Genomic DNA, 55420 nt, shown 5'->3' on the forward strand with positions numbered 1-55420 from the left:
GCTCGTCGCGGTCACGTCCGGCGCGAACATGAATTTCGACCGGATGCGCTTCGTCGCCGAGCGCGCGGAGGTCGGCGAGGCGCGCGAAGCCGTGTTCGCGGTCACGATCCCCGAGGAGCGCGGCAGCTTCAAGCGCTTCTGCTCGCTCGTCGGCGACCGCAACGTCACCGAGTTCAACTACCGGATCGCCGACGCACAGTCCGCGCACATCTTCGTCGGCGTGCAGATCCGCCGGCGCGGCGAATCGGCGGAGATCGCCGCGAACTTCGAGTCGCACGGCTTCAAGACCGTCGACCTGACGCACGACGAGCTGTCGAAGGAACATATCCGCTACATGGTCGGCGGCCGCTCGCCGCTCGCGCTCGACGAGCGCCTGTTCCGCTTCGAATTCCCGGAGCGGCCGGGCGCGCTGATGAAGTTCCTGTCGTCGATGGCGCCGGACTGGAACATCAGCCTGTTCCACTACCGCAACCAGGGCGCGGACTACAGCTCGATCCTCGTCGGGCTGCAGGTGCCGCAGGCCGATCGCGCCGAGTTCGAGGGCTTCCTCGCGGCACTCGGCTATCCGTATGTCGAAGAGAGCGCCAACCCGGCTTACCGCCTCTTCCTGTCGTAAAGGCGTCACGCAATGAATCCCGAACATTCCCCGCTCGGCAAGGCCACCGTCTACGCAGCCCGGTACGATGCGTCGCTGCTGTTCCCGATCCCGCGCGCGGGCGCGCGCGAGCAGCTCGGCATCGCGTCGGCGCTGCCGTTCTTCGGCACCGACATCTGGAATGCGTACGAGCTGTCGTGGCTCAACGCGCGCGGCAAGCCGCAGGTCGCGGTCGCGACGTTCTTCGTGCCGGCCGAATCGCCGAACATCGTCGAATCGAAATCGTTCAAGCTGTATCTCGGTTCGTTCGCACAATCTAAGTTCGACTCGGTCGACGCGGTGCGCGACGTGCTCAAGCGCGACGTGTCGGCCGCGTGCGGCGCGAGCGTGTCGGTGCAGCTCGTGTCGGCGCACGATTTCGGCAAGCTGGAGATGGAAGAGCTCGACGGGCTGTCGCTCGACCGGCTCGACCTCGACACCGACGTGTACGAACCCGATCCGTCGCTGCTGTCGGCCGCCGAGAACGAAGCGCCGGTCGAGGAGACGCTCGTGTCGGACCTGCTTCGCTCGAACTGCCCGGTCACCGGTCAGCCCGACTGGGGCAGCGTGCAGATCCACTACGTCGGGCCGCAGATCGATCATGCCGGCCTGCTGCGCTACATCATCTCGTTCCGCAATCACACGGGCTTTCACGAGCAGTGCGTCGAGCGAATCTTCCTCGACATCCTGCATGCGTGCAAACCGGTGAAGCTCGCGGTGTACGCGCGTTACACGCGCCGCGGCGGGCTCGACATCAACCCGTTCCGCACGAACTACAACCAGCCGATGCCGGACAACGCGCGGACGGCGCGGCAGTGAGCGAGCGCCCCCTCTCGACGAGGGGCCACGGCATCCCGGACGGCGAACTGCCCGGAGTCATCCTTGCAGCGGCCGCTCCGGGAGGATTTCCACCAGGCGCAGCAGGTAACCGTCGGGGTCCTGCACCAGCATCTCGATCTGGCCGTGCTCGATATCGTCCTGCCGATACCAGGAAGTGCACGGTTCGACGAACATCGCCACGCCTGCGGCGCGGATCCGGGCGTAGATGGGTTCGAGCGAATCGACCTCGATCTGCAGATTGATCCCACGGCCGAACGGCGGTTCCAGCGGGCCCGTCAGCCAGCTCTCCGGACGGTGCTGTTCAAGCATGAGCTGGGCCGAGCCGATCTCGATGTATGCGAATCCGTCTTCCGGACGCTCGAAGCGGATCCGGAATCCCAGCACATCACGATAGAAGCGAATGCTTCCGGCAAGGTCCGTGCAGACCAGCTCCGGCACCAGCGCAGCCCATTCCATGCATTTCCTCTCCTCACAATCGTGCGGCACACGATAAAACGGGCCCGGCGCACATGAATGCGCCGAGCCCGTTGCGTATCGGCTCGCCGTCGCCGCGTTACTTCGCCTGCGCCTTGTACGCGATGCAGTCGACCTCGACCTTGCAGTCGATGACCATGCTCGACTGCACGCACGCGCGTGCCGGCGGATGCTCGCCGAAGTACGACACGAACACCTTGTTGAACGACGCGAAATCGCGTGCGTCGTCGAGCCACACGCCGCAGCGCACGACGTGCTCGAGCCCATAACCGGCTTCCTTCAGGATCGCGATCACGTTCTCGATCGTCTGCTTCGACTGCGTGACGATCCCGCCTTCGACGACCTCGCCGTTCACCATCGGCGTCTGGCCCGACACATACAGCCAGCCGTCAGCCTCGACCGCACGTGCGAACGGCATCACCTGGCCGCCGGTACCCTTCGCTTCGCCTACGCCATATCGCTTCATCGTTTCACTCCTTGTTTTGTCGACCCGGGCAGGCGCTTCAGCACCGCCCCGGATCCCATGCAACGCTCGGTTGCGGATGCGCGCGCCGGCAGCGGCGCGCGCGAAGATCGGAACAACCGCCGCGCTCAGAACGCGGCGTCGGCGCCCACCGGCACGCGCTCGCCGCGCGCGACGAAGCCGCCGGCGCGCTCGCCGGTCGGCTGGCCGTTCTCGTAGGTCAGCACGCCGTTCACCCACACGGCATCGATCCCGTGCGCGGGCTGCTGCGGCTTCTCGAACGTCGCGGCGTCGATCACGCGCGCCGGATCGAACAGCACGAGATCCGCGTGATAGCCCACATGCACCTCTCCGCGCCGCGCGATCCCGTAGCGGCGCGCGGACAGCGACGTCATCTTGCGGATCGCCTCCTCGAGCGGCAGCAGGTTCGTGTCGCGCACGTAATGGCCGAGCACGCGCGGAAACGCGCCCCACAGCCGCGGGTGCGGCAGCGGATCGTTCGGCAGGCCGTCCGAGCCGACCATCGTCGCGGGGTGCGACAGGATCCGCCGCACGTCGTCCTCGGACATGTTGTGGTACACGGCGCCTGCCGGGCGGATGCGCTGCGCGGCTTCCTGCTCGGTTACGCCCCAGTCGGCCGCGATCGCCTTCAGCAGCTTGCCCGCGACTTCCGGGTGCGGCTCCGACCACGTGATCGTGATGTCGATGTCGCCGGTCACCTGCTTCAGGTCGAGCGTCGACGAGCTGCGGCTGTACGGATAGCAGTCGCAGCCGACCGGCTGGTAGCGGCGCGCGCCCTCGAGCGACGCGAGCACTTCGGTGCTGCGCCCCCAGTTCGACGGGCCCGCGCATTTCAGGTGCGAGATCACGACCGGCACCTGCGCATGGCGGCCGACGCGATACGCCTCGTCCATCGCGTCGAGGATCGCGTCGAACTCGGTGCGCATGTGCGTCGTGTACAGCGCGCCCGCATTCGCGAGCGGCTCGGCGAGCGCCATCACTTCCTCGGCCGGCGCCGCGAACGCGGAACCATACGCGAGGCCCGACGACAAGCCGAGCGCGCCGTTCGCGAGTGCCTCCTCGAGCTGCGTGCGCATCGCGGCGATCTCGCCGCCGGTCGCCGCACGGTCGAGGCGGTCCATCTGGTTGTTGCGCAGCGCCGTGTGGCCGACGAGCGCCGCGACGTTCACGGCCGGGCGCGCGTCGTTCACGGCCGCGACGTAGTCGGCGAAGGTCGGGTACCGGAACGCGCCGCGCTCGCCGAGCAGGTTCATCGGATCGGGCGGATCGCCCGCGAGCGTCACCGGCGACGCGCTGATCCCGCAGTTGCCGACGATCACCGTCGTCACGCCCTGCGAGATCTTCGGCAGCATCTGCGGCGCGCGGATCACGTGCGTGTCGTCGTGCGTGTGCACGTCGACGAAGCCCGGCGCGAGCGCGCGGCCGTTCGCCTCGACGACGGTCTCGGCGAGCCAGTTCGACAGGTTGCCGATCGCCGCGATCACGCCGTTGCGGATCGCGACGTCGCGCGTGACGGGCGGTGCGCCGGTGCCGTCGTACAACTGCGCGCCGACGATCAGTGTATCGGCGGCTTCGGGATGCGAATGCATGGTCAGTCTCCTACCGGTTGACGGTCTCCGCCGCCGCGATGCGCATCGAGCGCATGCTTGATGCGGCGCAGCGATTCTCGGCCCGCATCGCCGAGCCGCAGCGCGACTCCGGTGACGAGCACGTCGATCGCCATCATCATCGCGTAGCGCGATGTCGACGGCTTGTAAATGAAATCGGTTTCGAACGCGACGACCGGGATCAGGTGGTCGGCGAGCTTCGCGAGCGGCGAAGCCGGCGCGGTGATCGCGATCAGCTTCGCGCCGTAGCGTTTCGCGAGCCGGCAGCTCTCGAGCAGCTCGGGCACGCGCCCGCTCACCGACAACGCGACGACAACTGCGTCGCGCGACAGCGTCGCGGACACCATCCGCTGCAGCAGGCTGTCCTGGTAACTCGCGACCGGCCGGCCGAAGCGCACGAGCCGGAAGCGCAGCTCGTCGGCGAGCATGGTCGAGCCGCCGCCCTGCCCGTACACATAGATCATCTTCGCGCCGGCAAGCAGGTCGGCCGCCGCGTCGAACGACGTGTTGCGCAGCAACTGGTGGTTGTGCGCGAGCGCCACGCGAATCTCGTCGTAGACGACCGACGCGGGGCTCGCGTCGGCGGCCGGGGCATCGTCGGACGGCACCAGAAAACGCTGGCCGACGGCCGCCGCCTGCGCGACGAGCACCTTCAGTTCGCGCACGTCGCGGCAGCCGACGGCCTTCGCGAAACGCGTGACCGTCGCGGCGCTGACCTCCGCGTCGCGCGCGAGCGCGCCGATGCTCGCATGCGCGGCGCGCGCGAGATCGGCGAGGATGAACGCGGCGACCTTGCGCTCGGCTTCGCGCAGCTCGGGCGCGCATTCGGCGATCCTCGCGACGATGTCGAGGACCGGCGGGGCGGCCGAAGCCGGATGGGGCTCGGCCGCGAGCGGAGCGGACGGGGTGGCGGGCGTATTCATCTGCGGGAAAGGTTGCGAAGCTTGATGTTACTAAATAACATCACCGCGCCGATGCTACTTTCTGTACCATCGGCATGTCAACTTCAGTGCAATGCATAGTGATGATGGAGCGGGATGACATGAAAGTTACAAACTATCAGGAAGCGACGATCGATCCTTTCGGCAAGGGCCTCGGCAACCTGCCGAGCGCCAGCGTGCCGCTCGGCGACGCGGGCCGCCTCGAGTGGAACCTGCTCGCGGAAGACGTCAGCCTGCCGGCTGCCGTGCTTTACGAGGATCGCATCGAACACAACCTGAACTGGATGCAGGCCTTCGTCCAGCGGTATGGCGTCAAGTTCGCGCCGCACGGCAAGACGACGATGGCACCGCAACTGTTCCGCCGCCAGCTCGATGCGGGCGCGTGGGGCATCACGCTCGCGACCGCGCACCAGACGCAGGCCGCGTATCACGGCGGCGTGCGGCGCGTGCTGCTCGCGAACCAGCTCGTCGGCCGCCAGAACATGACGATCATCGCCGGGCTGCTGTCCGATCCCGACTTCGAATTCTTCTGTCTCGTCGATTCCGCCGAGGGCGTCGACCAGCTCGGCCGCTTCTTCGGCGACGCGAAAAAAACGCTGAACGTGCTGCTCGAGCTCGGCGTGCCGGGCGGCCGCGCGGGCGTACGCGACGCCGCGCAGCGCGAGGCCGTGCTCGCCGCGCTCGCGCGCTATCCGGACACGCTGAAGCTGGCCGGCATCGAACTCTACGAAGGCGTGCTGAAGGAGGAAGGCGAGATCCGCGCGTTCCTGCAGGACGCGGTCGCGCTTACGCGCCAGCTGGCCGACGCCGGCCGCTTCGCGCGCACGCCGGCGATCCTGTCCGGCGCCGGTTCGGCGTGGTACGACGTGGTCGCGGAAGAATTCGCGAAGGCGTCCGACGCAGGCTTCGCGGAAGTCGTGCTGCGTCCGGGCTGCTACCTGACGCACGATGTCGGCATCTACAAGAAGGCGCAGACCGACGTGTTCGCGCGCAACCCGATCGCACGCACGATGGGCGAAGGGCTGCTGCCCGCGCTGCAGCTGTGGGCGTACGTGCAGTCGGTGCCGGAGCAGAATCGCGCGATTGTCGCGCTCGGCAAGCGCGACGCGGCGTTCGACGCGGGCCTGCCCGAGCCGGCGCGCCACTTCCGCCCGGGCCGCGACACCGCGCCGCGCGACGTCGCCGCCACCGAAGGCTGGGCCGTCACCGGGATGATGGACCAGCACGCGTACCTGCAGATCCCGCCGGGCGCCGACGTGAAGGTCGGCGACATGGTCGCGTTCGACATCTCGCACCCGTGCCTGACGTTCGACAAGTGGCGCCAGGTGCTCGTGCTCGATCCGCAGTTCCGCGTGACGGAAGTGGTCGAAACGTTCTTCTGACGCACGTTGCGCGCGCCGCCCCGCCGCTCGCGCGGGGCGGCCGTCACGCGCGCTTCAAGCTGCCGGAGTACACTGCGCTTTCGTCCTCGGGGCTCCTCGCGGCCGTTGCGTCGGTCTGCCGCACACGGCGCGAACGGGGCCCTCAACGCTGCTTCACTGGAGAAAGCCATGGCCGCGAAGAAGATCCTGTTCCTGACCGGCGATTTCGCCGAAGACTACGAAACGATGGTGCCGTTCCAGGCGCTGCAGGCCGTCGGCCATCACGTCGACGCAGTCTGCCCGGGCAAGCGCGCGGGAGACAAGATCAAGACCGCGATCCACGATTTCGAGGGCGACCAGACCTATACCGAAAAGCCCGGCCACCAGTTCACGCTGAACGCGGCGTTCGACGACGTCGACGCATCGCGCTACGACGCGCTCGCAATCGCGGGCGGCCGTGCACCCGAATATCTGCGACTCGACCCGAAGGTGATTTCGCTCGTGCGCGAGTTCGCTGCGGCCGGCAAGCCGATCGCCGCGATCTGCCACGCCGCGCAACTGCTCGCGGCCGCCGACGTGATCCGCGGCAAGCGCATCTCGGCCTACCCGGCCTGCGCGCCCGAGGTGAAGCTCGCGGGCGGCGAATACGCGGACATCCCGGTCGACGCGGCCGTGACCGACGCGCCGTTCGTCACCGCACCTGCGTGGCCCGCGCATCCGGCATGGCTCGCGCAGTTCCTCGCGCTGCTGGGCACGCGCATCGAGCTGTGAACCTGAAGTGAATTGAGATGAGATGAGATGAAGCGCCGGCCGGCGGCGGGATTTCATGCCCGCTTGCCGGTGGCGATCGGTCGCGGGCGCGGCGTGCGCGCGTGCCCGCGCCGCGCTTCAGCGCGCGACCGGCGTCGAACCGACGTCCGCGATCCGCGATTCCAGCATCGCCAGCGCGCCCGACAACGCATTCAGCACGTCGTCCGGCAACTGCGCCACCGTCTGTTCGAGAAACGCCTTGCGGCGCGGCAGGCATGCATCGAACGCGGCGCGGCCGTCGTCCGTCAGCGTCACGTTGGTCACGCGGTTGTCGCGTGCGTCGGACTCGCGCTCGATCCAGCCGAGCGCGTCGAGCGACTTCAACTGGCGCGTGAGCGCGCCCGGATCGATGCGCAGCACTTCGACGAGCTTCTTCTGCGACGAATGTCCACCCATCGTGTGCAACGCGACCATGACGCGCCAGCGCGGCATCGGCTGCCCGACGTGCGCTTCGAACGCGGTCATGAACGCGCGATACGTGCGTCCGAATTGCTGCAAGATCGCGACGCGGTCCTGTTCTTCCATGCGCTGATTTCGTTTCCGGTGAATCGTTGAATCGTTAATCGGCCGCGACGTGCGGCTCGATCTTGCGCCGCAGCGCGATCGGCGGCACGCGGCGGCACTGCCATACCGACACCACGGCGACGACGGCCGCCATCGCGACGCCCAGGTGAATCGCGCCGACGAGCGCTTCGCGGGCCGCTTCCAGCAGCAGCGCGCCATTATGCCCGGCGCGCGTCAGCTCCGCGACGAGACCGCCCTGCGCCGCCCGGTCGATCAGGATCTGCGGATCGGCGAGCTGCGCATGCCACTGCATCGCATGGTCGGCCGCGAGTGCATTGCGCACGCCGCCAGAATACATCTGGTTGACGAGCGTGCCCGTCAGCGCGGTGCCGATCATCCCGCCGACCATCCGCAGCGACTGCAGCAGCGCCGTCGCGATGCCGAGATGCTCGCGGCCGGCCGCCTGCTGCGCGAATACCGTGAGGTTCGGCAGCACGAAGCCGAGCCCGATGCCGCCCGCGACCATCAGCGCCATCAGCATCCAGGTCGGCGTCGTGTGCGTCGACACGACGATGCCCGCGCATGCGATCGCGAACAGCACGAAGCCGACGTGCAGCATCGCGTTCGGATTGCGGATGCGCGTGACGACGCGGCCGTTCATGATGCTGCCGATCGTGATGAACACGACGAGCGGCGTGATCACGAGCCCGGCCTCCTTCGGCGACATCCCGAAGCCGCCCTGGAACAGCAGCGGCGCGTAGAACAGCAGCGAGAACATCGAGAAGCCGGCGAGGATCGCGAGCACGAACAGCGCCGACAGCGCGCGGTTGCCGAACATGTCGAACGGCAGAATCGGCTGCGCGCAGCGCTTCTCCCAGTGCCACAGGCCGACGCCCGCCGCGACCGCGACGACGAGCAGCAGCGACGCCCAGCTCGCGACGCCGTACTTCGGCAGCCATTCGACGAACAGCTGCAGCGCGCCGAGCGACAGCGCGATCAGCAGCGCGCCCGGCCAGTCGAGCCGCATCTTGCGATCGTGCTCGACGTGGCGCAGGTGCGGCAGGTAGCGCCACACGAACAGCAGCGACAGCAGGCCGACCGGCAGGTTCACGTAGAACACCGAGCGCCAGCCGAACGACTGGGTCAGCACGCCGCCGAGCGACGGGCCGACCGCGTTCGCGATCCCGAAGGCCGAGCTCATCAGCACCTGCCAGCGCAGCCGCACGACCGAATCCGGGAACAGGTCGGGAATGCACGCGAACGCGGTGCCGACCAGCATCCCGCCGCCGATCCCCTGCAGCCCGCGCGCGAGCACGAGGGTCAGCATGTCGTTGGCCATCCCGCACAGTACCGACGCACCGGTGAACACGACGATCGACACGATCACGAACGGCTTGCGGCCGTAGTAGTCGCCGAGGCGGCCGAAGATCGGCACCGTGATCACGGAACTGAGCAGGTACGAGGTCGCGACCCACGCGTACAGGTCGAAGCCCCTCAACTCGGCGACGATGGTCGGCAGCGCGGTGCCGACGACGGTCTGGTCGAGCGCGACGAGCATGGTGACGAACGAGATCCCGATCATCGCCAGCAGCGATTCGCGGAACGGCAGGACTTGCCCGCTCGAATGGTGGGCGGCAGTATGGACGGCCATTTTTTGTTGATGCAACTTTTGACGAGTCAAACAATCTCAAAATTCTAGCATGTCGGAGTAATCTAGGCCGGCGGCGGTCAAACCGCCCCCCGGCCACCAAGGAGAAAGATGGAACCGATTTCAATCACCCCAGCGACGACGCTGTCGCCGGAGGACCGGGACGCGCTGCGGCGCGCGAAGCAGGTGCTGGAAAGCCCGTCGCTGACGATGAAGCTGACGGGCGTGCTCGGCGCGCCGGTCGAGAAGATGATCGCGCGGCTGCCTGATTTCGCGACTGGCAAGATCAACGATGCGACGCAGCTCGCGCTGCGCAAGTGCCTGAACATCGCGCTGCGCACGCTCGGCAAGCCGCAGGCGCCGGACGCCGAGCCCGAGAAACCCAGCAACCTGCTGCACAAGCTCGCGGTCGCGACAACCGGCGCGGCGGGCGGCGCGTTCGGCTTTCTCGCGCTGCCGGTCGAGCTGCCGGTGACGACCACGCTGATCTTCCGCTCGGTGTGCGACATCGCGCGCAGCGAGGGCGAGGATCTCGTGTCGGTGGAGTCGCAGTTGCAATGCCTGGCCGTGCTCGGCATGGGCGGCAACCCGGACAAGCAGGAAGAGGACGCCGATCTCGGCTATTTCGTGCTGCGCGGCGCGCTCGCGCAGGCGATCTCGAAGGCGTCGTCGGACATCACGACGAAAGGCATCGCCGCGCACAGCTCGGCGGCGGTGTTCAAGCTGGTACAGACGGTGGCATCGCGGTTCTCGGTGCAGGTGACCGAGCAGATGGCCGCGAAGTCGATCCCGGCGATCGGCGCCGTGCTCGGCGCGACCGTCAACACGCTGTTCATCGACCACTTCCAGCAGATGGCGCACGGCCACTTCACCGTGCGCCGCCTCGAGCGCAAGTACGGCCCGGCGGCCATCCAGGCCGCGTATCAGGCGATCGACGCCTCGCCGACGCGCTGAACCGCGCGTTCGACCGCGACGCGGCGCAGGAACGCGGCCGCGCGGTCGAGCGCATCGCGCGCTTCCGGCACCATCGGTGCGTAAAGCTGCCACACGTGCGGCATGTCCGGCCACACCTCGATCTCGACCGGCACGCCGGCCGCCTTCGCCTTCTCCGCGACACGGCGCGAATCGTCCAGCAGCACCTCAGTGCTGCCGACCTGGATATACAGCGGCGGCAGGCCCGCGAAATCCGCATAGAGCGGCGATGCGTACGGATGCGTCGCCGGCGCGTCGCCGAGGTACAGCTTCGCGGCCTTCGGCAGCGCGGCGCCGGCGAACATCGGATCGGCGCCATCGTTGGTGCGCATCGTATCGCCCGTGCCGGCCAGGTCGGTCCACGGCGAGAACAGGATCGCGCCGGCCGGCAACGGCTCGCCGCGATCGCGCAGCGCGACGAGCGTCGCGAGCGCGAGGCCGCCGCCGGCCGAATCGCCGCCGAGCACGATCGACTCGGGCGGCGTGCCGAGCGCCAGCAGTTGACGGTACGCGGCCAGCGCATCGTCGAGCGCGGCCGGGAAGCGGTTTTCGGGGGCAAGCCGGTAGTCGAGCGAGAACGAGCGCACGCCCGCGCGCTTCGTCAGGCCGAACACGAGCGGCCGATGGGTCTTCGTCGAACAGAAGTAATAGCCGCCGCCGTGAAAGTACAGCAGCGTGCGGCCGGGCGCGCGACCCGCGCCCGTGTCGGTGCGTTCGAGCCATTCGCCGCGCAGCGGCGCGTCGCCCGCGCCATGACATTCGCGCAGCCGGTAGCCCGACGGCGCACGGCGCGGCACGACCATCCGCAGGTCAGTAAAGCGCCGTGCGCGGGCGGGATCGAGCACCTCGCGCGTGGTCTCGGGACGGAACTGCCAGCGCAGCAGCCAGCAGGCGAACTTGCTTTGCCAACTCATCGGACGCACTCCGTAATCACAGTGTGACGATGGTACGTGCGATCGTTCCGGCGCCGTTCGAACGGAGCCTCTACATCAAACGCCGGCGCTCAGTTCGCCGGCATCAGCTGGCCGCGGATCTCCCCGGACGGGTGCTCCTTTGTGTGGACGTTGAAATACCACTTGCCGCCCATCAGGTCGGTGACCTGCGCGTCGGTCAGCACCTTCGAGCCCTTGATCGGGCTCGCGAGCTCGTCCTTCGGAATCGGCACCTGCACGCCGGCGTTCTGGCCGACCGGCGCGGGCCCATGGAAGTGCGCGGCCGTCGCCGGGCCGGTGAGGTGTTCGTAAGTCACCATCCATTGCAGCGTGCGGCTGGCCGTGTCGTAGGTGGCGTCGACGGCGCCCGAGCCCTTCGTCGCCGTCGGCGGCACTTCGCTCGACGGCTGAAGACTGGCGGACAGGCGCACCGTTTCGGCAGCGGCGTTGCCGGCGGCCAGCACGCCCGCGAGTAACACGACCTGGAACAAACGCAGCTTGAGCATGGACTCTCCTTGCACGACGTTGTACGCCGCCCGAACGGGAGCGTTACACATGATGGTAGTCGATCGCCGCCGATCCGGGAGTCCTCCGAACGGCCATGCCGCGAATCGCCGCACGCCCATCGGCGCGCCGCGCACGGCAGGTCGTCTCGCGCGACGCATCGCGTCAGTCTGCGTCAACCTGGAAGAGACCTTTGCAGCCTGACGCCTGAATCCGCGCGCGGCCTTTCGCTACACTTCGTCTCATAGTTGCTTGTTTCCTTCGTCCGAAGGAGTCTGCGAGTATTCACGCGGCCACCCGGCCGCGTTTTTTTTTTTGCGTGCGCCGCGCGGCCTGGCGATGTGACATGCCGGCATCGCAACGTGAATCCGCATTCGTCATATGACAAGCATGACGAAGAAATTTCCGCTGCTTCTCCTTCGCATCGAATATCGCGCTGCCCATCCTGTCGTGCGGCGCGAAGACGCGCACCAGGCCGGCCTCGGCTACCGCTTCTAGCGGCCCCGCGGCCGCCCCGCGTCACGCGCGATAGCCGGGATCGATGCGATCGACGATGCGCTGCAGCGCGTCGAACGCGTCCTGCCCCGCACCATGCTTCGGGTCGAAATTCAGCGAATCGCGCACGCACGCTTCGAGCACGGGCGGCACGATCGGCAGCGCGTCGCCGATCGCGTGCGTGGCAACCTGCACCTCGCATGCGCGGTTGAGCAGCCACATCAGCGAGAACGTCTGCGCGAGCGTCGCGCCGATCGTCACCGGCCCGTGGTTGCGCAGCAGCAGCACGGGCCGCCCGCCGGCGCTCTCGACGATGCGCCGCCCCTCCTCCAGATGCACGGTGATGCCCTCGAAGTCGTGATACGCGATCTTCCCGTACAACTGCGCCGAATAGAAATTCGAGAACGACAGCCCGTCGCGCGAACAGCACACGGCCATCGTGGGCGTCGTGTGCACGTGCATCACGCAGTGCGCGTCGGGCAGCGCCGCATGGATCGCGCTGTGGAACGTGAAGCCGGCCGGATTGATCGGCCAGTCGGAATGGTCGATCACGTTGCCGTCGATGTCGATCTTCACAAGGTTCGACGCACACACTTCGCGGTAATGGAGCCCGAACGGGTTGATCAGGAAATGCCCGTCCTCGCCTGGTACGCGCAGCGAGATATGGTTGTAGATCAGCTCGGTCCAGCCGAGATGATCGAAGATGCGGTAGGCCGCCGCGAGCTGCACGCGCGCCTGCCATTCGGCTTCGGAGAAGCGGGCGGGACGCGTAAACGGCTGGTTCGGTACACGTTGCATGGGGGGGCACTCCGGTTGCGGGCGTGCGCGTCCGCGCGGGCGGCTGCGCGCATCGTCCATCGTCTCCTGGCGCCGCACGCGGCTCATGCGGCTCATGCGGCTCATGCGGCGCGTCGTTCGGTCACCGCCCCGGCCCGCATTGCGAGAGCCGTCCGGCGACGTCTTCACGATACGCACATCGTTGCGCACACAACCATATCACCTTTCCCCGCGCACCGGTATCGCAGGTTTGGCCTGAGCCGTTCCGGCCCTTACAACTGGTCGTCGACCGGCAGCAGCGTGAAGATGCCGGTCATCAGGTTGCGCAGCAGCCCCGCGTGCGGATCGACGTGATAAGTGGTCGGCCGGCCGTCGTCCGTGCCCGTCCACTCGAGTTCGGGCGCGCCGCCGCCCGCCGGCGTCGCGAGGCTCACGCGATAGCTTTCGTCCGGCTGCGTCACGCGCGCGAAGATCGTCGCGACCTGCTGCGCGAGCGCCGGACTGTGGATCACGAGCGCCAGTTCGGTATTCAGGTGCGCGGAACGCGGATCGAGATTCATCGAGCCGATCACGAGGATCTTCCGGTCGATCACGTACGCCTTCGCGTGCAGGCTCGCGCGCGAGCGCGACCCGAACAGGCGCGGGCGCTGCCGGCCGGGCTGCGCCTTGAACTCGTACAACTCGACGCCGTGCCGCAGCAGCGGCACGCGGTACGGCCCGTAGCCGGCCTGCACCGCAACCGCGTCGGTCGCGGCGAGCGAATTCGTCAGGATCGCGACGCGCACGCCGCGCGCGGTCGTGTCGCCGAGAATCTTCACGCCCGCGTCGTGCGGCACGAAATACGGCGAGAACGCGAGGAATTCCTGCTGCGCGCCGCGCGTCAGTTCGACGAGGCGCCGCATCGGCGGGCTCACGTATGCGTCGGTCGGCTGCGCGACCTTGTCGGGCGCGTCGGCCTTGAACTCGGCCTGCGCCCACACGAGCGCGAGCTCGTCGCGCGCGATCTGCTGCGCAAGCGGCGTCGCGTTCAGCGGCTTCGCGTTGTACGGATCGGCGTTCTGGCGCCAGTGGGCGCGCAACTCGTCGCGCATCGCGTCGAGATCCTTCGGATCGAACGACTGGTGATTCAGCACGCGCAGCGGATAGCTGCTCGCGCTCGCCCAGTAGGTGTCGAAGCTCGCCGAGATGTCGGTCGTCACGGGGCCGGCGGCGAGCACGTCGAGATCGCGGAACTGCAGCGTCGGGCTCGCGCTGAAGTATTCGTCGCCGAGATTGCGGCCGCCGACGATCGCAATCCGGTTGTCCGCGATCATCGCCTTGTTGTGCATCCGGCGCGTGAAGCTGTCGATACTCGTGAAGAAATTGGTCGTGCGCTCGACCATGCCCTGCTGCGACGCGCCGAACGGGTTGAACACGCGGATCTCGATGTTCGGGTGCGTGTTCAGCGCGGCCATGATGCGGTCGATGTCACGGAAGTTCAGGTCGTCGACCAGCATCCGCACACGCACGCCGCGATCGGCGGCGTACAGCGCCGCGGCGAGCAGCAGCTTGCCCGTCGTGTCCTCGGTTGCGATGTAGTACTGCATGTCGAGCGTCTTCGTCGCGGCGCGCGCGAGCGCGATGCGCATCTGCAGCGCCTCGGCGCCGTCCGCCAGCAGCCGAAAACCCGACTGGCCCGGATGCGCGGCCTCCGGCGCGGCCAGCGCGTCGCGCAGCGGCGTCGCGGTATCGGACGGCAATGCATGGGAAACCGGGCGATCGAGCGTGGTGGCGGGCGGATGCGTCGCGCACGCGGCGACGAGCGACAGCAGCACGCAGACGGCCAGCGCACGGGCCGGGCCGCATGCGGCGCGCCACGACAGCGCGGCCTGCGCGCGCCGGATGAAAGACGTGAGCACGGAAGCTTCCTCGACTGGCGGAACAAGGGTCCGCATTCGCCGCGGCGCGAGGCTGGCGGGCGGTTCCAGCCGATTTTAGTGGGCGCCCGATGAACCGGTCAATCGCGCGGGTGGCGCAAGCGGCACCCCGCTGCGGCAGCGGGCGACGTGGGCGGCCGGCGAACGTCCGCGTGCCTGGCGTCGAGGTCCGACCGCCCCGGATCCGCCCGTCGGGCGGCCCGTGCACCGAAACGGTCCGACCAATCTCATGCCCCGTCGCCGCTGCGCTCGAAATGGCTGCGCACGTAGTCGATATGCGTCTGCATCGCGGTGCGCGCCTCTTCGGGCCGATGCGCGCAAATCGCGTCGCACACGACACGGTGCTGCAGCAACAGCAGCTCGGACGCCTGCTCGTCGTCCGTCGTCATGCCCGCCACGTTGATCGAGATGTGCTCGCGCAGCATCCCGATCACGCTCGTATGCAGGTGCAGGAACATCGTGTTGTGCGACGCAAGCGCGATCGCCTCGTGCAGCTTCGCGTCGGTCGCGGCTTCGACGGCCGCGTCGTTGTTCGCATGCGCGGTTTCGAGTTCGCGCAGCAGCGTGCGGATCCGGCGCCGGTCGTTCGCATCGGCCCGCAGCGCGGCGAAATACGCGGTCGCGCCTTCGAGCACACGGCGGAATTCGAGGATGTCGTCGCGCAGCGCCGGATGATCGGCGACCAGCTGGCCCCACGGCGACGCGATGCCCGCGCGCAACTGGTCCGTCACATAGACGCCCGCGCCGCGCCGGCTCTGCAGCAGCCCGCGCGCGACGAGCCGCTGGGTCGCCTCGCGCACCGTGTTGCGCGCGACGCCGTACTGCTGCGCGAGCACGCGCTCGGCCGGCAGGCGCGCGCCGGCCGGCCAGGTGCCGTCGAGCAGCGCCGTCTCGATCTTGCGCATCACCACTTCGGTCCGGCCCCGTGCCGTCATCGCTGCCATCGTCTCGTCTCCCCCGGAATGCCCGTCGCGCCGATTGGCCCAACCAATTTGAGCTGCGGCGCCGTCGCGGGAATTATGCAGCGAAATCGTCGTCCCGCATCCGCATGCCGGGCCGTCGCCACTGGAGCGAGACATGAACGAAAGGCAGTACCCCGCCGCCGCCCCCGCGCACGTCTATCTGTTCGCGACCTGCCTGGTCGACCTGTTCGCCCCCGAAGCGGGGCTCGACGCGGTCCGCCTGCTGGAGCGCGAAGGCCTGACCGTCCACTATCCGCGCGGCCAGAGCTGCTGCGGGCAACCGGCCTACAGCAGCGGCAATCCCGACGAAGCGCGCCGCGTCGCGGCCGCGCAGCTCGACCTGTTCGCCGAACCGTGGCCCGTGATCGTGCCGTCGGGCTCGTGCGCGGGCATGATCCGTCACCATTGGCCGGCGCTGTTCGCCGACGATCCCGTCCATGGCCCGAAGGCGCGCGCGATCGCGGAGCGGACCTACGAACTCGCCGAATTCCTCGTCCATGTGCTCGACGTGCAACTCGACGCGGCCGCGGCAAGCGCCGGGCCCGACGAGCGCGTCGTGCTGCATACGTCGTGCGCGGCGCGCCGCGAAATGGGCACGCGCGTGCACGGCGTCGCGCTCGTCGACGCGCTGCCGGGCGTGACGCGGATCGAACACGAACGCGAATCCGAATGCTGCGGCTTCGGCGGCACGTTCTCGCTGAAGCATCCCGACATCTCCGGCGCGATGGTGCGCGACAAGGTCGCGTCGGCCTGCGCGACCGGCTGCGACCGGCTCGTGTCCGCGGACTGCGGCTGCCTGCTGAACATCGGCCATGCTGCGACCAAGGCCGGCGCGTCGCTGCCGGTCGAACATCTTGCGAGCTTCCTGTGGCGACGCACGGCCGGTGCCGCGCCGCTGCGCGGAGACAAGCAATGAGCGCGCGCGACGCGATTCTCGCGCGCCTGCGCAGCGCCGCCCCGGGCGTCGCCGCGACGGCAGCCGCCGCGCTCGATGCGCGCATCGACACGCATTACGACACGCGCCGCGCGCCAGCCGAGCGCGATCCGCACACGCTCGCTCAGGCGCTGCAGGCCGCGCTCGCCGCCTCGCACGCGCAAGCCTGGTGCGCGACCGACGACGAATGGCCCGCTCAGCTTGCCGCGCGCCTCGCGGACGCCGGCGTGCGCCGCCTGCTGCTCGACCCGGCGCGCGCCGAATCCGCGGCGCTCGCCCGCGCGCTGCCCGACGCGGTCACGCCCGTGCCGTTCGACCGGCCGATCGACGCGTGGAAGGTCGAACTGTTCGACACGATCGATGCGGGCTTCACCGTCGCACGCTCGGGCATTGCGGCCACCGGCACCGTCGTGCTCGCGCCCGATGCCGGCACGCCGCGCACGGTGTCGCTGGTGCCGCCGCTGCATGTCGCGCTCGTCCACGCGAACACGCTGCATGCGGACCTGCACGCAGCCGCGCACGCGGAGCGCTGGCATGCCGGCATGCCGACCAACCTCGTGCTGGTGTCGGGGCCGTCGAAGACGTCCGACATCCAGCAGACGCTCGCTTATGGCGCGCATGGCCCGCGCCGCCTGTGGGTCGTGATCGTCACCGATCCGGCTGCCGATGCCGCGGCCGCCCGGCCGGCCGCAACCGCTTGCGAGGACCAACCGCGATGAGCGACCACACGCTGCAATTCGTCGCCCCCGACGACTTCAAGGCCCGCGCGCGCGCCGCGCTCGACGATCCCGCACTGCGCCGGAGTTTTCGCGGCGCGATGGACTTCCTGCAGGGCAAGCGCGCGACGCAATTCCCCGACGACACCGAGTTGCAGCAGTTGCGCGATCTCGGCGAAGCCGTGCGCCGGCACGCGCTCGCGCAGTTGCCCGCGCTGCTCGAGCGGCTGGAGGCGAAGCTCGTCGAAGCCGGCGTGCACGTTCACTGGGCCGAGACGGCCTCCGACGCGAACGCGATCGTGCTCGGCATCGCGCAGGCGAAGAAGGCGCGCCGCGTGATCAAGGGCAAGTCGATGGCGAGCGAGGAAATCGAGCTGAACCATTACCTCGCGGATCACGGCGTCGACTGCATCGAGTCCGACATGGGCGAGTTCATCGTGCAGCTCGCGGGCGAGAAGCCGTCGCATATCGTGATGCCGGCGATCCACAAGACGCGCGGCGACATCGCCGAACTGTTCGAGAAACACATCCCCGGCACGCGCTACACGGAAGACGTCGACGAGCTGATCCAGACCGGCCGGCGCGCGCTGCGCCGCGCGTTCGCCGACGCGGACATCGGCCTGTCGGGCGTGAACTTCGCGGCAGCCGACACGGGCACGCTGTGGCTCGTCGAGAACGAGGGCAACGGCCGCCTGTCGACGACGGTGCCCGACACGCACATCGCGATCATGGGGATCGAGAAGGTCGTCGAAAAACTCGAGCACATCGTGCCGCTGTCGAGCCTGCTCACGCGCTCGGCTACCGGCCAGGCGATCACGACCTACTTCAACCTGATCTCGGGCCCGCGCCGCGACGGCGAACGCGACGGCCCGCGCGAACTGCATCTCGTGCTGCTCGACAACGGCCGCACGCAGGCCTACGCGGACGAACAACTGCGCGCGACGCTGCAGTGCATCCGCTGCGGCGCATGCATGAACCACTGCCCCGTCTATACGCGCATCGGCGGCCACGCGTACGGGACGACCTACCCGGGGCCGATCGGCAAGATCATCTCGCCGCACCTGCTCGGCCTCGACGCGACGGCCGACCTGCCGACCGCGTCGACGCTGTGCGGCGCATGCGGCGAGGTATGTCCGGTCCGGATCCCGATCCCCGAACTGCTCGTGCGGCTGCGCACCGAGGCGAACCGCAAGCCCGACGAACCCGTCGCGCATCCGCTGCGCGGCCAGGGCGCGAACTACAACCGCGCGGAAGACCTCGTGTGGCGCTTCTGGTCGGGCGCATTCGCGCATCCGCGCGCGTACCGCGCGTTCCGCTGGACGGCGACGCGCCTGCGCGCGCTGACACCCGCGAAACAGATGGGCTGGACGCAGCACCGCACGCCGCTCGAACCGGCGCCGCGCAGCCTGTCCGACCTGCTGCGCGCACGCGGCCAGCCCGAATAGACATCGCTTTCCCGACCGTACCCATAGAGATACAGACACAGATGGAGGAGACAACCATGCAGGTTTGGCATCAGATCTACACCCCGCTCGGCAGCCTCGGGCTGTCGGCGTTCGTCGCCGCGATCCCGATCATCTTCTTTTTCGTCGCGCTGGCCGCGCTGCGGATGAAGGGCCACGTCGCGGCCGCGATCACGCTGCTGCTGTCGCTCGGCGTCGCGATCCTCGCGTACGGGATGCCCGTGCCGCAGGCGCTCGCGGCGGCCGGCTTCGGCTTCGCGTACGGCCTGTGGCCGATCGCGTGGATCATCGTCGCGGCCGTGTTCCTGTACAAGATCGTCGTGAAGACCGGCCAGTTCGACGTCATCCGCGCATCCGTGCTGTCGATCACCGACGACCAGCGCCTGCAGATGCTGCTGATCGGCTTCTCGTTCGGCGCCTTCCTGGAAGGCGCGGCCGGCTTCGGCGCGCCCGTCGCGATCACCGCCGCGCTGCTCGTCGGCCTCGGCTTCAAGCCGCTGCACGCGGCCGGGCTGTGCCTGATCGCGAACACCGCGCCGGTCGCGTTCGGCGCGATGGGCATCCCGATCATCGTCGCTGGGCAGGTGACGGGCATCGACCCGTTCCACATCGGCGCGATGGCCGGCCGCCAGCTGCCGCTGCTGTCGCTCGCGGTGCCGTTCTGGCTCGTGTTCATGATGGACGGGCTGCGCGGCGTGCGGCAGACCTGGCCGGCCGCGCTCGTCGCGGGCGGCAGCTTCGCCGTCACGCAGTACTTCACGTCGAACCACATCGGGCCCGAGCTGCCGGACATCACGTCGTCGCTCGTCAGCCTCGTCGCGCTCGCGGCGTTCCTGAAGGTGTGGCAGCCGCGCACCGCGCAGCAGCCGGCCGGCGGCATCGTCGCGACCGGCGGCGGCGCTGCGCTGGCCGGTTTCGGCGCGGGCAGGTTCGACGCGGGCGGCACGGGCGCGAGCCGGCAGGCGTCGCCGTACACGCTCGCGCAGACGGTGCGCGCGTGGTCGCCGTTCCTGATCCTGACGGCCGTCGTCACCGTATGGAGCATCGCGCCGTTCAAGGCGCTGTTCGCCGCGCACGGCGCGCTCGCGTCGACCGTGCTGAAGTTCCATGTGGCGGGGCTCGACCAGCTCATCGTGAAGACCGCACCGATCGCCGCGACGCCGAAGGCGCTTGAAGCCGTGCTGAAGATCGATCTGGTGTCCGCGGTGGGCAGCGCGATTCTCGTGACCGCGCTGATCTCGATGGCGCTGTTGCGGATGAAGCCGCGCGACGCGCTCGTCACGTTCGGCGAAACGCTGAAGGAGCTGACGCGCCCGATCCTGTCGATCGGCCTCGTGCTCGCGTTCGCGTTCGTCGCGAACTATTCGGGGATGTCGTCGACGCTCGCGCTGATGCTGGCCGCAACCGGCGCCGCGTTCCCGTTCTTCTCGCCGTTCCTCGGCTGGCTCGGCGTGTTCCTGACCGGCTCGGACACGTCGTCGAACGCCCTGTTCTGCTCGCTGCAGCAGGCCACGGCCCATCAGCTCGGCGTGCCCGAGACGCTCGCGGTGGCCGCGAACACGACGGGCGGCGTGACCGCGAAGATGATCTCGCCGCAGTCGATCGCGGTCGCGTGCGCGGCGACGGGCCTCGTCGGCAACGAGTCGGCGCTGTTCCGCTTCACGGTGCGGCACAGCCTGCTGTTCGCGGTGATCGTCGGCTTGATCACGCTGGTGCAGGCGTACGTGCTGCCGGGGATGGTGCCGTAAGCGGCGCGCACACCCGCAAAAACAAAACCCCACGCCCGGAAGAGCGTGGGGTTTTTCTTTCTGCCTGTCGATCGTCGGCGTCGGCCGGCGAGCGGCTGCGCGATCAGCTGCCCTTCGCGATGCGATCCTCGATGTGCTGCGCACGGCTCGTCGAAGACGGGTGCGAGCTCATCATCGAGCTCTGGCCGCCATCGAGCTTCGCCAGCTTCTGGAATGCGGTGACGAGGCCCTTCTGGCTCATGCCCTTCTGCTTCATCAGGTCGAACGAGTAGTCGTCCGCCGCGCTTTCCTGCGTCTGCGAGAACTGCGCGTTGATGAACTTCTCGGTGATGTCGCCGAGCTGCGAGCTCGTCAGCGCCGCCACGCCCGGCGATGCCGCGCCGGCCGCGCTGCGCGCCGCGCTCACCGCGTACGCCGTCTGCATCGCCTTCTTCGAGTGACCCAGTGCGACGTGGCCCATTTCATGGCCGATCACGCCGCGCAGTTCGTCGTCGTTCATCATGTCCATCAGGCCGCTGTACACGCGCACGCAGCCGTTGCCCATCGCCCACGCGTTGACGTCCTTGGTCACGTAGACCTTGTAGTTGACCTTCTGGCCATTCAGCGTCATGTCGCCGAAGCCCTTCATCACCTTCGTCAGGCGCTTCGAATACGCGCTGTTCGCCGGCGCGATCTTCGATTCGGCGTCGCTGGACTTGCACGAGTCGTTCGACAGCGCGGCGATGTCCGAATCGGACAGCGTCGCTGCCTTGAACAGGTTCGTCCCCGCCGACGTCAGGCTGTTCGCGTCGAGACTCTGTACCCCGCCGCATGCGCTCAACAGGAACGCCACGCCACACGCTGCCACCGCTTTCTTGAGTTGCATCCCGGATCCCTCGATAGTTGTATTTGGGAGCGGCGATTTTGCATAATCCGGCAGAAAATTACCAGATGTTTACATCCGATGACACCTTAATTACTCATAGGATTGATGCGAAACGGCGATTTTCAGCGAAATTGAAGATCGAAACCAAAGCAATCGCCGCGAGCGGGCGACGATCGGGAGGGAAAACGGGCGCGCTGCTCAGGCCGCCTGGTCGCGGCGCCGCGTCAGCCGCCGCGCGACCAGCATCGGCAGCCGCACCGCGAAGCCGGTGAAAAGCCGCAGGTGCATCCATGCAAGCAGCGCGTTGTCGCGACCGTAGTGGAAATGCGACACGCCGCCCTCGTGCCGGCCGAAGTAGCGCACCGGCGCGTCGATGCGGATCGGGCGCACGCCGGCCCAGCACAGTCGCACGGCCGCCTCGGGATCGAAGTCGAAGCCGCGCATCCACGGCTGGCGCCGCATGATCGCGGCGAGCGGCGCGACCGGATACACGCGAAAGCCGTACAGCGAATCGCCGATCCCGGCCCACAGCGTCTCAAGGTCGGCCCAAGCGTTCGACAGCCGGCGCCCCTGGACGCGCAACTGCGGCGCACTCGCGTCGAACTTCGGCACGCCGAGCACCATCGCATCGGGCGCGGCCTGCGACGCGGCCATGAAAGCGGGAATCAGGTCGGCCGGATGCTGGCCGTCGGAATCCATCGTCAGCACGTGCGTGAAGCCGCTCGCGGCAGCCGCGTCGAGCCCCGCGAGCACCGCGGCGCCCTTGCCGCGGTTCTCCGGCAGCACGATCACGCGCAACCCGGGATCGTGCTCGGCCATCGCCTGCAGCCGCTCGGCGCTGCCGTCGGTGCTGCCGTCGACGACGACCCACACCGGATTCCACTGCGCGCGGGCATTGCGCACGGTCGTGTCGACCTTGGCGCCAGGGTTGTAGCTAGGAATCAGGACGAGGTGGGTGGACGAGGCGTGCAGCTTGGACATGGGAACGGCCGATTGCGAAGACAGGGATCCTGACAAAAGTTTATGACTTGCCGGCGACTGGCGGCAGGCTTCGTCGACGCCGCCCGTATGCGGTGCCGGTTGCCGGATCGTGAAGTTCTCCCGCTTCATGACAGCCGCTCCATCGCGTGCCCCGCGCTCGCCTCGATCTCGACCAGCAGGTCGTCGCGGCATACGTCCGCATGGACGAAGAGCGGCCGCACGCCGGGGCCGGCCGCATCGCGCAGCACCCGATCGATCTCGGCAAGCGCCGCGGCATCGCCGGCGTCGCGCACGTAGACGCGATAGCTCAGGTCGGCAAGCGAGAACGGTCCATGCCCCTGCCGCGCGGCCTGCTCGAGCACGGCCGCGAGGTTCGCAACCGTCTCGCGCGTTTGCGCGACGACGTCGCCGCGATGCACGGTGCGGTGCCCGACGATGCTCGCGGTGCCCGATACGAACAGCACCGGCGCGGCGCCGCCGTCCGCCCAGGCGGCTGCACGCGCGAACGTCGGCGCACGCGGGCCGTATTGCGCCGGATAGTGATACGCGCTGACCTGGCGCGGGTTCTCGACCGGATCTGCGGGCGTGCGGCTCGCGATGAAATGGATCGCGAGCGGCGCCGCGGGCAACGCGTCGCCCGCGACCGGCACGACCGAACCGAGCGCGCACGCGGCCGGCACGCCGCCCGTCAATGCGCGGCGGCACGCGTCGAAGGCGTGCTGACGGCCGATATTGAACTGACGATAGCGTTCGATCCCGAACTGCACGGCATTGATCGCCGGCACGGTATTCCAGATGCGCAGCGGATGCGGCATGCCGAGCGTATCGAGCACGTCGAACAGCGTGCGGTAAGCATCGTGCGTCGCGCGTTCGAGCGGCGTGCCGCCGTCGCGCTGCGTGTCGTGCGTGTCGTGCGTTTCGCGCGTTTCGTGCGTTTCGTGCGTTTCGTGCACGACGATGCTGCCGAACACGAGCCCCGCCGCTTCGCTGTAGCGATAGTGCAGCGCACCGCGCCGTTCGCTGCGCAGGTCGCGCGCATTGCATTGCCAGATTTCGCAGACGGCATCGCCCGGTGCGACGCCGGCGCCGAGCAGCGCCATCTGCACCGGTGCGACCGGCAGGTCGGGGGCTGCATCGGCTAGCATTCGTGCCGCCGCATCGGCGTGCGATTCGGCCTGCGATTCTGCGTTCAATTCGTCCTGCAATCCGGCCGCGCCGATGCACACCGCGCCCAACGCACCCGGAAACGCGCGGTCGATCCCATCGCCACGCATGCGCGCATCGTGCAGCAACGCAGCGAGCCGCACATGACTCATCCGAACGAGCTGCAGTGCGCGGTCGCGGCCCTGCGCGAGCGGCGCGCCCGATCGCGATGCGTCCGGCCCGCCGGCCGCCTGCCCGCGCGCGACCGGCGCGGAGGCTGACGACAGGGAACACGGGCGCCGTTCGGCGTCGACTGGATGCACGGACACTTCGATTTCCTCACTATGCGATGCGGGCCGTGCGACATCGTGGTCGGCATCGCGTTGCGCGACGTCAGGCCGACGCCGCGCGTTTCGTCATGCGAGCCCGCCGTTGACGGACATCACCTGCCCCGTCACATAGGCCGCGGCGTCGGACACCAGATACGCGACCATCGCCGCGACTTCGTCGGGCCGGCCCGCGCGCTGCGCGGGCACGAGCTGCTTGATCCGTTCGGCGGGAAACGCCTGTTCGGCCATCCGCGATTCGATGATGCCGGGCGCGACCGCGTTCACGGTAATGCCGCGCGACGCGAGCTCCAGCGACAGCGATTTCGTCGCACCGATCAGCCCCGCCTTCGCGGCCGCGTAATTGACCTGTCCGCGATTGCCGGTCACGCCGGCCACCGATGCGATGTTGACGATCCGCCCGCGTCGCGTGCGGATCATCGGCAGCAGCAGCGGCTGCGTGACGTTGAAAAAGCCGTCGAGCGTCACGTCGATCACGCTGTGCCACTGCCGGCGCGACATGCCGGCCATCGGCGCGTCGTCGTGAATGCCGGCGTTGTTGACGAGGATCTGCACCGGCGCTTCGTCGGCGAGCGGCGCCAGCGCGGCGAGCGTCGCGTCGGCATCGGTCACGTCGAACGCGATCGCGCGCGCGGTGCCGCCGGCCGCGACGATCTGCTGCGCGACCGCCTCCGCCTGCGCGAGATGGCGGTTCGCATGGACCCACACTTCATGGCCGGCCTGCGCGAGCGCCATGCAGATTGCCTGCCCGAGTGCGCCGCTGCCGCCCGTCACGAGCGAGCGCATCGAATTGCTCCGTTCATCGCGTTTCACCTCGATCGACGCGGCGGCGCATCGTCTGCCGATCGCCGCCGCATGCCGTCGTCACCTGCGCGCCGCGCCCGTGCGCGGCGCCGTCACTTCGTACGATGCGCGGCCACGTACGCGGCCAGCGCGCCGAGCGTCGCAAAGATCGTCTGGTTATCCGGATTGTCCGAGCGCAGTTCGAAGCCGTATTTCTTCGAGATCAGCAGCGCGATTTCCAGGATGTCGATGGAGTCGAGCCCGAAACCTTCGCCGTACAGCGGGGTCTCGGCCGTCACTGTTTCGAGCGGGACGTCTTCGAGATTCAGTTCGCCGATGATCAGCGTGGCGAGCTCTTGTTCCAGTGCGTTCATCATGCGTGCGAGCAGGCGGCCAATGGCAGCGGGAGGCGCCCGGAAACGGCAACCGTCGTGCACGCCCGGCGCGTGCAAATCTCCGTCCCTCCGGCGTCTGCCGGCGTCCCCGCCTGCGTTATTTGGGGATCGTTTGTAAAAGTTACGCGGATTCTAGACGATGGGTATCGGCCCGTATACCGAGATTGGTTACAGACTGGCGGGCCGGCGCCGCGGCCCGTTTCGTGACACGAATGCACGAGACGCTTGAGCCGCTTTGGATGGAAATGGACCGACCCCGCGAAACCGTTCGTCCGGTGCCATACAATCGGTTACAAAACCCGCACACGCCCGCCCCGGACACGCCGTGCCGCGGCCCTAAAATGGGCGCACTCGATTACCGGCCCGGACCCGCGTCCCGGCCGCCCATTCATATGATGTTTGACGGCCCGACCACCACGTCCGGCCACGATCCCCCCGATGTCTCCAGTCATGCCGCGTCCGTCCTTCCGCTCCGTTCCGGTTCGCCCGTCCGTCTGCTGCCGCCTGGCGGCCGCCGGCGACGCGAGCCCGCGCCCGCACGGAGGCCGCCGATGAGCAGGCTGCTGTCCATCGCGCGCGGCGTCGCCGTGGTCGGCACCGTCGCCGCCTACCAGGCCGGCGCGCACTACGCGGCCGCGACGCCCGGCGCACACGGCTTCGGCCTCGCGATGGCGCTCGTGCCGCCGCTGCTGCTCGCGCTCGGTGCGGCGCTGCGCTCGCCGCGACGTGCATGGTTCGTGCCGGCTTGGCTGCTGGCCGCCGCTGCACTGTGGGCCGCGCGCGCGCCGCTCGCGCAGCACTTCGAATGGGGCCTGTATCTGGAACACGCGAGCTTCAACGTCGCGATGGCGCTGCTGTTCGGCCGCACGCTCGCGGCAGGCGAGGTGCCGCTGTGCACGCGCTTCGCGACGATGATCCACGGCGCGGTCACGCCGGCCGTCGCGCGCTATACGCGGCAGATCACGCTCGCGTGGACGCTGTTCTTCGTCGCGATCGCCGCCGTGTCGACGCTGCTGTTCGCGACCGCGCCGATCGTCACGTGGTCGACGTTCGCGAACTACCTGTCGCTGCCGCTCGTCGCCGTGATGTTCGCCGCCGAGCATGCCTGCCGGCGCTTCGCGCTGCCGCACGAGCCGCGGCCACGAATGGTCGACGCGGTGCGCGCGTATCGCGCGACAACCCATGCGTCGCAGGCGTCACGATGAATTCACGGCCGGCGCGGCGCCGCAACGCGGCCGCGCCGGCCTTCGCTCCCGTTTTTACCGATTTATGCCGACTCACCCGCTGGTATTCCATTCGTCGCCGGACCAAACGATCGCATGGCGCGACGGCGCGCCCGTCACCGTGCGCGCGTTCGTCGCCGATGTCGCGCGCGTGGCCGCCGCGCTGCCCGCCGGCGGCCACGTGTTCAACGTGTGCCGCGACCGCTACCGCTTCGCGGTCAGCCTGTGCGCGGCGCTCGTCGCCGACAGGGTCAGCCTGCTGCCGTCGACGCACACGCCGGAAATGGTCCGCCAGCTCGCGTCGTTCGCGCCGGATGCGTTCTGTCTGCACGACGCGCCCGACTGCGCGATCGACCTGCCGCGCTTCGCGTATCCCGACGCCGCCCCCGGCGACCTCGCCGACGATGCGCCGTTCGTCGTGCCGCAGATCGATGCGGCGCGGATCATGGCGTACGTGTTCACGTCCGGTTCGACCGGCGCGCCGGTGCCGCACCGCAAGACCTGGGGCTTCCTGGTCGGCTGCGTGCGCGCGGCGGCCGACCGCCTCGGGCTGCTCGACGGCCGAGCGGCCACGCTGATCGGCACGGTGCCCGCACAGCACATGTACGGCTTCGAATCGACGGTGCTGCTCGCGCTGATCGGCGGCCTCGCGTTCAGCAACCGCCAGCCGTTCTACCCGGTCGACATTCGCGACGAACTCGACGCGATCCCGCAGCCGCGCGTGCTCGTCACGTCGCCGATCCACCTGCGCGCGCTGCTGTCGGCCGGCCATGCGCTGCCGCGCGCGGCGCTCGTGCTGTCGGCCACCGCGCCGCTGTCGGAGAAGCTCGCGTGCGAAGCCGAGGCTGCGCTCGACGCACCGCTCGTCGAGATCTACGGCAGCACCGAGACCGGCCAGATCGCGACCCGCCGCACGTCGCAGGGCGCAGCGTGGCAGTTGTTCCCGGGCATCCGCCTCGACGCGCGCGACGAACCCGCAAGCGACGGCGGGCCGACCGTATGGGTGTCGGGCGGACACGTCGAGGCACCCGTGCCGATGGGCGACGCGCTCGAACTACTCGGCGACGGCCGCTTCCTGCTGCACGGCCGCAAGGCCGATCTCGTCAACATCGCCGGCAAGCGCACGTCGCTCGCGTACCTGAACCATCAGCTCAACGCGATTCCGGAGGTGGTCGACGGCGTGTTCTTCATGCCCGACGAAACCGCGGCCGCGCACGATGATACGAACTTCGAACCGGTCACGCGCCTCGTCGCGCTCGTCGTCGCGCCGACGCTCACGGCCACCGATCTGCAGCGCGCGCTGCGCGAGCGGATCGATCCCGCGTTCATGCCGCGCCCGCTCGTGTTCGTCGACGCGCTGCCGCGCAACGAAACGGGCAAACTGCCGCGCGACGCGCTGGCCGCGCTCGTCGCACGACACGCACGCGCCGCGGCCGCACCGCTTCCCTCGCGCGACGCGGCCGGCACGCCCGCGCTCGCGTTCACGATTCCCGCCGACCATCCGGCGCTGCCCGGCCACTTCCCCGGCCATCCGGTCGTGCCGGGCGTCGTGCTGCTCGATCATGCGATCCACGCGATCGGCGCGGCGCTGAACCGTCCGCTGCACGCATGGCGGCTCGGTTCCGCGAAATTCCTGAGCCCGGTCGCGCCCGGCGAACCGCTCGATCTCGCGTTCGACGCCTCGGCCAGCGGCGCGATCCGCTTCACGCTGCGCGCCGGGTCGCGTGATGTCGCGACCGGCGTGCTGTCCGCGCCGCCGGCCGTGCAGGACGGTGCCCAGCCATGAAGCGCACCGCGTGGGCCGAACGCCAGGAGCGCAGCAACGCGGGATTGCTGCGCGCGATGACGTGGATCTCGCTGCGCTTCGGCCGGCAGCGTGCGCGCATCGTGCTGCATCTGATCGCGACGTATTTCGTGCTGTTCTCGCCGGTCGCGTGCGCCGCGTCGCGCGACTACCTGCGTCGCGTGCTCGGCCGCCCCGCACGCTGGCGCGACGTGTACCGGCACGTGTTCACGTTCGCGGCGACGATCCACGACCGCATCTATCTGATGAACGGGCGCTTCGACCTGTTCGACATCCGGCTGCACGGCGAAACGCTCGTCGACGATGCGCTCGCGAGCGGACGCGGTGCGTTCCTGATGGGTGCGCACCTCGGCAGCTTCGAGGTCGTGCGCGCGATCGGGCGCACGCACCCGGACCTGCGCGTCGTCGTCACGATGTACGAGAACAATGCGCGCAAGATCAACGCGACGCTCGCCGCGGTGAATCCGGCCGCGACGCCGGAAGTGATTCCGCTCGGGCAGGTCGACTCGATGCTGAAAGTACGCGAGCGCCTCGACGCGAACTGCATGATCGGCATGCTCGCCGACCGCACGCTGCGCGACGACGCGGCCGCGTCGCTGCGGCGGCTGCCGCTGCTCGGCACGCCGGCCGCATTCCCGCTCGGCCCGCTCTACATGGCCGCGATGCTGCGACGCCCGGTGATCTTCATGACGGGCCTCTATCGCGACGGCAATCGCTACGACGTGCACTTCGAGACGCTCGCCGATTTCTCCGACGTGCGGCGCGACGCACGCGCGGCGGCCGTCGACGCGGCACTCGTGCGCTACGTCGCGCTGCTCGACAAGTACTGCCGGGCAGCGCCGTACAACTGGTTCAACTATTTCGATTTCTGGCAAGTCGGCGACGCTGCGGCCGCGCGCCGCGCCGCTGCGCGCGCCGCTGCCGACCTGCCCGCCACGAGGGATTCCGACGCATGACCGCCGTTCGCCGCTTCCTGCTCCCGTTCCCGCTCGCGCTGCACCGCGGCGTCCGCTTGCTCGCCGCAACCGCCGCCGCGATCGCGCTGGCCGCGCCCGCGCACGCGGCCGACACGGGTTCGGCCTGGAACCTCGACCGGCTGATGTCGACGCTCGCGCAGCACAAGTCGGGGCGTGCGACGTTCACCGAAACGAAGTACCTGTCGATCGCCGCGCAGCCGGTCGAATCGTCCGGCGAACTCGTGTTCGTCGCGCCCGATCATCTGGAAAAGCACACGCTGAGCCCGAAGCCAGAACACCTCGTCGTCGACGGCGACATGCTCACCGTCGAGCGCAACAACCGCAAGTACACGCTCGCGCTCGCGCGCTATCCGGAACTCGGCGCGTTCATCGACAGCATCCGCGCGACGCTCGCCGGCAACCGCTTCGCGCTCGAACAGGTGTACAAGGTCGCGCTCGCCGGGCGCGGCGACGACTGGACGCTGACGCTCACGCCGCTCGACTCGCGGATGCTGAAGGTGGTCAGCACGATCACGCTCGACGGCACGCGCGACGTGTTGCGCGGCGTCGCGATCCGGCAGGCCGACGGCGATCATTCCGTGATGCGCCTGCAACCCGTTCCGGCGAATCCGAACTGATGGACGAGCAGCGCATCCGTCCCTCGCCCGTCACGCGCCGCCTGCACGCGTTGCGGCAGCGCGCGGTGCTCGTGTGGCTGCTCGCGCTCGTCGCGTGCGGCGTCGCGATCGGCCGCGCGCACTTCACGGCCGATCTGTCAGCGTTCCTGCCAAACTCGCCGAGCGCGGGGCAGCGCGTGCTCGTCGACCAGTTGCGCGACGGCATCGTGTCGCGGCTGATCCTCGTCGCGATCGACGGCGGCGATGCAAGTACGCGCGCCTCGCTGTCGCGGCGCATCGCCGGCACGCTGCGCACCGATCCGCAGTTCGCGGCGGTTCACAACGGCGAAGCCGCGAACGACGCGCGCGACCGGCAGTTCATCTTCGATCACCGCTACCTGCTGAGCCCGGCGGTCACGCCGCAGCGCTTCAGCGCCGACGGCCTGCATCAGGCGCTCGGCGACAGCCTCGACCTGCTGAGCTCGTCGGCCGGCCTCGTCGCCAAGGCGATGCTGCCGCGCGACCCGACCGGCGAAGTCGCCGCGCTCGTCGACCAGCTCGACAGCGCGGCGCAGCCGGCGAATCGCGACGGCGTGTGGGCGTCGCGCGACGGTACGCGCGCGGTGCTCGTCGTGCAGACCGCCGCGGCCGGCTCCGATACCGACGCGCAGGCGCGCGCGATCGACACGGTGCGCCGCGCATTCGCCGCCGCGACGCAGGCCGTGCCGAACGCGGCCGCGACCACGCTCGCGATGACGGGCCCCGGCGTGTTCTCGGTCGACATGCGCGACACGATCCGGCACGACGTCGAGCGGCTGTCGACGGCGAGCGTCGTGTTGATCGTCGCGCTGCTGCTGACGCTGTACCGCTCGCCGCGCACGCTCGCGCTCGGGTTGCTGCCGGTGCTGACGGGCGTCGCGGCCGGGATCGCGGCGGTCAGCGTCGCGTTCGGCACGGTCCACGGGCTGACGCTCGGCTTCGGCACGACGCTGATCGGCGAAGCCGTCGACTATTCGATCTACCTGTTCGTGCAATCGGCGCAGGCCAGCACGCGCGGCGGCGCGCGCCCGGCCGATGCGACGCGCGCATGGCTCGCTGCGTACTGGCCGACGATCCGGCTCGGCGTGCTGACGTCCGTGTGCGGTTTCGCGTCGATGCTGTTCTCCGGATTCCCGGGCCTCGTGCAGCTCGGGCTGTATTCGATCGCCGGGCTCACGGCCGCCGCGCTCGTCACGCGCTTCGTTCTGCCGCACCTGCACGGCGGGCATGTCGCGATCCGCGACGTGTCGCGCGTCGGCGCCGTGCTCGCGCGCGCGGCCGACGCCGCGCCGCGGCTGCGCTGGCCGCTCGCCGCACTGGTGGTCGCCGCGTGCGCGACGCTCGTGCTGCATCGCGACGGCCTGTGGAGCCGCGAGCTCGCCTCGCTCAGCCCCGTGCCGGCGCGCGCGCAGGCGCTCGACGCGCGGCTGCGCGCCGATGTCGGCGCGCCCGACGTACGCTACCTCGTCGTGATTTCCGCGCCGACCGAGCAGGCCGCGCTCGAAGGCGCCGAAAAGGTCGCCGCGCAACTGCAGCCGCTCGTCGACCAGCGCGCGCTCGTGGGTTTCGAAAGCCCCGCGCGCTACCTGCCGAGCGACGCCGCGCAGCGTGCGCGCCAGACGAGCCTGCCCGATGCGGACGTGCTCGCCGCGCGAATGCGCGGCGCCGTCGCGAACCAGCCGATCGCGGTGAAGCCCGACCTGTTCGCGCCGTTCATCGCCGATATCGAAGCCGCCCGCCACGCACCGCTGCTGACGCGTGCGGACTTGCGCGGCACGTCGATGGCGCTCGCGGTCGATGCGCTGCTGACCGAACGCGACGGCCGCTGGAGCGCGATGCTGCCGCTGCGCGCGCCGGACGCCGCACGCGCGGCGCAATCGACGCAAGGGTTCGACGCAACGCCGATACGCACGGCCGTCGCGCAAGCAGGCGTGCCCGATGCACTGTTCGTCGACATGAAAGCCGAAGCCGATCGCCTGTACGTGAGCTACGTGCGCGAGGACATCCGGCTGTCGCTCGCGGGTTTCGCGGCGATCGCCGTGCTGCTGCTGATCGCGCTGCGCTCGCCGCGCCGTGCCGTGCGCGCGCTCGCGCCGCTCGTCGCGGCCGTGCTGGTCGTGACGGCCGGCTTCGCGCTCGCCGGCGTGCAACTGACGATCCTGCACCTCGTCGGCATGCTGCTGATCGTCGCGGTCGGCTCGAACTACGCGCTGTTCTTCTGCAAGCGCGACGACACGCAGCCCGTCACGCCGTACACGCTCGTGTCGCTGCTGGTCGCGAACCTCGCGACGGTCGCCGGCTTCGGGCTGCTGGCGCTGTCGCGCGTACCGCTGCTCGAAACCTTCGGGCTGACCGTCGGCCCCGGCGCGATGCTCGCGCTCGCGTTCGCGGCGATACTCGCGCCGCGCACCACGGCGGCCGGCGATCGTCGTCAACGGAGCCAGGCATGAACACACCGTCGTCCGTTCCGCCCCGACAGGACGGCCAATCCGGCGCGCGCCGCTGGAAGCCGACGCCGCTGATCGCGGGCACGGCCGCGCTGCACGCGGGCGCGGCCGCCGCCGTCGCCGTGCAGCCGGCCGCGTGGCCGTGGGCCGTCGGCGGCGTGGTCGCGTCGCATCTCGCGCTGACGGCAGCCGGCCTGTGGCCGCGCAGCACGCTGCTCGGCCCGAACTGGACGCGCCTGCCGGCCGGCGCCGGCCGCCGGATCGCGCTGACGATCGACGACGGCCCGGACCCGGACGTCACGCCGCGCGTGCTCGACCTGCTCGACCGTTACGATGCGCGCGCAACCTTCTTCTGCATCGGCGATCTGGCGCGCCGTCATCCGCAGTGGATCGAAGCGATCGTCGCGCGCGGTCACGCGGTCGAGAACCACAGCCAGCGGCACCGGCACACGTTCTCGCTGTCGGGGCCCGCCGCGCTGCGGCGCGAGATCGCGGCCGCGCAGCAGACGCTGACCGAGATCGCCGGCACGCGCCCGCGGTTCTTCCGCGCGCCGGCCGGCCTGCGCAATCCGTTTCTCGAACCGGTGCTGTGCGAACTCGGCCTGCAGCTTGCGAGCTGGACGCGGCGCGGCTTCGACACGCGCGCGCACGACGCCGCGACCGTCACGCGCCGCCTGCTGAACGGCCTCGCACCGCGCGACATCCTGCTCGTGCACGACGGTCACGCGGCACGCGACGCGCGCGGCGAACCGGTCGTGCTCGACGTACTGCAAGCGGTGCTGCGCGCAGCCGCCGATGCGCAACTGCACTGGACCACGCTGCGCGCGGCGCTCGCGCCCGAACCGCCCGGCCAGCCGGGCGTTCCGGCACCCCCGTTTGATAAAATCTGAACTCGAACGCGCGCCTGCCAGCCTTGCTGCGGCGCCCGTTCCGGCCACCGGATGCGACCCTCGTGAAACCTCTCCTGCTCTCGCACTTCACCGCCACCAGCTGCATCGGCCGCGGCCTCGATGCGACCCTCGACGCACTGCGCGACGCCCGCGGCGGCCTCGCACCATGCGACTTCGAGCGTGCGGATCTCGACACGTGGATCGGCGCGGTGGACGGTGTCGACGAGCAACCCGTGCGCGCCGGCCTCGCCGACTTCGAGTGCCGCAACAACCGCCTCGCGCAACTCGCCCTGACACAGGACGGCTTCGACGCACGCGTCGCGGCAGCCGTCGCTCGCCACGGCGCGGCGCGCGTCGGCGTGTTCATCGGCACGAGCACGGCCGGCATCCTCGAGACCGAACGCGCGTACCAGCATCGAGATCCGGCGAACGGCGCGCTGCCAGCCGATTTTCGTTATGCGCACACGCACAACCCGTATTCGCCGGCCGCGTTCGTGCGAGCGTATTTCGCGCTGCGCGGGCCGGCGATGGCGATCTCGTCCGCGTGCTCGTCCGGCGCGAAGGTGTTCGGCTCCGCGCGCCGCATGATCGAGGCCGGGTTGATCGACGCGGCCGTCGTCGGCGGCGTCGATTCGCTGTGCCTGACGACGCTGTACGGCTTCAACTCGCTCGAACTGCTGTCGCGCCGGCCGTGCCGGCCGTTCGACGTTGCGCGCGACGGCATCTCGATCGGCGAGGCCGCGGCATTCGCGCTCGTCGAACGCATGCCCGAACCGCCCGCCGCGCTCGACGGCAATGCGATCCTGCTGCTCGGCATCGGCGAATCGAGCGACGCGCACCACATGTCGTCGCCGCATCCGGACGGGCTCGGCGCGCGCGTCGCGATAGAGCAGGCACTCGCGTCCGCCGGCCTCGACGCGAACGACATCGATTACGTGAACCTGCACGGCACCGCGACGCCGAGCAACGATGCGGCCGAAAGCCGCGCGGTCGGCGCGCTGCTCGCGCGCACGCCGTGCAGCTCGACGAAGGGCGCGACCGGCCACACGCTCGGCGCGGCCGGCGCGCTCGAAGCGGTCGTCGCCGCGCTCGCGCTGCGCGAGCAGTTCGTGCCGGCCGGCGTCAACACGACGCAACCCGACCCGGCGCTCGCCGCCGACTACGTGCTCGCGAGCCGCGAGATGCGCGTGCGCACCGTGCTCTCCAATTCGTTCGGCTTCGGCGGCACGAATTGCAGCCTGATCCTCGGCCGCGCCGGCCACGTACGCCGTTGAGGCTCGACATGACGCTCACCGCCTTCATCGAAAGCATCGGCCTCGTCGGACCGGGCTTGAACGACTGGCCGCACGCGGCCGACGTGCTCGCGGGCCGCGCGGCCTATGCGGGCGCGCGCACCGTGCTGCCGCCGCCGGCCGGCCTGCCGTCGGCCGAGCGGCGCCGCACGGGCCCCGTCGTGCGCGTCGCGCTCGCAGTCGGCAACGAAGCGGTCGCCGCGAGCGGACGCGATGCGGCCACGCTCGCTACCGTGTTCAGCGCGTCCGGCGGCGACGGCCAGAACTGCCACGCGATCTGCGAAACCCTCGCCGGCGACGATCGCCAGCTGTCACCGACGCGTTTCCACAACTCCGTGCACAACGCGCCGGCCGGCTACTGGAGCATCGCGACCCGCGCGATGGCGACGTCGAACGTGCTGTGCGCGCACGACGGCAGCTTTGCCGCGGGCCTGCTCGAGAGCCTGTGCCAGGTCGCGGTCGATCGCATGCCGACCCTGCTGATCGCGTACGACACCGACTATCCGGAACCGCTGCGCACGGTGCGGCCGATCGACGACGCATTCGGCGTCGCGCTCGTGTTCGCGCCGGAAGCGAGCGCGCGCACGCTCGCCCGCATCGACCTGCAGCTCACCGACGCGCCTGCCACGACGCTCGCGAATGCCGAGCTCGACGCACTGCGCACCGGCAATCCGGCCGCGCGCGTGCTACCGCTGCTCGATGCGCTGGCTGCACGGCGTTCGACACGCGTCGTGCTCGACTACCTGGCCGATACGCGCGTGCAGGTCGACGTCACGATGCCGGCTGCCTTCGCGGAGCGAGCGTGATGGCCGCAACGATCGCGTTGACGCCGCCGCTCGACCACGCGTGGATCGCCGCGCATATTCCGCACGGCGGCACGATGTGCGTGCTCGATACGGTCGATGCGTGGGACGCCGAACGCATCCGTTGCACGGCGACGAGCCACCGCGATCCGCACAACCCGCTGCGCTCGCACGGCCGGCTCGCGTCGGTCTGCGGCATCGAATACGCGGCGCAGGCGATGGCCGTGCACGGCGCGCTGCTCGGTATGCAAGAACAACGTCCGCGCGCCGGCTATCTGGCGAGCGTGCGCAATGTCGACGCGTTCGTCGACCGGCTCGACACGCTCGACCTGCCGCTCACCGTCGACGCGGAACGCATGAGCGGCGACGGCCGCTCGGTGCTGTACGGCTTCGCGCTGCGCTGCGGCGATCGCATGCTGCTGACCGGCCGCGCCGCGGTGATGCTCGACGCATCGGCGGCCGGTACGTTTGCGCCGCCACCCGCCGGCAATTCGAATCCTCGATGAAGAGACTTATACAAGGAAACCAGGTCGTGAAAGTTCGTCAGTTCATTGGCACCGCGCTCGTTCTGGCGCTGATCAGCCCGATCGCGCATGCGGACATGTCGGAAGTGAAACAGGACATCAAGCGCGATTCGAAGGAAGCCGCGCACAAGACGGGCGAAGCTGCACGCAGCTTCGGCCACGCAACCGCGAGCGCCGCGAAGGCGGTCGGGCACGGGGTTGCACACGTGTCGCGCGAAGGCTGGGATGCCACCAAGCGCACGACGAAGCGGATCTTCCACAAGAACGACTCGGGCGCGTCGGGTGGAAAGAGCGATTGAGCACACGCATCGCGCGCATCGCCGACTGCATGCGCGCGATGCGTGACCGTTCGTCGGTCGCGACGCCGCGTTACCACGGCGTCGTGGCCGTCATCGCGCGCCGCGCATGCGGCGTGCCGGCCTCGCCGGCCTGCGCGCGAAGCACTTGCCGTACGCGACGAACCAGCAATCGCGATGATCGAAGTTCCGCAGCAGCCGCGCGCGGCGCCGCTCGAGCCAGTAGAGCAAGACCGCCATCGTCAGCGCGACGGCCAGTGCCGAGCCGCCGATCGCGAGTCCCATCCAGGTTTCACCCATGCCCTTCTCCGGAATGCGAGGCCGAAGCGGCGCGCCTGCCGCCGCTCCGGCACTGGATATAGCGGAACGCGGCCCGAAACGCGTGCGAACGCGGCCCGGGCCGCCGCGCGTCAGTGCATGTGCTGGCCGCCGTTGATCGCGATGTTGGAGCCCGTCACGAAGCCGGCCTCCTCCGAGCACAGGTAAGCGACCAGCGCCGCGACTTCCTCGGGCTTGCCGAGCCGGCCCGCCGGAATCTGCGGGAGGATCTTCGTGTCGAGGATGTCCTGCGGGATCGCCGTGACCATCTTCGTCGCGAGGTAGCCCGGCGACACCGTGTTCACCGTCACGCCCTTGCGCGCGACCTCGAGCGCCAGCGATTTGGTGAACCCGTGCATGCCGGCCTTCGCGGCCGCATAGTTGGTCTGGCCGACCGAACCCTTCGAGCCGTTCACCGACGAGATGTTGACGATGCGACCCCAGCCGCGCTCGGCCATGCCTTCGCAGACGGGCTTCGTCATGTTGAACACGGAATCGAGGTTCGTGCGGATCACGGCATCCCAGTTCACCTTGTCGAGCTTGCGCAGCGTCATGTCGCGCGTGATGCCCGCGTTGTTCACGAGAATGTCGACCGGGCCGACGTCCCGCACGATCGCCTCGATGCATTGCTGGCACGAATCGTAATCGGCCACGTCCACCGGGTACGCATGGAACTCGCGGCCGGCCGCGTGCATCTCGGTCAGCCAGCGGTCGGCGCCGGTGTTGTTCGGCGAATACGTGACGACTACCCGGTGGCCCGCGTCGTTCAACCTGATGCTGACCGCTTCGCCGAGACCGCCCATTCCACCTGTCACAACTGCAATTCGCTTAGTCATCCTATAAATTACCGACAAAAAAGTAATCGATGAATGCGGGGCGACGGCATCGCACATGCTGCCGCCCCACCGCTTCGATGCGCAACCGCCCGCGTCGCGGGCGCGGCACGCACCGGAACATCGCGCTTGTTGTTGGCTGCTTGTCGTGCGCGACAACCGCTTCGCCCGCACGCGGCGCCGGCCGGCGCCGCCAGCGGGTCGTGTCTTCAGCCTCTGCTCAAACGCGCTCGACCGCGAGCGCGACACCCATCCCGCCGCCGATGCACAGCGACGCCAGCCCGCGCTTCGCATCGCGCTTGGCCATCTCGTGCAGCAGCGTCACCAGGATCCGGCAGCCCGACGCGCCGATCGGGTGGCCGATCGCGATCGCCCCGCCGTTCACGTTCACCTTCGACGTGTCCCAGCCCATCTGCTTGTGCACCGCCAGCGCCTGCGCCGCGAACGCCTCGTTGATCTCCATCAGGTCCAGGTCGCCCGGCGTCCACCCCGCGCGCTCCAGGCACCGGCGCGACGCCGGCACCGGGCCCATCCCCATCACGCTCGGATCCACACCCGCGTTCGCATACGCCTTGATCCGCGCCAGCGGCGTCAGGCCCAGCGCCGCCGCCTTCTGCGCCGACATCACCAGCACCGCCGCCGCGCCGTCGTTCAGGCCCGACGCGTTCGCCGCCGTCACCGTGCCGTCCTTCGAGAACGCCGGCTTCAGCCCCGCCAGCGATTCCGCCGTCACGCCGTGACGCACGAATTCATCGGTCGCGAACTGCAGCGGCTCGCCCTTGCGTTGCGGAATCGACACCGGCACGATCTCGTCGTTGAAGCGCCCGGCCTTCTGCGCGGCTTCAGCCTTGTTCTGCGACAGTGCCGCGAACGCGTCCTGCTCGTCGCGCGTGATCCCGTATTCCTTCGCGACGTTCTCCGCCGTGATGCCCATGTGGTACTGGTTGTACACGTCCCACAGCCCGTCGACGATCATCGTGTCGACCAGCTTCGCATCGCCCATCCGGAACCCGTCGCGCGAGCCCGGCAGCACGTGCGGCGACGCGCTCATGTTCTCCTGCCCGCCCGCGATCACGATCTCCGCGTCGCCCGCGACGATCGCATTCGCCGCCAGCATCACGGCCTTCAGGCCCGAGCCGCACACCTTGTTGATCGTCATCCCCGGCACTGCCGCCGGCAACCCGGCCTTGATCAGCGACTGCCGCGCCGGGTTCTGCCCCGAGCCGGCCGTCAGCACCTGGCCCATGATCACTTCGCTGACCTGCTCGGGCTTCACGCCCGCACGCTCCAGCACCGCGCGGATCACCGTCGCGCCCAGTTCAGGCGCCGCAATCTTCGCAAGCGAGCCGCCGAATTTGCCGACCGCGGTCCGCGCGGCCGATACGATCACTACGTCCGTCATGTTCAGTTCCTGCATCGAAATCAAGTTCGTCGTTCTGGCGCCGGCACGAGCCGGCTGCAATTGGCGATGGCGCACGTCGGGCCATTCGGCGCGATAAAGGTCGCACGCCGCCGCGCCATGAGCAGCGTCCGGTCGCACCGGCGGCACACCGGCACGGCCCGCACATGCACCGGCACCTTGCGGCAAACCGGAGGGCCGCCGTGCACTGCGCAACACACGCGATGCACGGCGCCATCCGACGCCGATCAATCGTGTCGTGTCGCGCCTGCGCACGACACGCGCTCACGTCCGCGGTTATGTCCGCGGTTGCGTCGTTACGCGGCCGATTCGCGCGCAGCCGCTGCCGCGTCCTTGCGTGCGGCGGCAGCCGTCTGCTTGCCGCTCCGCGTGGCCGTTTCGCTGACCGCATCGAAGCCGCTCTGTGCAGCTTCGATCGCCTGACCCGTCGCTGCGCGCACGGAGTCGGCCGCTGCCGTCGCCGCGGACAGCGCCGAATTCAGTGCGGCCATCACCGGCGCCGAGCCGGCCGGCGCATGCTTCGACAGTTCGCCGATCACGTCCTTCAGGCGCTTGTCGTTCTGTTCGTATTGCGCCTGCGCGACCTTCGCCCATTCGGATTGCGTCGACACCGCGATGTCGAACAGATGGCGGCCGTACGACACGACCTTGCCGGCCGCTTCCTGCGGTACGGCCGCCTGCTGCGCGAAACCCGCGGCCGGATTGCTGCTGTTGAAGGCGTTCTTCAGCTTGTCTTCGTATTCCTCGAGCGCCGTCCGGGCTGCCTGCAGGTTGAGTTCGACGACAGCCTCGAAACCCTTGATCGCCGGACGGGCGATCGCGAACCACGCGGCGATACCGGATTGATAATCGGCGGCGAATTTTTCGGGGGCAAATACGGACATCGGGCACGCTCCTGTTGGCAATGCGAGAGACGACGTAAAGAAAAATAGAAGCCAGATCGAAAGCCGGCTTACTTATTGACAACTCTCCACTCACTTGAGCACGAGAAGTTGGAGGAAGCCATTCTAGATCGATTAATTGTCAATAAAATGGCATTAATGATAAGTGTAAACCCTTATTTCATTTCGAGCGACCGCCTGAACCCGCGACGCGCCGATATCGCAGAGAAAAAAATACCGCGCACTCTGTCCCGTATTGCCTTTTTACCTTTTTACAACGTAGCGCATCATGACGTTGCACAACATTTACCAATTCACCGTTCCGTTTATTAGAAAACCGGCGCTCATTGAAAATGGAGCAGTCACTTATGTAATCGATTTTTCTGGATTTATTATGAAATCGCTTCCGGGATTATTAATGACAAAATCAATGATCGGATGAATTGCGGGTCGCAATGGAAAAAACCTGGCGCGGCCGTATGAAACGGCCGAGGCCGAGGCCGGCGCCGGCGTGCGGGCGATCAACCGGCCAGTTCGCGATGCAGTGCGCGGAATTCCTGGGCGAGCTTGTGCCCGGGTTCGAGATGGATCACCGGCTTGGACTGCTGATGCGACTCGCGGATCTTCACCGACGCCGACAGCCTCGACGCGAGCACCGGCAGCCCTTCGTCGACGAGCTCGTCGACCAGCCGTTGCGGCAGGCTCGCCCGCGGCTGGAACTGGTTGATGACGATTCCTTCCACCTCGAGCGCCGCGTTGTGGTCCTGCTGGATTTCCTTCACGTTCTCGAGCAGCGTGTACAGCGCGCGGCGCGAGAAATCGTCGCAGTCGAACGGGATCAGGCAGCGCTCGACCGCGATCAGCGCCGAGCGCGTATAGAAATTCAGCGCGGGCGGCGTGTCGATGTACACGGCATCGTAGGTGTCGAGTTCGTTCAGCGCGTCGCGCAGCTTGTAAATCTTGTAGCGCGATTCCAGCTTGCCGTGCAGCGTGTCGAGGTCCGGATGCGCGGGCATCACGTCGAGCCCTTCGAACGGGGTCGGATGAATGAACGACGCGACGTCGACCGGACGGAAGTTGAAGGTCAGCGCGGTTTCAAAGAAGCCGGCGACGCCAGGTTGCGCATCGGCCGCGGCGTCGCCAAGCAGGTAGCGCGAGGAATTCGCCTGCGCATCGAGGTCGATGACGAGCGTGCGCAGCCCTTCGCTCGCGCTGATCGCCGCCAGGTTGCAGACGATCGTCGATTTGCCCACACCGCCCTTCTGGTTGAATACGACCCGCCGCATGGTGTCTCCTCGATCGAAACGTCGAAAGGATCAGCTTAGCCGGTCAATAATGGCGGCTGCGTGACGCAGATCGAATTACGCGCGATTGTGCGCGGCACGCATCAGGTGCGCGGCAGCGCCCCCGACACATATCGGTTGCCGGGCACGCTCCATCGCCACGGGAAATCCTTGCCGACGCGAATGCCGATGCGCGGCCCGCCCGCCAGATCGGTGGGCGGCGCCATGCCGTCGTCCACGACCGCGAACCCTTCGCGCGCGCCGACCAGATCGACGCCATCCTGGGCGCCGCCGATCCCCATCGCCTGGGTCAGCCGCGCCGGCCCGCGGCACAAATCGCGATCGCGCGTCAGCGGCGGCCGTGCCGCACGCATCTGCTCGAGCCCGTGCAGCGGTTCCAGCGCACGGATCAGCACGCCCGTTCCCATGCCGTCCGGGCCGCACACGCAATTGCAGCACCAGTGCATGCCGTACGTGAAATAGACGTACAAGTGCCCGGGCGGCCCGAACATCGTCGCATTGCGCGGCGTCTTGCCGCGATAGGTATGCGCCGCCGGGTCGATCGCGCCGGCATAGGCCTCCACTTCGACGATGCGGCCGGCCCGGCCGTCGGCTGCCGCGAGGATCTTGTTGAGCAGTTGCGGCGCGACGTCGGTCGCTGCGCGATCGAAGAACGCACGCGGCAACACGGTGCCCGGCCATGGGGATGCCGTCTTACCGAGTCGCATCCGGCTGCCCCTCCGGCTGACGACCGGAAGCGGTCCTCGCGTGCAGATAAAGCTGACGGTACGCATCGACCAGATCGTCGAGGCCGAACGCAAGATTTCTCCCGCTGGGATTGGGCAGCACCCAGACGCTCGCGCGCTGCATGCGCGCCGGCTGCAATCCCCACGCGATTTCGCGTTGCCCCGAGAACGCCGAGTACGCCGCCTTGCCGAGAAACGCGACAAAGCGCGGCCCATAATGCGCTACCTTCTGTTCGAACTCCACCGCCGCGGCGAGGAATTCCGCGCGCGAAAGCTCATCCGCACTCGCGGTCGGCCGCTTCACCACCGCCGTCAGGCCGCAACCGTACCGGAGTATCGCGCGATCGTCCTGCGGAGGAATTTCCGTTGGCGTGAAACCCGCGAGATGAATCACGCGCCAGAAGCGATTGGCTCTCCCCGCGAAGTGATGCCCGGTTGCGGCGGCGGTCATGCCGGGGTTGATCCCGCAGAACAGCACGTCGAGATGTGCAGCGATGAGGTCGGGGAGTTCGTCAGCCACGGTTCGCCTGGAGTGCGACGTACAAGGACGTAAACGAAGAAAGGCCCGAAGACCCGGGCCAAGCAACCGGCTTGACTCGAGCATTCGGGCCCATCGTGATGCGGGATGCCGACTTGCCGATCAGAACGGAATATCGTCGTCCATCTCGTCGAAACCGCCGCCTGCCGGTGCGCTCGGACGGCTCTGCGCGCCGCCGCCAGCACCGCCGCGCGCCGCACCGCCGGCACGACCGCCGCCGCCACCGGCGCGTTCCGTCTGCTCGCCGCGGCCGCCACCGCCGCCACCGTAGCCGCCACCGTAACCGCCTTCGTCACCGCCGCCGCCACCACCGCCCGCACCGCCGCGGCCACCGAGCATCTGCATCTGGTCGGCGACGATTTCGGTCGAATAACGATCCTGGCCGTCCTGGCCTTGCCACTTGCGCGTGCGGATGCGGCCCTCGATATAGACCGACGAACCCTTCTTCAGGTATTCGCTGACGATTTCCGCCAGACGACCGAAGAACGCGACGCGATGCCACTCGGTCATTTCCTTGAAATCGCCGCTTGCCTTGTCCTTGTAGCGGTCGGTCGTCGCGAGACGGATGTTCGCAACCGCGTCGCCGCTCGGCAGGTAACGGACTTCAGGATCGGCGCCGAGATTGCCGACGAGGATGACCTTGTTGACGGATGCCATGTGTTTCTCCAGTAAATTCGATGCCGGGCCGCCCGCGCATGCGTCGGAGCGGCCCGCCGGGCAAGCCGGCGAACGCCGCCGGTGCCTGCCCGAAAATTGGGTTCAGGCCTTGCGCGGCGGCGCTTTCATGCTGGCCGCGATTATAAGCCACGCGGCAACCAGCCCTGAGCACGCGTAAAACACGGTGTTCGCGCCGCCGTGCTTCAGCAGCCAGCCGCCCGCGATGCCGCCGAGCGCGAGCCCGATCGACTGCGTGGTGTTGTACACGCCCGTGGCCGCGCCCTTGCGCGAACCCGGCGCGAGCTTCGACACGAGCGACGGCTGCGACGCTTCCAGGATGTTGAACCCCAGGAAGTAGACGAACAGGATCGCCGCCACAATCAGGATGGTATGCGGCGCGCTGCCCAGCAGCAATTGGCCGATCAGGATAGCCAGAATGCCGCCGAGCAGCACCGGCTTCATCTTGCCCCGTTTCTCCGCGACGATGATCGCCGGGACCATCATCACGAACGCGAGCCCCATCACCGGCAGGTAGACCTTCCAGTGCGCGGCGACCGGCAGCCCGCCGTCGACGAGCAGGCGCGGCACGACGAGGAACAGCGCCGTCTGCGTCGCATGCAGCACCAGCACGCCGAAGTTCAGGCGCAGCAGCTCGACGTTGTGCAGCACCTCGGCGAACGGCGCGGGCACGTGCACGGGCTTCGCCGCGTCGGGCACGATCCACACCACGACGCCGATCGCGAGGATCGACAGCACGCCGACGATCGTGAACAACCCGCTCATCCCGACCCAGTGGAATACGATCGGCGCGCCGACGATCGCGACCGCGAACGACACGCCGATCGAGCCGCCGACCATCGCCATCGCCTTGGTACGGTTCTGCTCGGAAGTCAGGTCGGCGATGAACGCGAGCACCGCGGACGACACGGCGCCCATCCCCTGGATCACGCGGCCGACGATGATCCACGTGATGTCGTGCGCGAACGCGGCGACGAAGCTGCCGATCGCGAAGATCACGAGGCCCGTGGCGATCACCGGCTTGCGGCCGAACTTGTCGGACGCCCAGCCGTAGAAGATGTAGAACAGCGACTGCGTGACGCCGTAGGCCCCGAGCGCGATGCCGACGAGCAGCACGTTGTCGCCGCCCGGGATGGTTTTCGCGTAGACCGAGAACACCGGCATGATCATGAACAGGCCGAGCATGCGCAGCGCGAAGATCGCCGCGAGCGACGTGGTCGCGCGCAATTCGGGCGCGGTCATGCGGGAAGACGTGGCGGACGGATTGGACATCGGGAATGAATTTCGAATGATCGGAATGTCCGCCCGGTAACGGGCGGCGGAAGATCAGGACCGGCGGGCGACGTATCGGGGCAGGATTCGGCAGCCTGCAGGCCACCCGGAACCGCGCGGCGCGACCGCTTTCCCCGGCGCAGGCGCCGCCTTGCTGCCACCTGCTGTAAAGGCTGGGGACCCCGAACGACGGTCTCGAAAAGCCGTTATAGTAGCAGGTTTGGTTCCCTCCATTTTCGCCAGGTTCATGGAACAGATCCGTATCCGTGGGGCACGTACCCACAACCTGAAAAACGTCAATCTCGACCTGCCGCGCCACAAGCTGATCGTGATTACCGGGTTGTCAGGGTCGGGCAAGTCGTCGCTTGCGTTCGACACCCTTTATGCCGAGGGCCAGCGCCGCTACGTCGAAAGCCTGTCCGCCTATGCCCGCCAGTTCCTGCAGTTGATGGAGAAACCGGACGTCGACCTGATCGAGGGCCTGTCGCCCGCGATCTCGATCGAGCAGAAGGCGACGTCCCACAACCCGCGTTCGACCGTCGGCACGGTCACGGAAATCCACGACTACCTGCGACTTTTGTACGCACGTGTCGGCACGCCGTACTGCCCCGACCACGACATCCCGCTCGAGGCGCAGAGCGTGTCGCAGATGGTCGACGCCGCGCTCGCGCTGCCCGAGGAAACCAAGCTGATGATCCTCGCGCCCGTCGTCGCGAACCGCAAGGGCGAGCACGTCGAGCTGTTCGAGGAGATGCAGGCGCAGGGCTTCGTGCGCTTTCGCGTGCGCTCGGGCGGCGGCACCGCGAACGAAGGCGTCGCGAAGATCTACGAGGTCGAGTCGCTGCCGAAGCTCAAGAAGAACGACAAGCACACGATCGACGTCGTCGTCGATCGCCTGAAGGTGCGCCCGGACATGAAGCAGCGCCTCGCCGAATCGTTCGAGACGGCGCTGCGCCTCGCCGACGGCCGCGCGATCGCGCTCGAGATGGATACCGACCACGAGCACCTGTTCAGCTCGAAGTTCGCGTGCCCGATCTGCTCGTACTCGCTGCAAGAGCTCGAACCGCGCCTGTTCTCGTTCAACAACCCGATGGGCGCGTGCCCGGAATGCGACGGCCTCGGCCAGATCACGTTCTTCGACCCGAAGCGGGTCGTCGCGCACCCGTCGCTGTCGCTCGCCGCGGGCGCCGTGAAGGGCTGGGACCGCCGCAACCAGTTCTACTTCCAGATGCTGCAGAGCCTCGCGGCGTTCTACGAATTCGACATCGACGCCGCGTTCGAGGATCTGCCGGAAAAAATCAGGAAGGTGCTGCTGTTCGGCTCGGGCAAGCAGACGATCCCGTTCTCGTACATCAACGAGCGCGGCCGCACGACGATCCGCGAGCACGTGTTCGAAGGGATCATCCCGAACCTCGAGCGCCGCTACCGCGAAACCGATTCGGTCGCGGTGCGCGAAGAACTGTCGAAGTACCAGAACAACCAACCGTGCCCGTCGTGCGAAGGCACGCGCCTGCGTCGCGAGGCGCGCCACGTGCGGATCGGCACGGGCGACTACGCGCGCGGCATCTATGAAATCAGCGGCTGGCCGCTGCGCGATGCGCTCGGCTATTTCGACGGGCTGACGCTCGAAGGCGCGAAGCGCGAGATCGCCGACAAGGTGATCAAGGAAATCGTCGCGCGCCTGACGTTCCTGAACAACGTCGGCCTCGACTACCTGTCGCTCGAGCGCAGCGCCGAGACGCTGTCGGGCGGCGAGGCGCAGCGGATCCGGCTCGCGTCGCAGATCGGCTCGGGCCTCACGGGCGTGATGTACGTGCTCGACGAGCCGTCGATCGGCCTGCACCAGCGCGACAACGACCGCCTGATCGGCACGCTCAAGCACCTGCGCGACCTCGGCAACTCGGTGATCGTCGTCGAGCACGACGAGGACATGATCCGCACGGCCGACTACGTCGTCGACATGGGCCCCGGCGCGGGCGAGCACGGCGGCGTGGTGGTGGCCGAAGGCACGCCGAAGCAGGTGCAGTCGAACCCGCAGTCGCTGACGGGCCAGTACCTGCTCGGCAAGCGCACGATCGAGTATCCGGACGAGCGGATCGCACCCGACGCCGAGCGGATGCTGCGCATCGTCGACGCGCACGGCAACAACCTGAAGCACGTCGATCTCGAGCTGCCGGTCGGCCTGCTGACCTGCATCACCGGCGTGTCGGGCTCCGGCAAGTCGACGCTGATCAACGACACGCTGTACCACGCGGTCGCGCGCCATCTGTACGGCTCGTCGGCCGAGCCGGCGCCGCACGAGGCGATCGAGGGCCTCGAGCACTTCGACAAGGTGATCAACGTCGACCAGTCGCCGATCGGCCGCACGCCGCGCTCGAACCCGGCCACTTATACGGGCCTGTTCACGCCGATCCGCGAGCTGTTCTCGGGCGTGCCGACCTCGAAGGAGCGCGGCTACGATCCGGGCCGCTTCTCGTTCAACGTGAAGGGCGGCCGCTGCGAATCGTGCCAGGGCGACGGCGTGCTGAAGGTCGAGATGCACTTCCTGCCGGACGTCTACGTGCCGTGCGACGTGTGCCACGGCAAGCGCTACAACCGCGAAACGCTCGAAGTGCAGTACAAGGGCAAGAACATCAGCGAAGTGCTCGACATGACGGTCGAGCATGCGTACGAGTTCTTCAGCGCGGTGCCGGTCATCGCGCGCAAGCTGAAGACGCTGCTCGACGTCGGCCTCGGCTACATCCGCCTCGGCCAGTCGGCCACGACGCTGTCGGGCGGCGAGGCGCAGCGCGTGAAGCTGTCGCTGGAGCTGTCGAAGCGCGACACGGGCCGCACGCTGTACATCCTCGACGAGCCGACCACCGGCCTGCACTTCCACGACATCGCGCTGCTGCTCGAGGTGATCCACCGGCTGCGCGACCAGGGCAATACGGTCGTGATCATCGAGCACAACCTCGACGTGATCAAAACGGCCGACTGGGTGATCGACCTCGGCCCCGAGGGCGGCGCCGGCGGCGGCCAGATCATCGCGCAGGGCACGCCCGAACAGGTCGCGAAGACGAAGGCGAGCTTCACCGGCAAGTACCTCGCGCCGCTGCTCAAGCGTCCGACCCGCAAGGTCGCGGCCGGCTGACGCGCTTTCGGCCCTCCCGGCCCTTCCCGCGCGCGGCCGCCCGGCCGCGCGCGTCCTTTCGCGGTAAGCAGCCCCCTCGTTTTCCCTTCTGCGTTTACACGACGCGCCAAACGGCCCGTTTGCGGACCATAATGGCAGCTATACTTTACGGTCGTAAGGTTCGCCTTCCGCACCAGTCCGGTGCGACGCCGGGCGAACCCGGCTCTGCCGCGCGCTGTGCGGCATGACACACGAACGACAGGAATCCACGATGGAGAAGCAACAAGAGTCGCGCGATGCGCAGAGCCGCGAGCCGCACCTGCGCAGCGTGCGGCTGACGAGCGACTTCAGCCTGCCGAAGCTGTCGGCACTCGAGATCGGCAGCTATCTCTTCACGATCGTCACGATGTGGCTCGTTCTCGAGCTCAAGCTGCTCGGCGGGCTGCTGGCCGGCCTGCTCGTCTACCAGCTGATCCACACGATCGCGCCCGTGATCGAACGCCACACGACGAGCATGCGCGCGCGCTGGGTCGCCGTCGTGCTGCTGGCGATCGCGATCGTCGGCGGGCTCACGGGCCTGACGATCGGCATCATCGAGCATTTCGAGCACACGGTGCCGAACCTGCAGAGCCTGCTCGGCCAGTTGATGCAGATCGTCGAGCAAACCCGCGCGCGCACGCCGGCGTGGATCGCGAACCTGCTGCCGGTCGACGTCGAGCAGATGAAGACCAAGGCGGCCTTGCTGATGCACTCGCACATGGACCAGCTCCAGCAGAGCGGCAAGAGCGTCGCGCGCGGCTTCGGCCACGTGCTGTTCGGGATGATCATCGGCGCGATGATCGCGATCGGCGTCGAGCACGGCAAGGTGCGCCGGCCGCTGTCGACCGCACTCGTCACGCGTGTGTCGCGCTTCTCCGACGCGTTCCGCCGGATCGTGTTCGCGCAGATCAAGATCTCGGCGATCAACGCGACGTTCACGGGCATCTACCTGCTCGTCGCGCTGCCGATCTTCCACGAGCGGCTGCCGCTGTCGAAGACGCTCGTGCTCGTCACGTTCATCGTCGGCCTGCTGCCGGTGATCGGCAACCTGATCTCGAACACGCTGATCGTCGCCGTATCGCTGTCGGTCAGCATGGGCACCGCGATCGCGTCGCTCGTGTTCCTCGTCGTCATCCACAAGCTCGAATACTTCCTGAACGCGAAGATCATCGGCGGCCAGATCGAGTCGCGCGCGTGGGAGCTGCTGCTCGCGATGCTGATCATGGAGGCCGCGTTCGGGCTGCCGGGCGTGATCGCCGCGCCGATCTTCTATGCGTACCTGAAACGCGAGCTGTACCTGCTGCGGCTGATCTGAAACCCGCGTCTCAGGCGACAAAAAAACGCCGCGCCCCGTAAAGGGGGCGCGGCGTTTTTGTTTCCGGGGGCTGCCGATCGGCGGCCGGCGATCCGAGGGCCGGCCAACCGGCGGCCGGCCGATTCAGATCAGCGGAACACGACCGTCTTCGTTCCGTTCAGCACGATCCGGTGCTCGACGTGCCACTTCACCGCGCGCGCGAGCGTCACGCACTCGACGTCGCGGCCGATCGCGGTCAACTGGTCGGGCGTCATGCTGTGGTCGACGCGCTCGACTTCCTGCTCGATGATCGGGCCTTCGTCGAGATCGGTCGTCACGTAGTGCGCGGTCGCGCCGATCAGCTTCACGCCGCGGTCGAACGCCTGGTAGTACGGCTTCGCGCCCTTGAAGCTCGGCAGGAACGAGTGATGGATGTTGATCGCGCGCCCGGCGAGCTGCTGGCACATGTTCGGCGACAGGATCTGCATGTAGCGCGCGAGCACGACGAGATCGGCCTGGTGCTCGTCGATCACCTCCAGCACGCGCGCTTCCTGCGCGGCCTTCGCGGCATCGGACGAACCGCCGATCAGCGGGAAGTGATGGAACGGGATGTTGTAGCTCGCGGCGAGCTGGTAGAACTCCTTGTGGTTCGACACGATCGCCGGGATCTCGATCGGCAGCTGGCCGGTGCGATAGCGGAACAGCAGGTCGTTCAGGCAGTGGCCGATCTTCGACACCATGATCACGACGCGCGGCTTCACGGCCGCATCGTGCAGTTCCCAGCGCATCGAGAATTGCTCGGCGAGCGGCGCGAATTCCTTGCGAAGTGTGTCGAGCGCCGACGCGGCATCCGTGCCGTTGCCGTCCTGCTCGAAGTGCACGCGCATGAAGAATTCGCTGGTGCGGCTGTCGCCGAACTGCGCCGAATCGAGGATGTTGTTGCTGCGCTCGAACAGGAAGCCCGAGACCGCGTGGACGATGCCGTGCCGATCGGGGCACGACAGTTTCAAGATAAAGCTGTGATCGGTCGGCATGACCGCTACTCCCTTTGTTTCCGTATTCGTCAAATTACCCGTTCGCGCCGCCGGACTGCGCGTCGCGGCGCGCGTCACGCGGCCGGTGCGAACAGCGCGTCGATGCCTGCCGCCTCTTGCGCCGTCAGCCAGCGATGGCGCAGCAGCGTGTCGAGCGTCGCGAGGCTCGCGTCCATCGTCGCGCGGCCTTCGCGCAGCCAGCCGATCACCTCGGGTACGCCGGCCAGCAGATGCTCGGCCACTTCGCCGTCCTGGTTGCGCGGCGCGAAGTCGTGCGGCAGCGGCAGGTCGTACACGAAGATCAGTTCGGACTGCGTGCCTTCCGGCAGCGAGCACAGCACCTGCACCGCGCGGCCCGCGATCGCGCGTGCCGCGAGTTCGGCCGGAATGCCGGCTTCTTCCCAGCACTCTTTCGCGAGCGTCTCGTGAACGCCCAGGCCCCAGCCGATGCCGCCCGCGACGACGTTGTCGAGCATGCCGGGGTCGGTTGCCTTGGTCGCGCTGCGGCGGCCGAGCCACATCTGCGGCACGGCCGCGGCTGGCGTAGCCGCATATTCTACGATGCCGTTCAGATGCACCGCATAAGTCTGCGTCCCGAAGAACCGCGACGCGGCGCGCTCGATATACGCCAGCGGCGCATCGTCGAAGCGATTGCGGATCGCGTAGATCTCGTCGCGCCAGCCGGGAATCGCGCCTTCGGCCGCGAGCGCGCCGATCGCGCTCGCCAGCGCCATGCTGCGCGCGTCGACCGAGTCGTAGCGCGCCGACAGCACGACGCGCTCGCCGGTCAGCTCGAACACGTCGGGCCAGCGCGCAAGCTTCGCGACATCCTGGCGGCGCACCCAGCCGACCGCCTGGCCGGCGATCTCGAAGCGCAGGTGCGCGGCCGGATCGAAGCGGCGCGCGGCCGCGATGCACGGAAACGTCATTGCCGTCAGTCCTTCAGCGCGACGCGGATGCCGATCGCGATGAACGTCGCGCCGGCGATCCGGTCGAGCCACACGCCGGCCTTCGGGCGGCGCTTCAGCCATGCACCGATCATCCCGGCGCCGACGCCGAACAGCGAGAAGATCGCGGCCGTCTGCAGCATGAACAGCGCGCCGAGCTCGAACATCTGCAGCGTTACGCTCTGCGCGCCGTGCGGATCGACGAACTGCGGCAGGAACACGACGAAGAACAGCGTGACCTTCGGGTTCATCAGGTTGCCGATCACGCTCTGCCGGAAGATCGTGCCGAGCGGCTGCGGCGGGCGCGCGTGCGCATTCGCGAGGCCCTGGCTGCGCAGCGCCTTGATGCCGATCCACACGAGGTACGCGGCGCCCGCGAGCTTCAGGATCTCGAACGCGACCGGCGACGAACGCAGCACGGCCGCGACGCCGAGCGCCGCGAGCGTCGTGTGGAACAGGATCCCGGCCGTGAAGCCGAGCGCGGCAACGAAGCCGGCCGCGCGGCCCTGCGAGATGCCGCGCGCGAGCACCTGCAGGTTGTCGGGCCCCGGCGCGAACGTGATCGCGATCGACGTGGCGAGAAACAGCATGAAGTTGGGCATATTGACCTCGCGGTGTAAGCCGGCGTTCAATGGCCGGCGAATTCGGTAACGGTATAGACGGGCAGTCCCGCGTTGCGCAGCAGCGTGGAACCGCCGAGATCGGGCAGGTCGATGATCGCCGCGCCTTCGACGACCACCGCGCCGAGCCGCTGCAGCAGGTTGCGCCCCGCCATCATCGTGCCGCCGGTCGCGATCAGGTCGTCCATGATGATCACGCGGTCGCCGGGGCGGCACGCATCCTCGTGGATCTCGACCGTCGCGCTGCCGTATTCGAGGTCGTACGATTCCGAGCGCGTCTTGTACGGCAGCTTGCCGACCTTGCGGATCGGCACGAAGCCGGCGCTCAGCTCGTACGCGACGATCGGCGCGATGATGAAGCCGCGCGCATCGAGGCCCGCGACGTAGTCGAGCTTCGCGTCGACATAGCGCTCGACGAACAGGTCGACGAGGATGCGCAGCGCCTTCGGGCTCTGCAGCAGCGTCGTGATGTCGCGGAACATCACGCCCGGCTGCGGCCAGTCGGGCACCGTGCGGATCTGGCTGTGGATGAAGGCGACCGGATCGAGCGGCGCGCCCGACGACGAATGCGGCATGAAACTCTCCGAAAAAAACGGTGCGCGAAGATCGGGCACCGTTTCGAAAAATACGGGTCGGGTTATTGAATCGGCGCTCACGCGGCCGCGGCCGGCGGATCGCGCCGATGGCGCGACAGCCGCTCCTCCGCGAGCGCGAGCGCCTCGGGCAGCCCGCGCAGCACGACGATGTCGCTCGCGCGCAGCTTGGTCTGCGGATCGGGCTCGACGCCGCGGATACCGTGCCGGCGGATCGCCGTGACTTCCAGCCCGAGCGCATACAGCCCGAGTTCCTCCAGCGAGCGCCCGACCGCGTCCGCGCGCGCATCGACCGGCACCGATTGTAGCCGCACCTGCTCGTGGTCGTCGTCGTCCGCGTCGTCCGCGCCGCGGAAATAGCCGCGCAGCAGGCTGTAGCGCTCGTCGCGCATTTCCTCGACGCGCCGCACGACCTTGCGCATCGGCACGCCGACCAGCACCAGCGTATGCGACGCGAGCATCAGGCTGCCCTCGACGATCTCCGGAATCACCTCGGTCGCGCCGGCCGCGAGCAGCTTCTCGAGATCGGCATCGTCGACGGTGCGCACGATCGCGGGCAGCGTCGGCTCGAGCTCGTGCACGTGGTGCAGCACGCGCAGCGCGGACGGCGTGTTCGCATAGGTGATCGCCACCGCCGCCGCGCGGTGGATACCGGCCGCGAGCAGCGACTCGCGGCGCGCCGCGTCGCCGAACACGACCGATTCGCCGGCTGCCGCGGCCGCGCTCACGCGGTCCGGGTCGAGGTCGAGCGCGACATACGAAATGCCTTCCTGTTCGAGCATGCGCGCCAGGTTCTGGCCCGCGCGGCCGTAGCCGCAGATGATCACGTGGCCGCGCTGCTTCAGGCTTTGCGTCGCGATCCGCGTCATCTGCAGCGACTGCTGCATCCATTCGGTCGACGACAGCCGCATCACGATCCGGTCGGCGTTCTGGATCAGGAACGGCGCGGCGAGCATCGACAGCAGCATCGACGCGAGGATCGCCTGCAGCAGCGTCGAATCGACCAGATGGCGGTCGAGGATCAGGTTCAGCAGCACGAAGCCGAATTCGCCGGCCTGCGCAAGGCCGATGCCCGTGCGCATCGCGACGCCCGGCGTCGCGCCGAACAGCCGGGCGAGCCCGGCGATCATCGTCCCCTTGAACAGGATCTGCCCGACGAAGAAGCCGAGCACGAGCAACGGATGCTCCCAGATCACGCGCGGATCGAGCAGCATCCCGGTCGTCACGAAGAACAGGCCGAGCAGCACGTCGCGGAACGGCTTGATGTCCTCCTCCACCTGATGGCGGAACGGCGTCTCGGAGATCAGCATCCCAGCGATGAACGCGCCGAGCGCAAGCGACAGGCCGAACTTGTCGGTGATGAACGCGGCGCCGAGCGTGACGAGCAGCAGGTTCAGCACGAACAGCTCCTGCGAGCGGCGCCGCGCGACGACGTTGAGCCAGCGCGTCATGAAGCGCTGGCCGATGACCAGCAGCAGCGTGAGCGCGATCACGATCTTGACCGCCGCGAAGCCGAGCGTCAGCGCGAGATCCTTCGACGATTCGGCGCCGAACGCGGCGATCACGATCAGCAGCGGCACGACCGCGAGATCCTGGAACAGCAGCACGCCGAAGATGTTGCGGCCGTGCTCGGTCTCGATCTCGAGACGTTCGGCAAGCATCTTCGACACGATCGCCGTCGACGACATCGCGAGCGCGCCGCCGAGCGCGACGGCGCCCTGCCACGTGATGTGCACCCAGCGCTCGAACAGCGCGCCGAGCAGCAGCGCGAGCACAAGCGTCGCGACGACCTGCAGCAGCCCGAGACCAAACACGAGCCGCTGCATCGACCTCAGTTTCGCAAGCGAGAATTCGAGGCCGATCGAGAACATCAGGAACACCACGCCGAATTCCGCGAGATGCTCGGCGCGCTCGAGATCCGCCGCGATCCCGAGCGCGTGCGGGCCGACCAGGATGCCGACGGTCAGGTAGCCGAGCATCGGCGGGAGGTTCAGCGACCGGAATACGACGACGCCCACCACCGAAGCCAGCAGCAGCATGAGCGTCATTTCGAGCGGGGAAATCACGGGCGAAGCGTCCTCGTTCGTCGGGGCCACCGCGAAGCGGGCGCGATGGCGTAGCGTGGGATAGGCGACATCGGACGAGTCCGAAGGCCCGGCGCGGCGAACAAACGCCTTTGCTATACTCCGCGCATGATAGCGAAAATCAATGATGATCGGGCGCTCGCGCTCGCCCGCGACGTGCTCGACATCGAGGCGGACGCCGTGCGCGCGCTGCGCGACCAGCTCGACGGCGGCTTCGTCCAGGCCGTCGCGCTGCTGCTCGGCTGCCGCGGCCGCGTGGTGGTGTCCGGTATCGGCAAATCGGGGCATATTGCCCGCAAGATCGCGGCAACGCTGGCCAGCACCGGCACGCCGGCCTTCTTCGTCCATCCTGCCGAGGCCAGCCACGGCGACCTCGGGATGGTCACCTCCGACGACGTCTTCATCGGCATCTCCTATTCCGGCGAATCGGAAGAACTCGTCGCGATCCTGCCGCTCGTCAAGCGGATCGGCGCGAAGCTGATCGCGATCACGGGCCGCGCGGAGTCGAGCCTCGGCACGCTCGCCGACGTGAACCTGAACGCCGCGGTCTCGAAGGAAGCGTGCCCGCTGAACCTCGCGCCCACCGCGAGCACGACCGCCGCGCTCGCGCTCGGCGACGCGCTCGCCGTCGCGGTGCTCGACGCGCGCGGCTTCGGTTCGGAAGATTTCGCACGCTCGCACCCGGGCGGCGCGCTCGGCCGGCGCCTGCTCACCTACGTGCGCGACGTGATGCGCTCGGGCGACGACGTCCCGTCCGTCGGGCTCGACGCGACGCTGTCGGACGCGCTGTTCCAGATCACCGCGAAGCGCCTGGGCATGACGGCCGTGGTCGACGCCGACGGCAAGGTCGCGGGCATCTTCACGGACGGCGACCTGCGCCGCGTGCTCGCGCGCGACGGCGACTTCCGCACGCTGCCGATCACCGACGTGATGACGCGCAACCCGCGCACGATCGGGCCGGATCACCTGGCGGTCGAGGCCGTGGAACTGATGGAGCGCCACCGGATCAACCAGATGCTGGTGGTCGATGCCGACGGCGCGCTGATCGGCGCGCTGAACATGCACGACCTGTTTTCGAAGAAGGTGATCTGATGAGCGCAGCGCTGACTGCGGCCGAACGCGCGAGCCGCGTGAAGCTGATGATTTTCGACGTCGACGGCGTGCTGACCGACGGCGGCCTGCTGTTTACCGCGGCCGGCGACGCGATGAAGTCGTTCAACTCGCTCGACGGCCACGGCGTGAAGCTGCTCGGCGAAGCCGGCATCGCGACCGCGATCATCACGGGCCGCCGCTCGGAGATCGTCGCGGCGCGCGCGAAGGAAATGAAGATCGCGCACCTGTTCCAGGGCGTCGAGAACAAGCTCGCGGTGTTCGCCGACCTGATCGCATCGCTCGGCCTCACCGCCGACGCGTGCGGCTACATGGGCGACGACTGGCCCGACCTGCCGGTGATGCTGCGCTGCGGCTTCGCGACCGCGCCCGCGAACGCGCACCCCGACGTGATCGCCCGCGCGCACTGGGTGGCCGAGGCCCGCGGCGGCCACGGCGCCGTGCGCGAAGTCTGTGACGCGATCCTGCGCGCTCAGCGCCGCTACGACGCGCTG

General features: G+C 68.5%; 53 protein-coding genes (2 of these 53 running past the window's edge). 23 read left to right on the forward strand and 30 right to left on the reverse strand.

Translation table 11 applies throughout. The features are described from left to right. Both ilvA and queF read left to right on the forward strand, forming a co-directional pair. Positions 1-616, forward strand: partial view of a threonine ammonia-lyase, biosynthetic gene (ilvA, locus tag FPJ27_RS33185; protein ID WP_204424494.1) — the final stretch only. It extends 908 nt beyond the left edge of the window; 616 of the gene's 1524 nt are visible here — the last part of the coding sequence; its start codon lies beyond the left edge, outside the window; its stop codon occupies positions 614-616. A gap of 12 nt (positions 617-628) precedes the next feature. Next, on the forward strand, positions 629-1453 hold the full coding sequence (queF, locus tag FPJ27_RS33190; protein ID WP_204424497.1) for an NADPH-dependent 7-cyano-7-deazaguanine reductase QueF: 825 nt from the start codon (positions 629-631) through the stop codon (positions 1451-1453). 57 nt (positions 1454-1510) lie between these two features. Here queF and FPJ27_RS33195 read toward each other — a convergent pair whose 3' ends face one another. The 4 genes from FPJ27_RS33195 to FPJ27_RS33210 all read right to left on the reverse strand — a co-directional run bounded on the left by FPJ27_RS33195 (position 1511) and on the right by FPJ27_RS33210 (position 4962). After that, the gene (locus FPJ27_RS33195) at positions 1511-1930 is read right to left on the reverse strand and encodes a VOC family protein (RefSeq protein ID WP_204424499.1); all 420 of its coding nucleotides are present in this window, start codon (positions 1928-1930) and stop codon (positions 1511-1513) included. A gap of 97 nt (positions 1931-2027) precedes the next feature. After that, positions 2028-2414 (reverse strand): Rid family hydrolase, encoded by a 387-nt coding sequence (locus tag FPJ27_RS33200; protein ID WP_204424502.1) that lies wholly within the window; start codon positions 2412-2414, stop codon positions 2028-2030. 125 nt (positions 2415-2539) lie between these two features. Beyond that, positions 2540-4021, reverse strand: coding sequence for a D-aminoacylase (locus tag FPJ27_RS33205; protein ID WP_204424505.1), 1482 nt, complete (start codon positions 4019-4021; stop codon positions 2540-2542). Positions 4022-4023: 2 nt separating this feature from the next. After that, a complete protein-coding gene (locus tag FPJ27_RS33210; protein WP_072445132.1) occupies positions 4024-4962 on the reverse strand; it encodes a MurR/RpiR family transcriptional regulator in 939 nt (312 codons plus the stop codon). 119 nt (positions 4963-5081) lie between these two features. On the opposite strand from FPJ27_RS33210, the gene FPJ27_RS33215 reads away from it, so the two are divergent. Both FPJ27_RS33215 and FPJ27_RS33220 read left to right on the forward strand, forming a co-directional pair. After that, complete coding sequence (locus FPJ27_RS33215) at positions 5082-6362, forward strand: amino acid deaminase (RefSeq protein WP_204424507.1); 1281 nt, start codon at positions 5082-5084, stop codon at positions 6360-6362. Positions 6363-6530: 168 nt separating this feature from the next. Next, positions 6531-7112 (forward strand): DJ-1/PfpI family protein, encoded by a 582-nt coding sequence (locus FPJ27_RS33220; protein ID WP_034179017.1) that lies wholly within the window; start codon positions 6531-6533, stop codon positions 7110-7112. A gap of 117 nt (positions 7113-7229) precedes the next feature. Here the strand turns inward: FPJ27_RS33220 and FPJ27_RS33225 are convergent, their stop codons facing one another. Together FPJ27_RS33225 and FPJ27_RS33230 are read right to left on the reverse strand one after the other, a co-directional pair. Continuing rightward, a complete protein-coding gene (locus FPJ27_RS33225; protein WP_072445134.1) occupies positions 7230-7676 on the reverse strand; it encodes a MarR family winged helix-turn-helix transcriptional regulator in 447 nt (148 codons plus the stop codon). A 34-nt stretch (positions 7677-7710) separates the two neighbouring features. After that, positions 7711-9306, reverse strand: a complete 1596-nt coding sequence (locus FPJ27_RS33230) for an MDR family MFS transporter (protein WP_072445135.1) — start codon at positions 9304-9306, stop codon at positions 7711-7713. A gap of 108 nt (positions 9307-9414) precedes the next feature. On the opposite strand from FPJ27_RS33230, the gene FPJ27_RS33235 reads away from it, so the two are divergent. Beyond that, on the forward strand, positions 9415-10257 hold the full coding sequence (locus FPJ27_RS33235; protein WP_204424511.1) for an EcsC family protein: 843 nt from the start codon (positions 9415-9417) through the stop codon (positions 10255-10257). Here FPJ27_RS33235 and FPJ27_RS33240 read toward each other — a convergent pair. From FPJ27_RS33240 to FPJ27_RS33260, 5 genes are all read right to left on the reverse strand, one after another. Then, positions 10227-11189, reverse strand: a complete 963-nt coding sequence (locus tag FPJ27_RS33240; protein WP_204424515.1) for an alpha/beta hydrolase — start codon at positions 11187-11189, stop codon at positions 10227-10229. The two genes, FPJ27_RS33235 and FPJ27_RS33240, sit on opposite strands and share 31 nt — an antisense overlap. A gap of 89 nt (positions 11190-11278) precedes the next feature. After that, the gene (locus tag FPJ27_RS33245) at positions 11279-11713 is read right to left on the reverse strand and encodes a CHRD domain-containing protein (RefSeq protein WP_204424517.1); all 435 of its coding nucleotides are present in this window, start codon (positions 11711-11713) and stop codon (positions 11279-11281) included. A 517-nt stretch (positions 11714-12230) separates the two neighbouring features. Beyond that, entirely contained in the window at positions 12231-13004 is a 774-nt protein-coding gene (locus tag FPJ27_RS33250) for a class II aldolase/adducin family protein (RefSeq protein ID WP_204424519.1), read from the reverse strand. A 251-nt stretch (positions 13005-13255) separates the two neighbouring features. Beyond that, positions 13256-14881 (reverse strand): phospholipase D family protein, encoded by a 1626-nt coding sequence (locus FPJ27_RS33255; RefSeq protein ID WP_204424521.1) that lies wholly within the window; start codon positions 14879-14881, stop codon positions 13256-13258. A gap of 245 nt (positions 14882-15126) precedes the next feature. Next, positions 15127-15843: a FadR/GntR family transcriptional regulator gene (locus tag FPJ27_RS33260; RefSeq protein WP_072445142.1), complete on the reverse strand. Its 717-nt coding sequence runs from the start codon at positions 15841-15843 to the stop codon at positions 15127-15129. A gap of 133 nt (positions 15844-15976) precedes the next feature. Here FPJ27_RS33260 and FPJ27_RS33265 point away from each other — a divergent pair, with 133 nt between their 5' ends. Genes FPJ27_RS33265 through FPJ27_RS33280 form a run of 4 tightly spaced genes read left to right on the forward strand, consistent with a single transcriptional unit; the run spans position 15977 to position 20722 of the window. Further along, positions 15977-16777, forward strand: a complete 801-nt coding sequence (locus FPJ27_RS33265; RefSeq protein ID WP_072445143.1) for a (Fe-S)-binding protein — start codon at positions 15977-15979, stop codon at positions 16775-16777. Next, complete coding sequence (locus tag FPJ27_RS33270; RefSeq protein ID WP_204424523.1) at positions 16774-17514, forward strand: LUD domain-containing protein; 741 nt, start codon at positions 16774-16776, stop codon at positions 17512-17514. The genes FPJ27_RS33265 and FPJ27_RS33270 overlap by 4 nt, the downstream gene beginning before the upstream one ends. Further along, positions 17511-18956, forward strand: a complete 1446-nt coding sequence (locus FPJ27_RS33275; protein WP_204424526.1) for a LutB/LldF family L-lactate oxidation iron-sulfur protein — start codon at positions 17511-17513, stop codon at positions 18954-18956. The genes FPJ27_RS33270 and FPJ27_RS33275 overlap by 4 nt, the downstream gene beginning before the upstream one ends. 56 nt (positions 18957-19012) lie before the next feature. Beyond that, entirely contained in the window at positions 19013-20722 is a 1710-nt protein-coding gene (locus tag FPJ27_RS33280; protein WP_204424530.1) for a lactate permease LctP family transporter, read from the forward strand. Between the two features lie 103 nt (positions 20723-20825). On the opposite strand, the gene FPJ27_RS33285 is transcribed toward FPJ27_RS33280, so the two are convergent. The 5 genes from FPJ27_RS33285 to FPJ27_RS33305 form a co-directional block, all read right to left on the reverse strand. Continuing rightward, positions 20826-21587: a M48 family metalloprotease gene (locus tag FPJ27_RS33285; RefSeq protein WP_034179029.1), complete on the reverse strand. Its 762-nt coding sequence runs from the start codon at positions 21585-21587 to the stop codon at positions 20826-20828. A 198-nt stretch (positions 21588-21785) separates the two neighbouring features. Continuing rightward, positions 21786-22568 carry a glycosyltransferase family 2 protein gene (locus FPJ27_RS33290; RefSeq protein ID WP_111016112.1) on the reverse strand — a complete coding sequence of 261 codons (783 nt, stop codon included), beginning with the start codon at positions 22566-22568 and terminating at the stop codon, positions 21786-21788. Between the two features lie 125 nt (positions 22569-22693). After that, positions 22694-24040: an endoribonuclease L-PSP gene (locus FPJ27_RS33295; protein ID WP_204424532.1), complete on the reverse strand. Its 1347-nt coding sequence runs from the start codon at positions 24038-24040 to the stop codon at positions 22694-22696. Positions 24041-24127: 87 nt separating this feature from the next. Then, positions 24128-24844, reverse strand: a complete 717-nt coding sequence (fabG, locus tag FPJ27_RS33300) for a 3-oxoacyl-ACP reductase FabG (protein ID WP_204424535.1) — start codon at positions 24842-24844, stop codon at positions 24128-24130. Between the two features lie 110 nt (positions 24845-24954). Beyond that, positions 24955-25215: a phosphopantetheine-binding protein gene (locus tag FPJ27_RS33305; protein WP_072445148.1), complete on the reverse strand. Its 261-nt coding sequence runs from the start codon at positions 25213-25215 to the stop codon at positions 24955-24957. A 572-nt stretch (positions 25216-25787) separates the two neighbouring features. On the opposite strand from FPJ27_RS33305, the gene FPJ27_RS33310 reads away from it, so the two are divergent. The 10 genes from FPJ27_RS33310 (at position 25788) to FPJ27_RS33355 (ending at position 36130) form a co-directional block, all read left to right on the forward strand. Then, the gene (locus tag FPJ27_RS33310; protein WP_072445161.1) at positions 25788-26441 is read left to right on the forward strand and encodes a hypothetical protein; all 654 of its coding nucleotides are present in this window, start codon (positions 25788-25790) and stop codon (positions 26439-26441) included. 64 nt (positions 26442-26505) lie between these two features. Next, positions 26506-28245 carry an acyl-CoA synthetase family protein gene (locus FPJ27_RS33315; protein WP_204424537.1) on the forward strand — a complete coding sequence of 580 codons (1740 nt, stop codon included), beginning with the start codon at positions 26506-26508 and terminating at the stop codon, positions 28243-28245. Next, a complete protein-coding gene (locus FPJ27_RS33320) occupies positions 28242-29219 on the forward strand; it encodes an acyl-CoA synthetase (protein WP_204424541.1) in 978 nt (325 codons plus the stop codon). The genes FPJ27_RS33315 and FPJ27_RS33320 overlap by 4 nt, the downstream gene beginning before the upstream one ends. Beyond that, positions 29216-29857: an outer membrane lipoprotein carrier protein LolA gene (locus FPJ27_RS33325; RefSeq protein WP_072445152.1), complete on the forward strand. Its 642-nt coding sequence runs from the start codon at positions 29216-29218 to the stop codon at positions 29855-29857. Before FPJ27_RS33320 ends, FPJ27_RS33325 begins: the two co-directional genes overlap by 4 nt. Further along, on the forward strand, positions 29857-32325 hold the full coding sequence (locus tag FPJ27_RS33330) for an MMPL family transporter (protein WP_204424543.1): 2469 nt from the start codon (positions 29857-29859) through the stop codon (positions 32323-32325). The genes FPJ27_RS33325 and FPJ27_RS33330 overlap by 1 nt, the downstream gene beginning before the upstream one ends. Further along, the gene (locus tag FPJ27_RS33335) at positions 32322-33212 is read left to right on the forward strand and encodes a polysaccharide deacetylase family protein (RefSeq protein WP_204424546.1); all 891 of its coding nucleotides are present in this window, start codon (positions 32322-32324) and stop codon (positions 33210-33212) included. Before FPJ27_RS33330 ends, FPJ27_RS33335 begins: the two co-directional genes overlap by 4 nt. A gap of 62 nt (positions 33213-33274) precedes the next feature. Further along, positions 33275-34486: a beta-ketoacyl-[acyl-carrier-protein] synthase family protein gene (locus FPJ27_RS33340; protein ID WP_204424548.1), complete on the forward strand. Its 1212-nt coding sequence runs from the start codon at positions 33275-33277 to the stop codon at positions 34484-34486. Positions 34487-34494: 8 nt separating this feature from the next. Then, on the forward strand, positions 34495-35310 hold the full coding sequence (locus tag FPJ27_RS33345) for a beta-ketoacyl synthase chain length factor (protein ID WP_204424550.1): 816 nt from the start codon (positions 34495-34497) through the stop codon (positions 35308-35310). Beyond that, entirely contained in the window at positions 35310-35813 is a 504-nt protein-coding gene (locus FPJ27_RS33350) for a hotdog family protein (protein WP_204424553.1), read from the forward strand. Before FPJ27_RS33345 ends, FPJ27_RS33350 begins: the two co-directional genes overlap by 1 nt. Next, complete coding sequence (locus FPJ27_RS33355; protein WP_204424555.1) at positions 35810-36130, forward strand: hypothetical protein; 321 nt, start codon at positions 35810-35812, stop codon at positions 36128-36130. The genes FPJ27_RS33350 and FPJ27_RS33355 overlap by 4 nt, the downstream gene beginning before the upstream one ends. 90 nt (positions 36131-36220) lie before the next feature. On the opposite strand, the gene FPJ27_RS33360 is transcribed toward FPJ27_RS33355, so the two are convergent. The 9 genes from FPJ27_RS33360 to FPJ27_RS33400 form a co-directional block, all read right to left on the reverse strand. Continuing rightward, on the reverse strand, positions 36221-36427 hold the full coding sequence (locus FPJ27_RS33360; RefSeq protein WP_175962072.1) for a hypothetical protein: 207 nt from the start codon (positions 36425-36427) through the stop codon (positions 36221-36223). Positions 36428-36537: 110 nt separating this feature from the next. Continuing rightward, positions 36538-37281: an acetoacetyl-CoA reductase gene (phbB, locus tag FPJ27_RS33365; protein WP_204424558.1), complete on the reverse strand. Its 744-nt coding sequence runs from the start codon at positions 37279-37281 to the stop codon at positions 36538-36540. A 217-nt stretch (positions 37282-37498) separates the two neighbouring features. Continuing rightward, complete coding sequence (locus FPJ27_RS33370) at positions 37499-38680, reverse strand: acetyl-CoA C-acetyltransferase (RefSeq protein WP_204424560.1); 1182 nt, start codon at positions 38678-38680, stop codon at positions 37499-37501. A 314-nt stretch (positions 38681-38994) separates the two neighbouring features. Beyond that, on the reverse strand, positions 38995-39582 hold the full coding sequence (gene phaP / locus FPJ27_RS33375; RefSeq protein ID WP_204424562.1) for a TIGR01841 family phasin: 588 nt from the start codon (positions 39580-39582) through the stop codon (positions 38995-38997). 518 nt (positions 39583-40100) lie between these two features. Further along, complete coding sequence (locus tag FPJ27_RS33380) at positions 40101-40865, reverse strand: ParA family protein (protein WP_204424565.1); 765 nt, start codon at positions 40863-40865, stop codon at positions 40101-40103. A gap of 101 nt (positions 40866-40966) precedes the next feature. Beyond that, positions 40967-41590, reverse strand: coding sequence for a DNA-3-methyladenine glycosylase (locus tag FPJ27_RS33385; protein WP_204424567.1), 624 nt, complete (start codon positions 41588-41590; stop codon positions 40967-40969). Beyond that, positions 41577-42128: a G/U mismatch-specific DNA glycosylase gene (gene mug / locus FPJ27_RS33390; RefSeq protein ID WP_204424568.1), complete on the reverse strand. Its 552-nt coding sequence runs from the start codon at positions 42126-42128 to the stop codon at positions 41577-41579. Before mug ends, FPJ27_RS33385 begins: the two co-directional genes overlap by 14 nt. A 120-nt stretch (positions 42129-42248) precedes the next feature. Next, complete coding sequence (locus FPJ27_RS33395; RefSeq protein WP_034179047.1) at positions 42249-42803, reverse strand: single-stranded DNA-binding protein; 555 nt, start codon at positions 42801-42803, stop codon at positions 42249-42251. Positions 42804-42905: 102 nt separating this feature from the next. Further along, complete coding sequence (locus FPJ27_RS33400) at positions 42906-44093, reverse strand: MFS transporter (RefSeq protein ID WP_072444663.1); 1188 nt, start codon at positions 44091-44093, stop codon at positions 42906-42908. 247 nt (positions 44094-44340) lie between these two features. Here FPJ27_RS33400 and uvrA point away from each other — a divergent pair, with 247 nt between their 5' ends. Further along, entirely contained in the window at positions 44341-47226 is a 2886-nt protein-coding gene (gene uvrA / locus FPJ27_RS33405) for an excinuclease ABC subunit UvrA (RefSeq protein WP_072444665.1), read from the forward strand. A gap of 250 nt (positions 47227-47476) precedes the next feature. Further along, positions 47477-48559: an AI-2E family transporter gene (locus FPJ27_RS33410; protein ID WP_204424570.1), complete on the forward strand. Its 1083-nt coding sequence runs from the start codon at positions 47477-47479 to the stop codon at positions 48557-48559. A gap of 128 nt (positions 48560-48687) precedes the next feature. Here the strand turns inward: FPJ27_RS33410 and purU are convergent, their stop codons facing one another. The 5 genes from purU to FPJ27_RS33435 all read right to left on the reverse strand — a co-directional run bounded on the left by purU (position 48688) and on the right by FPJ27_RS33435 (position 53798). Beyond that, entirely contained in the window at positions 48688-49572 is an 885-nt protein-coding gene (purU, locus tag FPJ27_RS33415) for a formyltetrahydrofolate deformylase (protein ID WP_034179051.1), read from the reverse strand. A 74-nt stretch (positions 49573-49646) separates the two neighbouring features. Beyond that, positions 49647-50501 carry an NUDIX hydrolase family protein gene (locus FPJ27_RS33420; RefSeq protein ID WP_034179052.1) on the reverse strand — a complete coding sequence of 285 codons (855 nt, stop codon included), beginning with the start codon at positions 50499-50501 and terminating at the stop codon, positions 49647-49649. A gap of 5 nt (positions 50502-50506) precedes the next feature. Continuing rightward, positions 50507-51121 carry a LysE family translocator gene (locus FPJ27_RS33425; protein ID WP_204424573.1) on the reverse strand — a complete coding sequence of 205 codons (615 nt, stop codon included), beginning with the start codon at positions 51119-51121 and terminating at the stop codon, positions 50507-50509. Positions 51122-51147: 26 nt separating this feature from the next. Beyond that, positions 51148-51714 carry an adenine phosphoribosyltransferase gene (locus tag FPJ27_RS33430; RefSeq protein ID WP_072444671.1) on the reverse strand — a complete coding sequence of 189 codons (567 nt, stop codon included), beginning with the start codon at positions 51712-51714 and terminating at the stop codon, positions 51148-51150. 77 nt (positions 51715-51791) lie between these two features. Further along, positions 51792-53798, reverse strand: a complete 2007-nt coding sequence (locus tag FPJ27_RS33435) for a monovalent cation:proton antiporter family protein (protein WP_072444731.1) — start codon at positions 53796-53798, stop codon at positions 51792-51794. 126 nt (positions 53799-53924) lie between these two features. Between FPJ27_RS33435 and kdsD the strand changes: the two genes are divergently transcribed. After that, positions 53925-54908, forward strand: coding sequence for an arabinose 5-phosphate isomerase KdsD (kdsD, locus tag FPJ27_RS33440; protein ID WP_034179055.1), 984 nt, complete (start codon positions 53925-53927; stop codon positions 54906-54908). Next, positions 54908-55420: the 5' portion of an HAD family hydrolase gene (locus tag FPJ27_RS33445; protein WP_072444673.1), read on the forward strand. 24 nt of this gene lie beyond the right edge of the window; the window shows 513 of its 537 coding nt (coding positions 1-513); the start codon lies at positions 54908-54910; its stop codon lies off the right edge, out of view. The genes kdsD and FPJ27_RS33445 overlap by 1 nt, the downstream gene beginning before the upstream one ends.

Source organism: Burkholderia sp. MS455, assembly GCF_016899445.1.
Classification (GTDB): Bacteria; Pseudomonadota; Gammaproteobacteria; order Burkholderiales; family Burkholderiaceae; genus Burkholderia; species Burkholderia pyrrocinia_C.

What these genes read in the sequence shown, in the direction of transcription:
- FPJ27_RS33345 (WP_204424550.1), top strand. Translation starts at nt 34,495, where the DNA reads ATGACGCTCACCGCCTTCATCGAAAGCATCGGCCTCGTCGGACCGGGC.
- FPJ27_RS33280 (WP_204424530.1), top strand. Translation starts at nt 19,013, where the DNA reads ATGCAGGTTTGGCATCAGATCTACACCCCGCTCGGCAGCCTCGGGCTG.
- FPJ27_RS33205 (WP_204424505.1), bottom strand. Translation starts at nt 4,021, where the DNA reads ATGCATTCGCATCCCGAAGCCGCCGATACACTGATCGTCGGCGCGCAG.
- FPJ27_RS33380 (WP_204424565.1), bottom strand. Translation starts at nt 40,865, where the DNA reads ATGCGGCGGGTCGTATTCAACCAGAAGGGCGGTGTGGGCAAATCGACG.
- FPJ27_RS33235 (WP_204424511.1), top strand. Translation starts at nt 9,415, where the DNA reads ATGGAACCGATTTCAATCACCCCAGCGACGACGCTGTCGCCGGAGGAC.
- FPJ27_RS33320 (WP_204424541.1), top strand. Translation starts at nt 28,242, where the DNA reads ATGAAGCGCACCGCGTGGGCCGAACGCCAGGAGCGCAGCAACGCGGGA.
- FPJ27_RS33430 (WP_072444671.1), bottom strand. Translation starts at nt 51,714, where the DNA reads ATGCCGCATTCGTCGTCGGGCGCGCCGCTCGATCCGGTCGCCTTCATC.
- FPJ27_RS33305 (WP_072445148.1), bottom strand. Translation starts at nt 25,215, where the DNA reads ATGAACGCACTGGAACAAGAGCTCGCCACGCTGATCATCGGCGAACTG.
- FPJ27_RS33285 (WP_034179029.1), bottom strand. Translation starts at nt 21,587, where the DNA reads ATGCAACTCAAGAAAGCGGTGGCAGCGTGTGGCGTGGCGTTCCTGTTG.
- FPJ27_RS33230 (WP_072445135.1), bottom strand. Translation starts at nt 9,306, where the DNA reads ATGGCCGTCCATACTGCCGCCCACCATTCGAGCGGGCAAGTCCTGCCG.
- FPJ27_RS33195 (WP_204424499.1), bottom strand. Translation starts at nt 1,930, where the DNA reads ATGGAATGGGCTGCGCTGGTGCCGGAGCTGGTCTGCACGGACCTTGCC.
- FPJ27_RS33360 (WP_175962072.1), bottom strand. Translation starts at nt 36,427, where the DNA reads ATGGGTGAAACCTGGATGGGACTCGCGATCGGCGGCTCGGCACTGGCC.
- FPJ27_RS33410 (WP_204424570.1), top strand. Translation starts at nt 47,477, where the DNA reads ATGGAGAAGCAACAAGAGTCGCGCGATGCGCAGAGCCGCGAGCCGCAC.
- FPJ27_RS33220 (WP_034179017.1), top strand. Translation starts at nt 6,531, where the DNA reads ATGGCCGCGAAGAAGATCCTGTTCCTGACCGGCGATTTCGCCGAAGAC.
- uvrA (WP_072444665.1), top strand. Translation starts at nt 44,341, where the DNA reads ATGGAACAGATCCGTATCCGTGGGGCACGTACCCACAACCTGAAAAAC.
- FPJ27_RS33335 (WP_204424546.1), top strand. Translation starts at nt 32,322, where the DNA reads ATGAACACACCGTCGTCCGTTCCGCCCCGACAGGACGGCCAATCCGGC.
- phbB (WP_204424558.1), bottom strand. Translation starts at nt 37,281, where the DNA reads ATGACTAAGCGAATTGCAGTTGTGACAGGTGGAATGGGCGGTCTCGGC.
- FPJ27_RS33210 (WP_072445132.1), bottom strand. Translation starts at nt 4,962, where the DNA reads ATGAATACGCCCGCCACCCCGTCCGCTCCGCTCGCGGCCGAGCCCCAT.
- FPJ27_RS33225 (WP_072445134.1), bottom strand. Translation starts at nt 7,676, where the DNA reads ATGGAAGAACAGGACCGCGTCGCGATCTTGCAGCAATTCGGACGCACG.
- FPJ27_RS33245 (WP_204424517.1), bottom strand. Translation starts at nt 11,713, where the DNA reads ATGCTCAAGCTGCGTTTGTTCCAGGTCGTGTTACTCGCGGGCGTGCTG.
- FPJ27_RS33315 (WP_204424537.1), top strand. Translation starts at nt 26,506, where the DNA reads ATGCCGACTCACCCGCTGGTATTCCATTCGTCGCCGGACCAAACGATC.
- queF (WP_204424497.1), top strand. Translation starts at nt 629, where the DNA reads ATGAATCCCGAACATTCCCCGCTCGGCAAGGCCACCGTCTACGCAGCC.
- kdsD (WP_034179055.1), top strand. Translation starts at nt 53,925, where the DNA reads ATGATAGCGAAAATCAATGATGATCGGGCGCTCGCGCTCGCCCGCGAC.
- FPJ27_RS33420 (WP_034179052.1), bottom strand. Translation starts at nt 50,501, where the DNA reads ATGACGTTTCCGTGCATCGCGGCCGCGCGCCGCTTCGATCCGGCCGCG.
- FPJ27_RS33260 (WP_072445142.1), bottom strand. Translation starts at nt 15,843, where the DNA reads ATGGCAGCGATGACGGCACGGGGCCGGACCGAAGTGGTGATGCGCAAG.
- FPJ27_RS33215 (WP_204424507.1), top strand. Translation starts at nt 5,082, where the DNA reads ATGAAAGTTACAAACTATCAGGAAGCGACGATCGATCCTTTCGGCAAG.
- FPJ27_RS33355 (WP_204424555.1), top strand. Translation starts at nt 35,810, where the DNA reads ATGAAGAGACTTATACAAGGAAACCAGGTCGTGAAAGTTCGTCAGTTC.
- FPJ27_RS33310 (WP_072445161.1), top strand. Translation starts at nt 25,788, where the DNA reads ATGAGCAGGCTGCTGTCCATCGCGCGCGGCGTCGCCGTGGTCGGCACC.
- purU (WP_034179051.1), bottom strand. Translation starts at nt 49,572, where the DNA reads ATGCCGACCGATCACAGCTTTATCTTGAAACTGTCGTGCCCCGATCGG.
- FPJ27_RS33275 (WP_204424526.1), top strand. Translation starts at nt 17,511, where the DNA reads ATGAGCGACCACACGCTGCAATTCGTCGCCCCCGACGACTTCAAGGCC.
- FPJ27_RS33290 (WP_111016112.1), bottom strand. Translation starts at nt 22,568, where the DNA reads ATGTCCAAGCTGCACGCCTCGTCCACCCACCTCGTCCTGATTCCTAGC.
- FPJ27_RS33385 (WP_204424567.1), bottom strand. Translation starts at nt 41,590, where the DNA reads ATGCGACTCGGTAAGACGGCATCCCCATGGCCGGGCACCGTGTTGCCG.
- FPJ27_RS33270 (WP_204424523.1), top strand. Translation starts at nt 16,774, where the DNA reads ATGAGCGCGCGCGACGCGATTCTCGCGCGCCTGCGCAGCGCCGCCCCG.
- FPJ27_RS33240 (WP_204424515.1), bottom strand. Translation starts at nt 11,189, where the DNA reads ATGAGTTGGCAAAGCAAGTTCGCCTGCTGGCTGCTGCGCTGGCAGTTC.
- FPJ27_RS33250 (WP_204424519.1), bottom strand. Translation starts at nt 13,004, where the DNA reads ATGCAACGTGTACCGAACCAGCCGTTTACGCGTCCCGCCCGCTTCTCC.
- FPJ27_RS33350 (WP_204424553.1), top strand. Translation starts at nt 35,310, where the DNA reads ATGGCCGCAACGATCGCGTTGACGCCGCCGCTCGACCACGCGTGGATC.
- FPJ27_RS33395 (WP_034179047.1), bottom strand. Translation starts at nt 42,803, where the DNA reads ATGGCATCCGTCAACAAGGTCATCCTCGTCGGCAATCTCGGCGCCGAT.
- phaP (WP_204424562.1), bottom strand. Translation starts at nt 39,582, where the DNA reads ATGTCCGTATTTGCCCCCGAAAAATTCGCCGCCGATTATCAATCCGGT.
- FPJ27_RS33200 (WP_204424502.1), bottom strand. Translation starts at nt 2,414, where the DNA reads ATGAAGCGATATGGCGTAGGCGAAGCGAAGGGTACCGGCGGCCAGGTG.
- FPJ27_RS33400 (WP_072444663.1), bottom strand. Translation starts at nt 44,093, where the DNA reads ATGTCCAATCCGTCCGCCACGTCTTCCCGCATGACCGCGCCCGAATTG.
- fabG (WP_204424535.1), bottom strand. Translation starts at nt 24,844, where the DNA reads ATGCGCTCGCTCGTGACGGGCGGCAGCGGCGCACTCGGGCAGGCAATC.
- FPJ27_RS33370 (WP_204424560.1), bottom strand. Translation starts at nt 38,680, where the DNA reads ATGACGGACGTAGTGATCGTATCGGCCGCGCGGACCGCGGTCGGCAAA.
- FPJ27_RS33425 (WP_204424573.1), bottom strand. Translation starts at nt 51,121, where the DNA reads ATGCCCAACTTCATGCTGTTTCTCGCCACGTCGATCGCGATCACGTTC.
- FPJ27_RS33325 (WP_072445152.1), top strand. Translation starts at nt 29,216, where the DNA reads ATGACCGCCGTTCGCCGCTTCCTGCTCCCGTTCCCGCTCGCGCTGCAC.
- FPJ27_RS33265 (WP_072445143.1), top strand. Translation starts at nt 15,977, where the DNA reads ATGAACGAAAGGCAGTACCCCGCCGCCGCCCCCGCGCACGTCTATCTG.
- FPJ27_RS33330 (WP_204424543.1), top strand. Translation starts at nt 29,857, where the DNA reads ATGGACGAGCAGCGCATCCGTCCCTCGCCCGTCACGCGCCGCCTGCAC.